At 71.7% G+C, this 55,592-nt stretch carries 53 protein-coding genes, 2 tRNA genes, 1 other RNA gene and 1 pseudogene (2 of these 57 only partly in view); 17 read left to right on the forward strand and 40 right to left on the reverse strand.

All coding sequences use genetic code 11. The features are described from left to right. On the forward strand, positions 1–97 hold the 3' portion of the coding sequence (locus ACSQ11_RS03140; RefSeq protein ID WP_436002962.1) for a transglycosylase domain-containing protein. 2,339 nt of this gene lie to the left of the window's left edge; only the last 97 of its 2,436 coding nucleotides appear in the window; its start codon lies beyond the left edge, outside the window; its stop codon occupies positions 95–97. A gap of 74 nt (positions 98–171) precedes the next feature. Here ACSQ11_RS03140 and ACSQ11_RS03145 read toward each other — a convergent pair whose 3' ends face one another. Next, entirely contained in the window at positions 172–633 is a 462-nt protein-coding gene (locus ACSQ11_RS03145; protein ID WP_436002964.1) for a GatB/YqeY domain-containing protein, read from the reverse strand. A gap of 42 nt (positions 634–675) precedes the next feature. Here ACSQ11_RS03145 and ACSQ11_RS03150 point away from each other — a divergent pair, with 42 nt between their 5' ends. Continuing rightward, complete coding sequence (locus ACSQ11_RS03150; RefSeq protein WP_436002966.1) at positions 676–1,617, forward strand: metallophosphoesterase; 942 nt, start codon at positions 676–678, stop codon at positions 1,615–1,617. Positions 1,618–1,695: 78 nt separating this feature from the next. After that, positions 1,696–1,772 (forward strand) — tRNA-Pro (locus tag ACSQ11_RS03155). Positions 1,773–1,836: 64 nt separating this feature from the next. On the opposite strand, the gene ACSQ11_RS03160 is transcribed toward ACSQ11_RS03155, so the two are convergent. Both ACSQ11_RS03160 and ACSQ11_RS03165 read right to left on the reverse strand, forming a co-directional pair. After that, positions 1,837–3,105 (reverse strand): AGE family epimerase/isomerase, encoded by a 1,269-nt coding sequence (locus ACSQ11_RS03160; protein ID WP_436002968.1) that lies wholly within the window; start codon positions 3,103–3,105, stop codon positions 1,837–1,839. 105 nt (positions 3,106–3,210) lie between these two features. After that, positions 3,211–4,164, reverse strand: a complete 954-nt coding sequence (locus ACSQ11_RS03165) for a hypothetical protein (protein WP_436002970.1) — start codon at positions 4,162–4,164, stop codon at positions 3,211–3,213. A 193-nt stretch (positions 4,165–4,357) separates the two neighbouring features. Between ACSQ11_RS03165 and ACSQ11_RS03170 the strand changes: the two genes are divergently transcribed. Next, positions 4,358–5,569 carry an oxygenase MpaB family protein gene (locus ACSQ11_RS03170; protein WP_436002972.1) on the forward strand — a complete coding sequence of 404 codons (1,212 nt, stop codon included), beginning with the start codon at positions 4,358–4,360 and terminating at the stop codon, positions 5,567–5,569. Positions 5,570–5,631: 62 nt separating this feature from the next. Here the strand turns inward: ACSQ11_RS03170 and ACSQ11_RS03175 are convergent, their stop codons facing one another. The 8 genes from ACSQ11_RS03175 to ACSQ11_RS03210 form a co-directional block, all read right to left on the reverse strand. Next, a complete protein-coding gene (locus tag ACSQ11_RS03175) occupies positions 5,632–6,831 on the reverse strand; it encodes a pyrophosphate--fructose-6-phosphate 1-phosphotransferase (protein ID WP_436002974.1) in 1,200 nt (399 codons plus the stop codon). 76 nt (positions 6,832–6,907) lie between these two features. Beyond that, positions 6,908–7,807 (reverse strand): LytR C-terminal domain-containing protein, encoded by a 900-nt coding sequence (locus tag ACSQ11_RS03180; protein WP_436002976.1) that lies wholly within the window; start codon positions 7,805–7,807, stop codon positions 6,908–6,910. Positions 7,808–8,232: 425 nt separating this feature from the next. Next, a complete protein-coding gene (locus ACSQ11_RS03185; RefSeq protein WP_436002978.1) occupies positions 8,233–9,303 on the reverse strand; it encodes an aspartate-semialdehyde dehydrogenase in 1,071 nt (356 codons plus the stop codon). A 17-nt stretch (positions 9,304–9,320) separates the two neighbouring features. Then, positions 9,321–10,604 carry an aspartate kinase gene (locus ACSQ11_RS03190; RefSeq protein ID WP_436002980.1) on the reverse strand — a complete coding sequence of 428 codons (1,284 nt, stop codon included), beginning with the start codon at positions 10,602–10,604 and terminating at the stop codon, positions 9,321–9,323. Positions 10,605–10,731: 127 nt separating this feature from the next. Next, a complete protein-coding gene (locus ACSQ11_RS03195) occupies positions 10,732–11,331 on the reverse strand; it encodes a DUF5063 domain-containing protein (RefSeq protein WP_436002982.1) in 600 nt (199 codons plus the stop codon). Continuing rightward, positions 11,324–11,923, reverse strand: a complete 600-nt coding sequence (gene recR, locus ACSQ11_RS03200) for a recombination mediator RecR (protein WP_436002984.1) — start codon at positions 11,921–11,923, stop codon at positions 11,324–11,326. Before recR ends, ACSQ11_RS03195 begins: the two co-directional genes overlap by 8 nt. Before the next feature lie 161 nt (positions 11,924–12,084). After that, positions 12,085–12,768 carry a lysophospholipid acyltransferase family protein gene (locus tag ACSQ11_RS03205; RefSeq protein ID WP_436002986.1) on the reverse strand — a complete coding sequence of 228 codons (684 nt, stop codon included), beginning with the start codon at positions 12,766–12,768 and terminating at the stop codon, positions 12,085–12,087. Continuing rightward, positions 12,765–15,206 carry a DNA polymerase III subunit gamma and tau gene (locus ACSQ11_RS03210; protein WP_436002988.1) on the reverse strand — a complete coding sequence of 814 codons (2,442 nt, stop codon included), beginning with the start codon at positions 15,204–15,206 and terminating at the stop codon, positions 12,765–12,767. The genes ACSQ11_RS03205 and ACSQ11_RS03210 overlap by 4 nt, the downstream gene beginning before the upstream one ends. A 129-nt stretch (positions 15,207–15,335) precedes the next feature. Here ACSQ11_RS03210 and ACSQ11_RS03215 point away from each other — a divergent pair, with 129 nt between their 5' ends. Together ACSQ11_RS03215 and ACSQ11_RS03220 are read left to right on the forward strand one after the other, a co-directional pair. Beyond that, entirely contained in the window at positions 15,336–15,971 is a 636-nt protein-coding gene (locus ACSQ11_RS03215) for an ABC transporter ATP-binding protein (RefSeq protein WP_436002990.1), read from the forward strand. A 5-nt stretch (positions 15,972–15,976) separates the two neighbouring features. Further along, positions 15,977–17,383, forward strand: coding sequence for a hypothetical protein (locus ACSQ11_RS03220; RefSeq protein ID WP_436002991.1), 1,407 nt, complete (start codon positions 15,977–15,979; stop codon positions 17,381–17,383). Here the strand turns inward: ACSQ11_RS03220 and ACSQ11_RS03225 are convergent. The 8 genes and pseudogenes from ACSQ11_RS03225 to ACSQ11_RS03260 all read right to left on the reverse strand — a co-directional run. After that, positions 17,340–17,798: a DoxX family protein gene (locus ACSQ11_RS03225; RefSeq protein WP_436002992.1), complete on the reverse strand. Its 459-nt coding sequence runs from the start codon at positions 17,796–17,798 to the stop codon at positions 17,340–17,342. The genes ACSQ11_RS03220 and ACSQ11_RS03225 overlap by 44 nt on opposite strands. A gap of 20 nt (positions 17,799–17,818) precedes the next feature. After that, positions 17,819–18,454, reverse strand: coding sequence for a hypothetical protein (locus ACSQ11_RS03230; RefSeq protein ID WP_436002994.1), 636 nt, complete (start codon positions 18,452–18,454; stop codon positions 17,819–17,821). Then, positions 18,451–18,687: a hypothetical protein gene (locus ACSQ11_RS03235; RefSeq protein ID WP_436002996.1), complete on the reverse strand. Its 237-nt coding sequence runs from the start codon at positions 18,685–18,687 to the stop codon at positions 18,451–18,453. The genes ACSQ11_RS03230 and ACSQ11_RS03235 overlap by 4 nt, the downstream gene beginning before the upstream one ends. A gap of 2 nt (positions 18,688–18,689) precedes the next feature. Next, positions 18,690–19,529 carry a hypothetical protein gene (locus ACSQ11_RS03240; RefSeq protein WP_436002998.1) on the reverse strand — a complete coding sequence of 280 codons (840 nt, stop codon included), beginning with the start codon at positions 19,527–19,529 and terminating at the stop codon, positions 18,690–18,692. 41 nt (positions 19,530–19,570) lie between these two features. After that, complete coding sequence (locus ACSQ11_RS03245) at positions 19,571–19,936, reverse strand: hypothetical protein (RefSeq protein WP_436003000.1); 366 nt, start codon at positions 19,934–19,936, stop codon at positions 19,571–19,573. Beyond that, entirely contained in the window at positions 19,933–20,388 is a 456-nt protein-coding gene (locus ACSQ11_RS03250; RefSeq protein WP_436006804.1) for a hypothetical protein, read from the reverse strand. Before ACSQ11_RS03250 ends, ACSQ11_RS03245 begins: the two co-directional genes overlap by 4 nt. Continuing rightward, the gene (locus tag ACSQ11_RS03255) at positions 20,385–21,053 is read right to left on the reverse strand and encodes a response regulator (RefSeq protein ID WP_436003002.1); all 669 of its coding nucleotides are present in this window, start codon (positions 21,051–21,053) and stop codon (positions 20,385–20,387) included. Before ACSQ11_RS03255 ends, ACSQ11_RS03250 begins: the two co-directional genes overlap by 4 nt. A 568-nt stretch (positions 21,054–21,621) precedes the next feature. Further along, positions 21,622–22,422, reverse strand: a pseudogene (locus ACSQ11_RS03260) (histidine kinase); the annotation flags it as partial. A 125-nt stretch (positions 22,423–22,547) separates the two neighbouring features. Here ACSQ11_RS03260 and ACSQ11_RS03265 point away from each other — a divergent pair. The 4 genes from ACSQ11_RS03265 (at position 22,548) to ACSQ11_RS03280 (ending at position 25,904) form a co-directional block, all read left to right on the forward strand. After that, a complete protein-coding gene (locus tag ACSQ11_RS03265; protein WP_436003004.1) occupies positions 22,548–23,276 on the forward strand; it encodes a hypothetical protein in 729 nt (242 codons plus the stop codon). Further along, complete coding sequence (locus tag ACSQ11_RS03270; RefSeq protein WP_436003006.1) at positions 23,273–24,502, forward strand: alpha/beta-hydrolase family protein; 1,230 nt, start codon at positions 23,273–23,275, stop codon at positions 24,500–24,502. The genes ACSQ11_RS03265 and ACSQ11_RS03270 overlap by 4 nt, the downstream gene beginning before the upstream one ends. A 118-nt stretch (positions 24,503–24,620) precedes the next feature. Continuing rightward, positions 24,621–25,103, forward strand: a complete 483-nt coding sequence (locus ACSQ11_RS03275) for an Hsp20/alpha crystallin family protein (protein ID WP_436003008.1) — start codon at positions 24,621–24,623, stop codon at positions 25,101–25,103. Positions 25,104–25,184: 81 nt separating this feature from the next. Then, positions 25,185–25,904, forward strand: coding sequence for a DsbA family oxidoreductase (locus tag ACSQ11_RS03280; RefSeq protein WP_436003010.1), 720 nt, complete (start codon positions 25,185–25,187; stop codon positions 25,902–25,904). Positions 25,905–25,929: 25 nt separating this feature from the next. Here ACSQ11_RS03280 and ffs read toward each other — a convergent pair. The 14 genes from ffs to ACSQ11_RS03350 form a co-directional block, all read right to left on the reverse strand. Beyond that, an RNA gene (gene ffs, locus ACSQ11_RS03285) (signal recognition particle sRNA small type) lies at positions 25,930–26,026 on the reverse strand. Positions 26,027–26,076: 50 nt separating this feature from the next. Further along, positions 26,077–27,030, reverse strand: coding sequence for an N-acetylglucosamine kinase (locus tag ACSQ11_RS03290; protein ID WP_436003012.1), 954 nt, complete (start codon positions 27,028–27,030; stop codon positions 26,077–26,079). Between the two features lie 13 nt (positions 27,031–27,043). Next, on the reverse strand, positions 27,044–27,970 hold the full coding sequence (locus ACSQ11_RS03295; protein ID WP_436003014.1) for a carbohydrate ABC transporter permease: 927 nt from the start codon (positions 27,968–27,970) through the stop codon (positions 27,044–27,046). Continuing rightward, a complete protein-coding gene (locus ACSQ11_RS03300) occupies positions 27,967–28,866 on the reverse strand; it encodes a carbohydrate ABC transporter permease (protein WP_436003016.1) in 900 nt (299 codons plus the stop codon). Before ACSQ11_RS03300 ends, ACSQ11_RS03295 begins: the two co-directional genes overlap by 4 nt. 43 nt (positions 28,867–28,909) lie before the next feature. Beyond that, positions 28,910–30,214, reverse strand: a complete 1,305-nt coding sequence (locus ACSQ11_RS03305) for an ABC transporter substrate-binding protein (protein ID WP_436003018.1) — start codon at positions 30,212–30,214, stop codon at positions 28,910–28,912. Continuing rightward, positions 30,211–31,209 (reverse strand): N-acetylmuramic acid 6-phosphate etherase, encoded by a 999-nt coding sequence (locus ACSQ11_RS03310; RefSeq protein WP_436003020.1) that lies wholly within the window; start codon positions 31,207–31,209, stop codon positions 30,211–30,213. The genes ACSQ11_RS03305 and ACSQ11_RS03310 overlap by 4 nt, the downstream gene beginning before the upstream one ends. 228 nt (positions 31,210–31,437) lie before the next feature. Beyond that, the gene (locus tag ACSQ11_RS03315; RefSeq protein WP_436003022.1) at positions 31,438–32,322 is read right to left on the reverse strand and encodes a MurR/RpiR family transcriptional regulator; all 885 of its coding nucleotides are present in this window, start codon (positions 32,320–32,322) and stop codon (positions 31,438–31,440) included. A 9-nt stretch (positions 32,323–32,331) separates the two neighbouring features. Next, complete coding sequence (locus ACSQ11_RS03320) at positions 32,332–34,107, reverse strand: serine hydrolase (RefSeq protein ID WP_436003024.1); 1,776 nt, start codon at positions 34,105–34,107, stop codon at positions 32,332–32,334. Further along, positions 34,104–35,432, reverse strand: a complete 1,329-nt coding sequence (locus ACSQ11_RS03325; protein ID WP_436003026.1) for an exo-beta-N-acetylmuramidase NamZ family protein — start codon at positions 35,430–35,432, stop codon at positions 34,104–34,106. The genes ACSQ11_RS03320 and ACSQ11_RS03325 overlap by 4 nt, the downstream gene beginning before the upstream one ends. Positions 35,433–35,446: 14 nt before the next feature. Next, on the reverse strand, positions 35,447–35,896 hold the full coding sequence (locus ACSQ11_RS03330; protein ID WP_436003028.1) for a glycoside hydrolase family 3 protein: 450 nt from the start codon (positions 35,894–35,896) through the stop codon (positions 35,447–35,449). Between the two features lie 30 nt (positions 35,897–35,926). Then, on the reverse strand, positions 35,927–37,252 hold the full coding sequence (locus ACSQ11_RS03335; protein ID WP_436003030.1) for a glycoside hydrolase family 3 protein: 1,326 nt from the start codon (positions 37,250–37,252) through the stop codon (positions 35,927–35,929). Positions 37,253–37,486: 234 nt separating this feature from the next. After that, positions 37,487–38,245 carry a hypothetical protein gene (locus ACSQ11_RS03340; RefSeq protein ID WP_436003038.1) on the reverse strand — a complete coding sequence of 253 codons (759 nt, stop codon included), beginning with the start codon at positions 38,243–38,245 and terminating at the stop codon, positions 37,487–37,489. 378 nt (positions 38,246–38,623) lie between these two features. Then, positions 38,624–38,711 (reverse strand) — tRNA-Ser (locus ACSQ11_RS03345). A gap of 43 nt (positions 38,712–38,754) precedes the next feature. After that, positions 38,755–39,612 (reverse strand): DUF6597 domain-containing transcriptional factor, encoded by an 858-nt coding sequence (locus ACSQ11_RS03350; RefSeq protein ID WP_436003040.1) that lies wholly within the window; start codon positions 39,610–39,612, stop codon positions 38,755–38,757. A 69-nt stretch (positions 39,613–39,681) separates the two neighbouring features. Here ACSQ11_RS03350 and ACSQ11_RS03355 point away from each other — a divergent pair, with 69 nt between their 5' ends. From ACSQ11_RS03355 to ACSQ11_RS03385, 7 genes are all read left to right on the forward strand, one after another. After that, positions 39,682–40,050, forward strand: a complete 369-nt coding sequence (locus tag ACSQ11_RS03355; protein ID WP_436003042.1) for a VOC family protein — start codon at positions 39,682–39,684, stop codon at positions 40,048–40,050. A 148-nt stretch (positions 40,051–40,198) separates the two neighbouring features. Further along, the gene (locus ACSQ11_RS03360) at positions 40,199–42,109 is read left to right on the forward strand and encodes a propionyl-CoA synthetase (protein WP_436003044.1); all 1,911 of its coding nucleotides are present in this window, start codon (positions 40,199–40,201) and stop codon (positions 42,107–42,109) included. Positions 42,110–42,310: 201 nt separating this feature from the next. Continuing rightward, positions 42,311–43,234 (forward strand): AEC family transporter, encoded by a 924-nt coding sequence (locus tag ACSQ11_RS03365; RefSeq protein ID WP_436003046.1) that lies wholly within the window; start codon positions 42,311–42,313, stop codon positions 43,232–43,234. Positions 43,235–43,274: 40 nt separating this feature from the next. Further along, complete coding sequence (locus ACSQ11_RS03370) at positions 43,275–43,907, forward strand: CDP-alcohol phosphatidyltransferase family protein (protein WP_436003048.1); 633 nt, start codon at positions 43,275–43,277, stop codon at positions 43,905–43,907. After that, entirely contained in the window at positions 43,897–44,361 is a 465-nt protein-coding gene (locus tag ACSQ11_RS03375; protein ID WP_436003049.1) for a VTT domain-containing protein, read from the forward strand. Before ACSQ11_RS03370 ends, ACSQ11_RS03375 begins: the two co-directional genes overlap by 11 nt. Positions 44,362–44,459: 98 nt before the next feature. Beyond that, entirely contained in the window at positions 44,460–45,296 is an 837-nt protein-coding gene (locus ACSQ11_RS03380; protein WP_436003051.1) for a M15 family metallopeptidase, read from the forward strand. A 31-nt stretch (positions 45,297–45,327) separates the two neighbouring features. After that, entirely contained in the window at positions 45,328–45,723 is a 396-nt protein-coding gene (locus ACSQ11_RS03385) for a hypothetical protein (protein ID WP_436003053.1), read from the forward strand. Here the strand turns inward: ACSQ11_RS03385 and ACSQ11_RS03390 are convergent. The 7 genes from ACSQ11_RS03390 to ACSQ11_RS03420 all read right to left on the reverse strand — a co-directional run. Then, positions 45,720–47,558, reverse strand: a complete 1,839-nt coding sequence (locus tag ACSQ11_RS03390) for a metallophosphoesterase (RefSeq protein ID WP_436003055.1) — start codon at positions 47,556–47,558, stop codon at positions 45,720–45,722. The genes ACSQ11_RS03385 and ACSQ11_RS03390 overlap by 4 nt on opposite strands. A gap of 176 nt (positions 47,559–47,734) precedes the next feature. Continuing rightward, the gene (locus tag ACSQ11_RS03395; RefSeq protein ID WP_436003057.1) at positions 47,735–49,372 is read right to left on the reverse strand and encodes a helicase HerA-like domain-containing protein; all 1,638 of its coding nucleotides are present in this window, start codon (positions 49,370–49,372) and stop codon (positions 47,735–47,737) included. 157 nt (positions 49,373–49,529) lie between these two features. Next, the gene (gene xylA / locus ACSQ11_RS03400) at positions 49,530–50,708 is read right to left on the reverse strand and encodes a xylose isomerase (protein WP_436003059.1); all 1,179 of its coding nucleotides are present in this window, start codon (positions 50,706–50,708) and stop codon (positions 49,530–49,532) included. Then, on the reverse strand, positions 50,705–51,721 hold the full coding sequence (locus ACSQ11_RS03405) for a sugar phosphate isomerase/epimerase family protein (protein ID WP_436003061.1): 1,017 nt from the start codon (positions 51,719–51,721) through the stop codon (positions 50,705–50,707). The genes xylA and ACSQ11_RS03405 overlap by 4 nt, the downstream gene beginning before the upstream one ends. Positions 51,722–51,867: 146 nt before the next feature. Continuing rightward, on the reverse strand, positions 51,868–52,992 hold the full coding sequence (locus ACSQ11_RS03410; protein ID WP_436003063.1) for a sugar phosphate isomerase/epimerase family protein: 1,125 nt from the start codon (positions 52,990–52,992) through the stop codon (positions 51,868–51,870). 122 nt (positions 52,993–53,114) lie between these two features. Continuing rightward, entirely contained in the window at positions 53,115–54,284 is a 1,170-nt protein-coding gene (locus ACSQ11_RS03415; RefSeq protein ID WP_436006682.1) for a Gfo/Idh/MocA family protein, read from the reverse strand. Positions 54,285–54,589: 305 nt separating this feature from the next. Beyond that, positions 54,590–55,592: the 3' portion of a substrate-binding domain-containing protein gene (locus ACSQ11_RS03420; protein ID WP_436003065.1), read on the reverse strand. 47 nt of this gene lie beyond the right edge of the window; only the last 1,003 of its 1,050 coding nucleotides appear in the window; its start codon lies beyond the right edge, outside the window; it ends in the stop codon at positions 54,590–54,592.

Raw genomic sequence — 55,592 nt, forward strand, 5'->3', positions numbered from 1 at the left:
CCAGCCCCGGCAGACGGTCGTCACGCCACCGCCGACGAGACCGACGGCCGGACCCGGCCCCAAGGTCAAGCCGACGAAGCCGCCCAAGCGCCCCTGAGTCGCTGAGGTTTCACGTAGCGAGGCCCCCACCACGACCGGTGGGGGCCTCGCTACGTGCGGGCGGGTCGTCGCTCAGCCGGCGAGCACTCGCTTGACGATGGCGGCCACGCGGCCACCGTCGGCACGACCGGCGATCTCGCCCTGAGCGACCTTCATGACCTGCCCCATCTGCGCCATGCCACTCGCGCCGGTCGACTCGACGGCGGAGCGGACGATGCGCTCCAGCTCGGCGTCGTCGAGCTGCTTGGGCAGGTACGCCTCGAGGACGGCCAGCTCGGCGTCCTCGGTCGCGGCGAGCTCGGGGCGGGATGCCTCGGTGTATGCCGTCGAGGCCTCCTTGCGCTTCTTGGCCTCCTTGGCGATGACCTTGAGCACCTCGTCGTCGCTGAGCTCCTTGGCCTCGTCACCGGCCACCTCGGCGTTGGTGATCGCGGTCAGGGTCATACGGAGCGTGCCGGAGCGGACCTTGTCCTGGCTGCGGATCGCGTCGTGGAGGTCGCTGCGCAGCGCCTCCTTGAGAGTCGTGTCGGTCATGCCCCCAGTCTCGCACCCGGCGTCAACCGGGATACTGGGCCGATGACCCCTCCGATCCGGACCGCCCTGACCACTCTGGCCGGCGTGGCGGCGGCGGGGGTTGCCGGGGTGGCCTACGCGGCGCTCGTCGAGCGCAACTGGTACGCCCTGCGCGAGGAGACCGTGCCGGTGCTGCCGCCGGGCTCCGAGCCCGTGCGTGTGCTCCAGGTGAGCGACCTGCACCTCATGCCCGACCAGCGCCGCAAGATCGAGTGGGTCCGCGGGCTCGCCTCCCTCGCCCCCGACTTCGTCGTCAACTCCGGCGACAACCTCGCCCACGTGGAGGCCGTCGGCCCCCTTTTGCGGGCCATGGAGCCGCTCATGGAGTTCCCCGGAGCCTTCGTCCTGGGCTCCAACGACCGCTACGCCCCGGTGCCCAAGAACCCCGCGCGCTACCTCACCCCCGGCTACGCCAAGGCCCCGAAGACCCCCCGCGGCGACCTCCCCGTCGACGAGCTCGTCGCGGGCCTGCGGCAGGGCGGGTGGTCCGACCTCGACAACGCGCGCACGACCGTCACCATGGGCCCGCACCGCGTCGAGCTCGTCGGGGTGGACGACCCGCACATCGAGTACGACCGGTATGCCGCGGTGTCCGGTCCCGCGGCCACCGACGTCGCGCTCACGGTGGGGCTCGTGCACGCGCCCTACCAGCGGGTGCTCGACGCCATGACCGCTGACGGCGCCGGGCTGGTCCTCGCCGGGCACACCCACGGCGGGCAGCTGGCGGTGCCGCTCTACGGCGCCATCGTCACCAACTGCGACCTCGACCGGGGCCGGGCCAAGGGCCTGTCGCGGTGGTGGCCGGGAGCGGGAGGCGACGTGCCCACGGAGCCGGAGCGGGCGGCATACCTGCACGTCTCCGCAGGACTCGGCACCTCGCCGTACGCTCCCGTCCGGTTCGCCTGCCGCCCCGAGGCAACCCTGCTCACCCTCGTCGCGCGCTGACGGGGGAACCGATTTCGGGAGGCGGGTGACCGTCGGCTATCCTCTGGTGTCGCCGTCTGCAAGGGCAGTGACGTGCCACGGGGTGTGGCGCAGCTTGGTAGCGCGCTTCGTTCGGGACGAAGAGGTCGCAGGTTCAAATCCTGTCACCCCGACCAGAGTCACGAAGGCCCTCCGCTCAGCGAGCGGAGGGCCTTCGTGCTGCTCGGGGTGGTCGCCGCGTCAGCGACGCAGCCGGTCCCGCAGCGCGGTCGCCAGCGACGGCGTGAGCGGCAGCCGCGGGATGAGCGTCGCCTGCACCGCGTGGTAGAGGTCGGCCTTGGTGTCCCACGTCGTCCGCGACACCTCGCCCTCCGGACTGAGCTCGTGCCACCACGAGCCGCCCGCGCGGTCGATGACCTCCGTGTCGACGTAGTCCCACCAGGTGCGATACCAGCGGTCGTATGCCGTGTCCCCCGTCGCGTGGTGCAGCGCGGCGGCCGCTCCGATCGCCTCGGCGGCCACCCAGTGCATGCGCTCGCGGACGACGGGACGCCCTTCGAAGTCGACGGTGTAGACGAAGCCCGGGGAGCCGTCGACGCACCAGCCCTCGCGCACTCCCGCGTCGAAGAGGCCCTGCGGGTCGTCGAGCATCCACGCGGCGGGCTCGTCGCCGAGGGCGGTGAGGGCGGCGCGGGCGTGGAGCGTGAGGCGGGCCCACTCGAACCAGTGGCCGATCGTCGCGCCGAAGGGTCGGAACGGGTCGGCCGGGCGGTCGCGGTTGTAGTCGGGGACGGCCGTCCAGGTGGCGTCGAAGTGCTCGGGCAGACGCCACGACCACTCGCGCGCCCAGCCGTGCACCACGCGCTCGAGGATGCGGACCGCGCGGTCGAGCCACCTCCGGTCCTCGGTGACGTCCGCGGCCGCGAGGTAGGCCTCGACGGTGTGCATGTTGGCGTTGACGCCGCGGTAGCCGTCGAGCGTCGTGAAGGCGCGGTCCCACTCCTCCACCGCCATCCCCTTCTCGTCGTCCCAGAAGTGGCGCTCGCTCACGTCGAGGGCTGCGGCGAGGAGCTCGGCGGCGCCGGGGCGTCCCGCGGCAGTGGCGCTCGAGGCGGCGAGGATGACGAAGGCGTGCGGGTACGCCTCCTTGGCGCCCGACGACGGCGTGCCGTCGCGGGCGACCTGCGAGAACCAGCCGCCGTGCTCGGCATCGGCGAAGAGGGTGGTGATCGCCGCGACACCGTGGTCGACCAGGGCGCCGCACCCCGGCCGGCCCATGAGGTGCCCGAGGGAGTGGACGTGCGTCATGCGGCAGGTGAGCCACAGCTCGAGGGGTCCGTCCTGTGGCGACCCGTCGTCGCCCTGGCGCGCGAAGCCGCCCGCCTCGAGGCGTGAGCCACGGCCGAAATCGAGCAGCCGGTCGGTCTCGGCCTCGAGCCACCTCTCGTGCCAGGCGGACCCCAACCACGTGCCGACCTCGGTGGCCGACCCGTCGTGCTCCTCGTGCATCCCGCTCCTCCAGTTCCCGCGCCGTGCGACGATGTCCCATTGTCGTCGCCGCGGACGGGCGCGCACGGGCAACCCTCGAAGCTGTCCGGCCCGGGGCCGGCGCTGTCAGGTTCTGGGCGCTGCCGCCTCCTCCGGCAACCCGTCGGTCCAGAAGTCCAGCGTCTGGGTCACCCAGAACACGGCGAAGGACACGAGCAGGACGACCTCGACCCACAGCACCCACTCGTCGGGGGTCCCACCACCACCGGCCTGGTCCATCACGGCGAGCACGATGGCGACCGCGAAGGCGATGGCCATGACCGCGGCCACGGCGCCGTAGACCGAGGCGTAGGCCTTGGCGGCCCTGGCGTCACCGGCACGGTCGCGACGGGCCCTGGCCTTGCGTGCGTTGACGAACGCGACGGCGGTGATGAGCCCGAACAGCGGCACGGCGGCACCGAAGTGGGCAGCGTCGAGGAACGAGTCGCGGCCCACCGTGAACCAGAGCAGGAAGGCGACGAACACCGCTGCCGCGAGGATGAAGCCGATCCGGGTGGCGCGCGACGACTGCCGCCGCCTGACGACGACCCAGCCGCCGAGCGCGAGCCCGAGGACACCGAGAGCGACGAGCCCCCAGACGTTGTTGACGACGGACGGCACGAACTCGGGCGGCACCGAGCACCTGCCCTCCGGGTCGCACGGTGTGCCACCGGCTCCGCGAGGCGTCGGCACCATGGCGACGACGGGGGCGAGCATCCCGGCGATGTTGAGGGCGGTGTCCTCGAAGCCACGGCGGCCGACGATGGCGACGAGGCTGATGCCGATGGCCACGAGGGCTCCGACGAAGACGCTGCGCGCCGGCGTGTAGTAGTACGCGCTGATCGAGCCGAGGTGGCGGTTGGCCTCCGCGCCACCGAGCCGCTCGAGCCACACGCAGAAGAGCAGGAGGACGACGAGCCCCACGAGGCTGAGCCTCAGGTAGCGGTAGGTGCGCACCGACGCGCTCGCGCGCACCGTCGGCGGCGTGATGACCGGGGTCACGTCCGGGACCTCGGGCAGCTGGGCGGACAGGTTTCTCATGGCGCACTCCTCTCGACGACACCAGTGTGTCGCTGGGAAGGAGGCGCGAGAAGGCCTCGGAATACACACGGTCCGATGGCTCTCCCGGTCGTCCGCCCCCGTGGCCCGGGCGCCCGGGTCGAGGGCGCATCGTCCAGCGCACCGAGAGCTCTCGGCCTTCCTCCCGTGCCCCTTTCGCTCGTACGCTCGGACGGTGGTCGACACACCCCACCCGCCGACGAGCGTGCGGAACGCGGCCGAGGCGGTCGCCCGGCACGGCGCGCTCGGCTCGGCCTACCTCGCGGGCATGTGGGTCGGCGATCCCCTCGCCGACGCCTGCGCCGACGAGGCGGCCCGGATCGGTCGAGGTCGCTTCATGCGGCTGCTCCGCCAGGCCCTCGCCGACGGCATCGAGTCGGTCCCCGACGCACCCGAGAGCCTCGTGGCACTCTTCGCCCAGCTCGACGACGTCCCCGACTGGGTCGACCTCCCGGCGATCGATGCCGGCGTCCGCGACCTCGCGCGCTACAGCCGCGAGACCGGCATCGTCCTCGGCGCGGCCTCCCTGCTCGTGGGCTACGCCAACCCGACCGCCTCGCGCCCGCTGGCCATGACCGGCCGCTACGTCGAGAGCGCCGGGATGCGCACCATCGAGGTGGCCACGTGGCTGCGCGCGGTGACGAAGCCCGGAGGGCTGGAGCGGTTCTCCCCCGGCTTCGAGCGCACCGTCCGCGTCCGGATGATCCACGCCTTCGTGCGCCGCCACCTGCGTGACGACCCCGCCTGGGACCTCGAGGCGTGGGGCGAGCCGATCTCGCAGGCCCACCTCGCCTACACGGTCGACGAGTTCTGCCTCATCGTCATCCGGGCGCTGGCCCGCGTCGGCGTGCACTTGCGCCCCCACGAGGTCGCCGACGGCCACTACGCCCGGTGGCGCTACCTCGGCCACCTGCTCGGCGTCGTCCCCGAGCTGCTGCCCGTGAACCGGGCCGACCAGGAGGCGCTCGAGGATCTCCACCTCATGACCCGCCCGCCGGTGGAGGACTTCTGCCGGGCCCTCGTGCGCGGGATCAACGCCGAGTTCCTCGTGCCCGAGCTCGACCTGCTCCTCGGGCCCTGCCGGCGCTGGTCGCCGACGACCGTCCACGGGCTCGAGCGCCTCTTCCTGGGTGACGACATCGCCGACGACCTCGGGGTGCCACCGTCCCGGGTCGGACCCGTCGTGGCCGGCCTCGGCCGACCGCTCGGCGTGCTCAACCGATCGCTCGACCGCGTGCCCGCCCTCGTGAACTGGCGGCGCCGCCGCGGCGAGGCCTACACCGACCGCCAGGAGGTGCGCCTGCGCACGACCTACGGCGTGACCCACGAGATGGTGGACGACTCACCCTCGTCGGGTGCGCCGCACCCCGCACGCGTCGCCGGGTGACGGTGGGCGCGTCGCCGTCCTGGCCCCTCCGATGAGGGGTCGCCCCGTCGCAGCCCGCCGCCTCAGGCCTGCTGGATCGACTCCTTGAGCTCGACGAACCACGGCACCGTGGCGTCGAACGCCTTGCCACCGGCGATCCTCGGGAACTCGATGGCGCGCAGCTCGTCGCCCCGCTCCTCGTCCTCGCCCACGACGCCGGACTCGCCACGCAGCGCCGCGTCGACGGCGAAGTCGGTGCAGCGCCGGATGAGCGCGAGGTCCTCGTCGTTGGCGGCGGCCGACCGCGAGAAGTAGCCGGACTTCTGGACCATGACCTTCTCGGCGCCGAGCCGCTCGGCGAACTGCTTGCCGAACCAGGCGCCGGGGTTGACCTTGTCGAGCTGCACGTGCCCGAACGGGTCCACCGGGACGTCCTGCCCGGCGGCCTCGAGCTCGGCGACGACCTCGCTCACCCCCGCACCCTCTGACAGGAAGATGTTGACGCAGCCGATCTCGTCCATGACGGCCTTGAGCCGAGCGCTCTCACCCGCGAGGTCGATGTGCGACTCGGGGACGAAGACGGCGTGCACGTCCCAGCGGCGCTGGTCCAGACCGATGCCCGGAAGCCACTCCTGCTCCCCCACCCACGCGTGGTGCCGACGGGCCGTCTCGGCCGTGAGCCAGCCGCAGTGCCGTCCCATGACCTCGTGGATGATGAGCATGCGCGGGTTGGACGAGTGCTCGGCGAGCACGTTGCGGGCGAACAGCGCGCCCTGCTCGGCTGCGGTCCACGCACCCAGCGACTGGCGGATCGGGATGACGTCGTTGTCGATCGTCTTGGGCAGGCCGACGACCGTGAGCGGGTAGTCGTTCGAACGCAGGTATGCCGCGAGGTCGGCTGCCGTGGTGTTCGTGTCGTCGCCGCCGATGGTGTGGAGCACGTCGACGCCGTCGGCGGTGAGCTGCTCGGCCGCCACGTGGAGCGGGTCCTGCCCCTCCTTGACGAGGCCGCGCCTGACGCAGTCCTCGACGTTGGTGAGCTTGACCCGGCTGTTGCCGATCGGCGAGCCGCCGAAGCGGTGCAGCAGCGCCGCACCCTCACGCACCTCGGGCGTCACCTCGACCGAGCGGCCGGTGAGCAGGCCGGCATACCCGTTCTGGTAGGCGATGATCCGCACATCGGGAGCGATGGAGGTGTAGCGCTCGATGAGGCCGCCGACGGCGGACGACAGGCAGGGGGCAAGGCCACCGGCGGTGAGCAGGGCAACGGTCTGGACAGCCATGGCCCCAGTCTCTCAGTGTGACCGACCGCACAGTGAGGGGCCGCCCGAACCGTGGACGTCGAGGTCGGCTTGCGGGTCAGTCGCAGGGGCGGCTGACCGTCGGTGGGGGGTCCTTGCGCACGGCCTCGCGCGGGGGCAGCTCGGCGGTGGGGGTGACCTGCTCGAACTTGTTGCCGAGGACGACGTCGATGACCATGTTGTTGCGGGGCACCTCGGCGAGGACCGCGCCCTTGATGTGGCGGGCGACCTGCGCGGCGGCGAGGTCGGCGTCGGGGCCGTGACGGATCACGGCGACGTCGTTGGGCAGGAACGAGTGGTCGGGGTCGTTGCCCTGCTTGCCGGGGTTGAACCCGCGAGCGGTGAGCTCGGCCATCGCCGCCTTGGCGAGACCGGGCTTCCAGGTGGCGTTGTAGACGTTGACCTTGTAGGACTTCTGCGCCGGGGGCTTGGGCGGCGGCGCGGGCAGCATGGTGGTGAACTCGGCGCCGAGGACGAAGGAGATCGAGGTGCCGGCGCGACCGTCGAACTCGAGCTCGGCGCCGGCGACGGTCTGGGCGGCGAGCAGGGCCTGGTCCAGCCCGGCCCTGCCGTGGTAGATCCGGACGGGGGCCTTGACGTAGAGCGAGCGTGGGGCGGTGGAGGCCTCGACGACGGTGAACCCGCGGCGGGTGAGGTCCTTGCCGACCTGGTGCGCGGCGCCGTTGAGCCCGGTGGTGTTGAGCACCTTGACCTTGAACGACCCGGTGGCGGGTGCGGGCACGACGGTCGGCTGGCAGGCGGCCGTGGCCGGCTCGTGGGACATCAGGCCGGTGCCGTATGCCGTGGCGATGCTCGCCGTGCCCAGGATGACGGCCGGGATGGTGATGAACGCGGCGAGGTGGCGGAACTGGTAGCGACGCCAGATCTGGTCGTCGCTCAGCTCCTCCTGGGCGCGGGCGCGCTCGAGCAGCTCCTTGTGCACGGTGTCGCGCGTCATGCCGACGCTCCGGCGGGCGAGGTCGCGAGCGGCACGACCCGTCCGCCTGGGCAGCGACCCGCGCTCGGGCGACGACGTCCGATCCCTGAACACGACCACTCCTCACACCTGTCGTCCGACAGCGGTCCCACAACCGCGTGGATGAATTTCACCATGAGTCACACCAGTCACACGAGTAACACGCGCATGTCGTTACCCACACGAGACTCGACCTCGAGCGACATCCCCGGCGACCGCGACCCCCGCGGTCCGCGCAGGGTCGCAGGGCAAGGTGTCCGGCACGGGTCCGGGAGGTCACGCACCGGTCAAGGGCGGCGTGTCGCGCCGCCGAGGACAGCGTGTCCCGCGCGTCGCACGCCCCCGCCGGAGCACTCGCCCGGTGACGCCGCGACGACCGTGCCGCTTCGGCCACGGCCTCGCTACGACTACAGCGTCGCCGCGACGAGCTCGGCGGTCTGGAGCATGTTGAGCGCTGCGCCCTTGCGCAGGTTGTCACCGCAGACGAAGAGGTCGAGAGTGCGCGGGAAGTCGATCGCCTGACGCATCCGGCCCACGAACCGCGGGTCGGCCCCGACGATGTCGACGGGGGTCGGGAAGTCGCCGTGCTCGGGGTCGTCCATGACCACGACGGCCGGGGCCTCGACGAGGGCCTGCCGCGCCTTGTCGACCTGGATCGACTTGGCGAACGTCGCGTGCACCGACACCGAGTGCGTCGACACGACCGGGACGCGCACGCAGGTGGCCGAGACCCGCAGGTCGGGCATCCCGAGGATCTTGCGGGTCTCCTGGCGGATCTTGGACTCCTCGGAGCTCCACCCGTCGCCGACGTGCGAACCCGCGAACGGCAGCACGTTGAGTGCCAGCGGTCCACCGAACATGCTCGGGCCCAGCTCGTGCTCGATGATCCGTCGCACGTCGCCCGGCGCCATGCCGAGCTCACGCTTGCCGCCGACGACGGCCATCTCGTCGTGCAACCGGGACATGCCGGCCCGGCCGAGACCGGACGCCGCCTGGAAGCTCGTGACGACGAGCTCGGTGAGCTCCCACTGCGCGTGCAGCACGGCGAGCACGTCGATCATCGTCATGACGGTCGCACCGGGGTTGGCGATGATGCCTCGAGGCCGCTCGCTCACTGCCTCGGGGTTGATCTCGGGGACGACGAGCGGCACCTGGGGGTCGCGGCGGAACGTCGGGCTGTTGTCGATGACGACGGTGCCCCGCTCGACGGCCACACCCGCCCACTCGGCGGAGATCTCCGGCGGGATGTCGACCACGGCGACGTCGACGTCGTCGAAGAACTCGGGGGTCAGGGCCTCGACGGTGAGGTCCTCGCCGGCCACCCGGCATACGGAACCGACGTCCTCGGCGCCAGCGGCAAGCCGCACGTCTCCCCAGACGTGACGGCGCACGGGCAGCACGTCGCGCACGACGGTGCCGACGGCACCGGTGGCGCCGACGATGGCAAGGGTGGGGGCAGAAGGTGACAGGGTGCTCATCCGATCGGTACCGACGCTCAGCGGCCGGTCCCGGCGTACACGACGGCCTCGCCGTCCTCGGAGTCGAGCCCGAACGCGGTGTGCACCGCCCGCACGGCCTCGTCGAGCAGCTCGCTTCGGGTCACGACCGAGATGCGGATCTCCGAGGTGGAGATCATCTCGATGTTGACGCCGGCGTCGGCGAGCGCGCGGAAGAACGTCGCCGAGACACCGGGGTTCGAGCGCATGCCCGCGCCGACGAGCGAGAGCTTGCCGATCTGGTCGTCGTACTGGAGGCCGCTGAAGCCGACCGCCGCCTGGATCGACTGGAGTGCCTCCATGGCGCCCTGGCCGTCGGTCTTGGGCAGCGTGAAGGAGATGTCGGTGAGGCCCGTGTCGGTGGCCGACACGTTCTGGACGATCATGTCGATGTTGGCCTCCGACGCGGCGACGGCCTGGAAGATCTCGGCCGCCTTGCCCTTCTGGTCCGGGACACCGACGACGGTGATCTTGGCCTCGCTGCGGTCGTGCGCGACTCCGGCGATGATCGGGGCTTCCACGGCTTCTCCTTCGAGGCCACGGGGGCCGGGCTGGTCGGTGACGATCGTGCCCTCCTTCGGCGTGAAGGAGGACCGGACGTGGATCGGGATGTCGTAGCGGCGGGCGTACTCGACGCTGCGCAGGTGCAGGACCTTGGAGCCGCACGCGGCGAGCTCGAGCATCTCCTCGGCGGAGATCCGGTCGATCTTGCGGGCCTTGGGGACGATGCGCGGGTCGGCGGTGAAGACGCCGTCGACGTCGGTGTAGATCTCGCACACGTCGGCCTTGAGGGCGGCCGCGAGCGCGACGGCGGTCGTGTCGGTGCCGCCGCGACCCAGGGTGGTGATCTCCTTGGTCGTCTGGCTCACGCCCTGGAAGCCGGCGACGATGACGACGTGCCCCTTGTCGAGGGCCTCGGTGATGCGGCCCGGGGTGACGTCGATGATCTTGGCCTTGCCGTGAGCCTCGTCGGTGATGACGCCGGCCTGGCTGCCGGTGAACGAGCGGGCACTCATGCCGAGGTCGTGGATCGCCATCGCGACGAGCGCCATGCTGATCCGCTCGCCTGCCGTCATGAGCATGTCGAGCTCGCGCGGCGGCGGCACCGGGCTGACGTCCTGGGCGAGGTCGACCAGCTCGTCGGTGGAGTCACCCATGGCGGACACGGCGACGACGACGTCGTTGCCGGCCTTGCGCGTCTCGGCGATGCGGCGGGCGACCCGCTTGATGCTCTCGGCATCGGCGAGCGAGGAGCCGCCGTACTTCTGGACGACGATGGGCACGAGGACTCCCAGTCGGTTGGATCGCGTGGTTCCGGACGGCTGCGAGTCTAACGAGGTGCTCGACCAGCCGAACCGACGCCCGTATGCCGGTCCGTCGTCACGCGACGTGCCAGCGGCGCAGGGGCCGTCAGGGGTGGAGCGCGTCGAACTCGGCCTCGGCGACCGCATCCGCGTCGGCGTCGAGGCGGATGTGGGCGAGGAGAGCCTGCAAGACCCTGAGTGCGCTGGCCGCGCGCTCGCCCCAGTCGGAGAGATAGCTGAACTGCCACCACCACAGCGCCTCGAGGATGCGGCCCTCGTCGTGGTGGCGCAGGCCGTGGGCCAGGGCGGAGGCGACGACGGTGAGGTCGTTGGACAGGGAGCCCGTGGTGAGCGTGGGCTCGGTGACCGGGTCGACGACGTCGGCGTAGTCGTCGAGGCCCTCGAGGAGGTTGGAGAGGTTCTCGCGCAGCGGGTCCAGCTCGACGTCGGGTCCGGGGTCGGCCTCGAAGCGGTCCTCGGGGACGATGTCCTCGATCGCGCCGAGGCGGGCACCCATGAGCAGCACCTGCGACAGGGCGAGGAGCCCCAGCGGGAGGGCGGCTGCGGGGTTGGCGCCGGACGCGATGTCGGCCACCGTGGCGAGGTAGGTGCGAGCCTCGTGCGCCGAGTCGGCGGCGAGGGCGCGCAGGTCCGACATGCTCTCGGACTCCTCGGGCGACGGGGCCGCACCGGTCGGGTCAGGCATCGAGCAGCCTCCGCCCCTCGAACGCGCGACCGAGGGTGACCTCGTCGGCGTACTCGAGGTCGCCGCCGACGGGGAGCCCGGAGGCGAGCCGGGTGACCTTGAGGTCCATGCCCTTGAGGAAGCGCGCGAGGTAGCTCGCGGTCGCCTCGCCCTCGAGGTTGGGGTCGGTGGCGATGATGATCTCGGTGACCTCACCGCTGGCGAGCCGCGTCATGAGCTCACGGAAGGTCAGGTCGTCGGGGCCGATGCCGTCGATCGGGCTGATCGCCCCGCCGAGCACGTGGTAGCGGCCACGGAACTCGCGAGTGCGCTCGATGGCCACGACGTCCTTGGGCTCCTCGACGACGCAGATGCTCGTGACGTCGCGGCGCGGGTCGGCGCAGATCCGGCACTGCTCGGACTCGGCGATGTTGTGGCAGGTGACGCAGAAGCGGACCTTGGCCTTGACCTGGGTCAGCGCGTCGGTGAGGCGCTGCACGTCCACGGCGTCGGACTGGAGCAGGTGGAAGGCGATGCGCTGGGCGCTCTTGGGGCCCACGCCCGGAAGTCGGCCGAGTTCGTCGATGAGGTCCTGCACTGCGCCTTCGTACACACCTTGAGCCTAGGCCACCGCGCCGCCACTGGGCGCCTGCCGCGCGCTGCGCTGCCCATCGGAGGGAACCTTGCGGCTCCGGACGGAACATTCCCCTCCGGACCCCCGACCTTCCCTCCTGGGGAGCAAAAGTTGGGGCGGCTGGGGCGAGGCGGGACCGGTCAGTCGTCGGGGGTCTCGGTGGCGGGGCGCTCGTTGTAGGTGTCGGCCCGCTCCTGGCCGGTGAGGGCGGCGATCGCGTCCATGACGTCGTCGGTGAGCTGGCGACGCGCACGGCCGGCGGGCAGGCCGGCATACGAGGACGGCTGGATCGGTGACCCGAAGGCCACGGTGACGTCGGCCATCTTGAGACCGCGGGTGCCCACGGGCTGGACCTTGTCGGTGCCGATGAGTCCGACGGGGACGACCGGCACGTTCGCCGTGAGCGAGAGGAAGGCGACGCCGGTGCGGCCGCGGTAGAGACGGCCGTCGCGCGAGCGGGTGCCCTCGGGGTAGATCCCGAACGCCTTGCCCGCACGCAGCACCTCGAGCGCGAGGTCGAGCGAGTCCTGCGCGCCACGCGAGCTGTCGCGGTCGACGGGGATCGCGTCTCCGGCCTCCATGAACCCGCGCACGAAGCGGCCGCGGATGCCGGTGCCGCTGAAGTACTCCGCCTTGGCAAGGAACGAGACCTTGCGAGGGGCGGCGACAGGGATCGCGAACGAGTCGATGAACGACAGGTGGTTGCTCGCGAGGAGCACCCCACCCGTCTTGGGGACGTTGTCCTTGCCGAGGATCGTCGGGCGCCAGATCGCGTGGGCCAGGGACATCACCGCGGTGCGGCTGACCCAGTAGTAGGTGCTCATGCGTCCTCTTCGGAGATGACCTTCCCGCCCAGGACTCGCTCCACGACGGGGACACCGACCTCGCCGAGGCCTTCGATGTCCTCGTCATCGTCGCTGATCGCGGAGTCATCGGCGACCGGCGTCTCATCAGGGTCCGGCTCGGAGGCCACCGCCTCCTTGGCCCGCGCGAACGGGCTGACGACCTCGCCGGCACCGGCAGCGCCCGGCGTCGCCCAGGCGGGGGCACCTCCGCCGTCGTTGCCGCCGCTGCCCCACTCGGCCTGCGTCGTGGGCGGCTGGCTCGGCACGTATGCCGTCGGCTCGCCTCCCGCACCCGGCGCGTCGTGCGCTGCGGCTCCGTTGGCCTCGGCCCGGGCCTGCGCCGACTGTTGCTGCTGCTGCGGCGGCGGGGTGCGTTCGGGCTGCGCCTGCGGCACGGGGTCGGGGCGGTTGGGGTCGATCGTCGGCACGCCGACGGTGCCGCCGATCGCGGAGCCGTCGGCGGGGACGCCCTCGACCCGCGCGTCCACACCGAGCACGTCGATGAGCGCCTGCTGGACGTAGGTCGCGTGCGGTCCGCGGCGGAAGGTGTTGGCGAGGCCGGTCGTCGAGATGCCGAGCAGGAGCCGCTCGCCGTCGTAGTCGAGGACCTGGGCGTGCTCGGACACGAAGGTCCACGTCGTGCGGCGCAGCTCGAAGACCTTGGCGAGGACGTCGGGCCACGACCGGCGGATCGCGGCCGTGTCGAGCCCACCCGGGGCCCGGGTCGAGGCTTGGGGCCCGGGCGCCTGCTGCGACTCCGTTGCGTGCTCCGGCGCGTGCTGCGGCTCCTGGAACTGCTGGCGCTCGGGCGCCTGGGGCTGCGGCTGCTCGGGACGCTGCGGCTGGCCCTGCGACTGCGCCGGCGCGTGACCGCCCTGCTGGGGCTGCCTCGGCTCGGGCGCCTCGTGCTGCGACGGTGGCCGGGGCTCGAGGAACTCGGGCTCGGCGGGCTCGTCGTCGTCCGGGGGCTCCTCGTCGGTGCGCTGGTGTGCGGGCCGCTCGGGGACGACCGGCGCGGCCGGGGCGACGGTGGGCTGCGGCGGCCGGAGGTCACGCTCGTACGGCGCCTGCACCGCGGGAGCGACGGACGCCGCAGGTGCCGCGACCGGAGCCGCAGCCGGAGCCGCAGTCGGCGCCGACGCGGCGGTCCCCTGCGACGGAGGAGCCTGCGTCGGCTGCGGCGCGGCCTGGGGGGACGGCGACGGTGCGGCCACGGGGTGAGCCGCGGCCGGAGCGGACGCCGTGCTCGGGACCCCACCCACGTCGAGGCGACGCTCGAGACGGTCGAGCCGTGCGGCATACCCGCTCTCGCCGGCGGCGGCCGGCAGCAGGATCCGCGCGGCGATGAGCTCGAGCTGGAGCCTCGGCGCGGTCGCGCCGGTCATCTCGGTGAGTCCGGCGTTGACGATGTCGGCGGCGCGCGACAGGGCCCCGTGGCCGAAGCTCGCCGCCTGCTGGCGCATCCGCTCGAGCTGGTCCGGCGGCAGGGCCCGCAGCACCGCGGAGGCACCCTCGGGCACCGCCGCGACGACGATGAGGTCGCGCAGTCGCTCGAGGAGGTCCTCGATGAAGCGCCGCGGGTCCAGACCGGTCTCGATGACGCGCTCGATCGCCGAGAACGCACCCGCGCCGTCACCGGCACCGAACGCGTCGATGGCGGCGTCGAGCAGCTCGCCGTCGGTGAAGCCGAGCAGCGACGCCGCCGACTCGTAGGTCAGCCCGTCGGGCCCCGAACCGGCGATGAGCTGGTCGAGCACCGACAGCGAGTCACGCACCGAACCGCCACCGGCGCGCACGACGAACGACAGCACGCCCGGCGCGACCGCCACCTCCTCGGCGACGCAGAGCCGCTCCATGTAGTCGGAGAGCTGGCCGGGCGGCACGAGGCGGAACGGGTAGTGGTGGGTGCGCGAGCGGATGGTGCCGATGACCTTCTCGGGCTCGGTCGTCGCGAAGATGAACTTCACGTGCTCGGGCGGCTCCTCGACGATCTTGAGCAGCGCGTTGAAGCCCTGCGGCGTCACCATGTGCGCCTCGTCGATGATGTAGATCTTGTAGCGGCTCTGCGCCGGGCCGTAGGACGCGCGTTCGCGCAGGTCACGGGCGTCGTCGACACCACCGTGGCTGGCCGCGTCGATCTCGATGACGTCGACCGTGCCGGCGCCACCACGGGCCAGGGCCACGCACGAGTCGCACTCGCCGCAGGGCGTCGCCGTCGGGCCCTGCTCGCAGTTGAGACAGCGGGCGAGGATCCGCGCGCTCGTCGTCTTGCCGCAGCCACGCGGGCCGCTGAACAGGTAGGCGTGGTTGACCCGCCCCGTGCGCAACGCCTGCATGAGCGGCTCGGTCACGTGCTCCTGCCCGATGACGTCGGCGAACGTCTCGGGGCGGTAGCGGCGATAGAGGGCGGTGCTCACGGCGACCAACCTAGTCGGCGCGAGGGACAGCCGGTATGCCGCGTGCTGGACCTCCCGGCATACGCTCGCCTGCGTCCGCGGAAGTGGCGAGGACGCCGACCGACGTTGCGGACGCAGAGGGAGGAACACGTGGAGATCCGCGCCGAGGACGTCTCGAAGGTCATCGGTCCCGCAGCCCTGCTCGCGCCGGTCTCGGTCACCGCCCCCAGCGGGTCGTGCCTCGTCCTGCGCGGCCCCAACGGCTCGGGCAAGACCACCCTCCTGCGCATCCTCATCGGGGCCCTACCTGCCTCCACCGGGACCGTCCACGTCGGGGAGCACGTCGCCGACGAGCGCGACCCGGCGGTCCGGGCGGCCGTCGCCGCGCTGGTCGGGGCGCCCGCGACCTACCGCGACCTCACCCTGCGCGACCACCTCGTCCTCCTCGACGCGACGTGGGGCGGCGACGCCGACACCTGCGACGACCGCGTCGCCGCAGCGCTCGCGGAGGTCGGGATCGGCGCGCTCGACGGACGGTTCCCGCACGAGCTGTCCTCGGGGCAGACGCAGCTGTTCCGGCTGGCGCTCACCCTCTTCCGCCCCTCGCAGGTCCTCGTCCTCGACGAGCCCGAGCAGCGTCTCGACACCGTGAAGCGCACCCTCGTCGCCGACCTCGTCGCCGCTCGTCGCGACGCCGGTACGACCGTCGTCCTCGCCTGCCACGACCCGGCCATCACCGAGCGGGTGGCCGACCAGGTCGTCGACCTCGTCGCGGCGGAGGGTTGAGTCCCGTGCCGTCCGCCGCCTCCGCCGGACGTGACCGCGAGCGCCTCGCCGACATCGTCCACGTGCTCCACGGCCCGTCGGGCAGTCCCGCGCGCAAGGAGGTGGCGTATGCCGCGTACGTCGCCTTCATCCTCGTGGGCCTCTACGGCTTCCCCGTCCTACGGGCCCTCGTGCGCGCCGGCGACCGGGGCGGGATGGCCGACGCGCTCCGCTCCCCCTGGCTCGCACTGGTGGCGCTCGTCGTCGTCGCGGGCTCGGCGGCGCTCGCGCGCGAGGCGGGCCGGGTCCGTGGCCCGCTGGTGGCGCCGGTGCCGTGGGTCGACCACGTCGTCGCCTCGTCGCTCGACCGGTGGGCGGCGCTGCGGCCGTGGTTCGGGTACTCGCTCTTCGCGGTCCTGGCCGCAGGTGCGACGACCGGGCTCCTCGTCGGCGCCTCGTTCTGGGGCGCACGCGTCGCGCCCTTCTGGGTCGTGGCACCCGCGGTGGTCGTGGGGGCTGCGGTGGGGCTGCTCGTCGGTGGCTCCTGGCTCCTCGGCCAGTCCAGGTCCGGCACGACCGCCGACTCGCCTGCGCCCGGCGACGGCCCGCCGTGGGTCGCAGAAGTGCGCCGGCTCGGCCTGCACGACCTGCGCACGCAGTCGGCACGGTCCAACCGGATCGTCGGCGGAGTGCAGGCGGGCGACCTCCGGGCGGTCCGGCTCGAGGCCGCCCGGCCGGTGACGCGCGCGCGCTCGGCACGGCTGCGGCACCGAGGTCCGGTGATGACACTCGTCGCACGGGACGTCCTCGGTCTGCGCCGTGCCCCCGGCGCCGCTGTCGTCGGCCTCGCCCTCAGCGCCACCGCGGCCTGGGCGCTCGGCGCCACGCTGTCGAGCACCTCGGTCCCACCACTCGTCGCGTTCGTCGCCGCGTTGGTGAGCCACATGGGGTTCAGCAGCCTGTCGGAGGGTCTGCGGCTCGAGGCCGACACGATGGGGACGCCCGCGCTGTTCGGGTCACCACCGGTGCGCGCGGCCGCCACCCACCTGCTCGTCCCCGGCGGGATCCACCTCGCCGTGACGACCGTCGTCGGCTGTGCCGCCGCCGTGGTGGCCGGCGCGGACGTCGGGACCGCCCTTCCCTGGCTCGTCATGACGACGGTGGTGCTCGCGGGCGGCAACCTCCTCGCGGCCTATCGCGGACGGCCGCCGACGGGCCCGTTCAACGCGGTGCCCAGTGCGCAGGGCGTCCTGCTCTGGTTCGCGATGCCACTCCTGCTCGACACCCTCATCGTGGGCGGCATGGTCTGGGGCATCACCCGCTGGCCCACGTCCGGGCTGATCGTCATCGGCTCGTGGGTCGCCCCGGCCGCCATGCTCTATGCGGGGCTCAACCGCGTGCAGTCGGAGTCCCTCGCCCACCGCGACGTGTGAGACCGCCCTCGGGCAACCCCGCGGCATACAGGGCGGCTGCGACGAGCACCGGCTGGAACGCGAGGCGCGCGAGCCGCTTGGTGTCGGTGTCAAGGCCGAACGCGTCGATCCCCTCGACGTACTGCCCGATGTTGCCCGGGAAGATCGCGACGTAGAACGCCGCGAGCGCGAGCCCGGCCATCCGGCGCCGACCCGGGAGGGCGAGCAGGGCGGCACCCAGCCCGACCTCGGCGACACCGGAGGCGAGCACGACGAAGTCCTCGTCGAGCGGCACCCAGTGCGGCACCTGCGCACGGAACTCCTCGCGCGCCGTCGTGAGGTGCAGCACCCCGGCCCCGGTCATGAACGCGCCGAGCGCGATCCGGGTGAGGTTCTGCGGCAGCGTCGCCGGCACCTTGCGCGTGAGGAAACCCATGCCGACACCGTATGCCGCACTCACGAGGACGCTTCGTCGAGAAGGTGCCGGACGTGGTCGGCACATCCCTCGAGCACCCTGAGGTCGCGCAGCGAGGGGCTGACGGAGGCCTCCACCTTGGCCTGCAGCGCCTCGAGCCCTCGTCGGGCGCCGGCGACGTCACCGTCGAGCGCACGCAGGACGGCGACGAGCTCCTCTGGGCGCAGCGCCGGGACCCCCGCCTCGATGAGATCGGCGAGGTATCCTGGACGGTGACAGCTGTCGATGAACCCTTGCGCCCTCTCGTCGACGTCTCTCAGGAGGGTCGACAGGGCACCGGGGACGTCATCGACCGTCGCGAGCGGCACCTCGGACCACCCCTGCTCGGGCGGGAGGTAGCCGATGTTGAGGTAAAGGGTCGTCCACGCCGGCTCCGCCCGGGTCCAGCGTGCAAGGAGGTCACGCGCCTCCTCCACCAGGACACCGACGGAGGGGTCGACGAGGTAGTGGTCGGCCGAACCCTTGGCGGAGCTGGCGACGCCGATCTGCGCCTCGACTCCGGGGGCCACTGCCCTGACGAACCGTTGCGTTCCCCTGACCTTGGTGAACCCACGTTCCTTGAGGGCCGAGGCGATGCCTCGGTACAGCAGGGCGCGGGCGTCACCACGCGCCGTCATGACGTCTCCGCGGCGCGCGGCGGCCTGCGGCTGGCCGGATTCATCGACAGGGCCATGGTCCCCGCAGCGACAGCGTCACGGACGGTCGGCGTGCACGACACCCGCCGGCCGTCGACCTCGACGGTCGCCAAGTGACGCTTGAGCCAGCGATGCAGGCGAGCGGCGAACGCGACGAAGTCGGCGTCCTTCGGCACTCCCTCCGACGTGACCGGCGTGTGAAAGAAGCGACCCACGGTCAGCGTCCCCTCGGACACGGTCGATCGCCTCCCCTCCACGACGGGGTCGACGACGGTGTCGGGCAGCCAGTGGTCACGCGCAGCGATGTGGCGCGGACGGATGCGCCCGACGTCGTTCTTCGCCGCGACGAAGGTGAAGACGTCGGTGGCAGCCGGCGCCTCGGCCGGCGGGGCCTCGGTCGCCCACCACCACGGAAGCAGCCGAGCTCCGTGCACCGTGTCGAGCTGGTCCGCGAGCCGAGCCACGTCGTCGGGGTGGGTGAACACCGCGACCTGTCGTCCGACCGCCATCCGTCACCCTCCGTCGGGCGCACGAAGGTCTCGAGCTCGAGGCGGTACGTCTCGCCGGCGGCGGCCGGCCGCACCTCGAGGACGAAGTCCGACAAGGCACCCTCACGCGGGTCGCCGTCCTCGTCCACCATTCCGGGCTCGGCCTCCCAGTCGATGAACTGGACCACGACGGACCACTCGCCCGCAGCGGTCTCGACCTGCACGCCCTCACCGGGAGGGGATCCGATGCCCTCGAGCCCGCTCAGCACCACCGGGCCCGAGGCGACGAGCCGATAGGCCGCTGACGTCACCGCCACGAACCGCGCCTCGCGCTCGGTGAGCAGGGTTCCCCGGCCGATCCGCACGGTGAAGCCGAACGCGCCGTCCACGCCGATGTTCACCGGCACCAGAGTGCCGGCGGCGACGTGGCCGGCCAGTGCGCCCTCGTCGGCGACGTGGTCCTCCCACTCGTCGATCTCCGAGACGGAGGCGAACGCCTCCGGCTGCCACAGGGCGAACATGCCCGCGTCGGTCCGCACGGGTGCCGTCGTCTCCCACTCAACTGTCATGCGCCACACCGTAGACAGACCGGTCGCCGTCGGCAGCGCGACTACAGCTCGTGCGCGACCTGCAGCGGGGACATCCCGGGATCGAGGGCGAAGTCGAACGAGTACCCGTCGTCGCACACGGTGAGGCCGACCGCGTCGTCGACGAGGCCCCGGACCCACACCATCACCTCGGCCGAGCCCTCCGGGGTCCCGTCGAGGAAGAAGCACGTGAGCTCCTTGTTGACCGCGACCTCCACGACCCCACCCTCCGCAGTGCGGGCCTCCCACTCGAGGACCCGCGACCGGTCGAGCGCGCCGAGGTCGACGACGGGCTTCGCGACCGCCCACTGCTCGGCCACCGCAGCCGCCAGCTCGCCGAAGGTCAGGCCCGCGGCGCCGGCGTCGTCGAGCACCACGAGATACGTCACACCGCGTCCTCGACGGCGACCCGGTCTCGGGGAGACCTCGACTCCAGGCCCGCCCAGACGGCGGCCCGGCTCACGTCGTCCAGCCACTCGTCGAACGACGTCCCACCGCCGGGGAACCACCACTGCGAGTGGGGACCCACGGCGGCGAGGTCGTCGTCGACGTCGTACCTGACCTCGAGCTGCACCTGGACGTAGGACTCGTGCTCCCCGTCGGCATCGACGACCTCGAGCTGCCGCACGACGCTCACGACGAACGTCGGCTCCGGCAACCAGCTCACCGGTCCGTACTGGAAGAGCCAGCCGTCCGCGTCCGCCTCCTCCGGCACGTCGAACTCGACGAAGGAGAGCTCCCGCGCCGCCTCGACCAGCCACGCCAGCGCCGGTTCGTCATGGTCACGCGCCTCGACGAGCCGCGACGCGATCTCGCCCGCTGCGGCGATCGCGTGCTTCATCCTGCGCTCACCACCCCGTGCTCGTAGGCGAAGACCACGGCCTGCGCGCGGTCCCTCAGCCCCAGTTTGGCAAACACGCGTGACACATGGGTCTTGACCGTCTGCTCGGCGACGAACAGCCGGTCGGCGATCTCGGTGTTGGACAGTCCCCGGGCGACGAGCTCGAGGACCTCGAGCTCGCGAGGGGTGAGCTCGCGCAGCCGCGGCGACTCGCGCGGCACACCCGACCGGGTCCGGGTCACCTCGGCGATGAGCCGCTTCGTCACCGACGGCGCGAGCAGCGAGTCCCCGGCAGCGACGACGCGGACGGCCCGGGCCAGCTCCTCCGCCGGCGCGTCCTTGAGCATGAACCCGCTCGCACCGACCCGCAGCGCCTCGTAGACGTAGTCGTCGACGTCGAACGTCGTGAGCATGAGTACGTGCGGCCGGTACGGGCTCGGCGACGCGAGGATCGTCGCGGCCGCGTCGAGACCGTTGACCTCCGGCATACGGACGTCCATGAGGACGACGTCGGGGCGCAGCCGTGCGACCTCGCGCACCGCAGCCGCCCCGTCCGCCGCCTCCCCGACGACCCGGAGGTCGGGCTGCGCCCCGAGCAGCGCACCGAGACCCTGCCGCACCATCGCCTGGTCGTCGACGATGACGACCGTGATGACCTCGCTCATCCCCGCCCCGCCACCTGCGGGCGCCCGACGAGCGGCACGGTCGCGATGACGACGAACCCCTCCCCGACCGGCTCCGCCTCGAACGTGCCGCCGACCGCCCGCACCCGTTCGGACATGCCACGTATGCCGTTGCCGCCGTTGCGTCCCGGGTCTCGCCCTTGCGTCCGCGACCGTGGTCGGGATCGTCGCCAGGGTTGCGGACGCTGGAGGCGCCGGTGGGGGTGGCGGCGGGTGGGGCGACGGGTGGGGCGGAGCTGCGGACCATGAGCCGGGCCCAGCCCGACTCCTGCTCGAGGGTCAGCTCGACGGCTGCCCCGGGTGCATGGCGGGCGGCGTTGGCGAGCGACTCCTGCGCGACGCGGTAGAGCACGAGCGCCGTCCCAGGCGGCACGTCGGCCGGGTCGACCCGCAGACGGGAGGTGAGCGGCATACCGGCCGTCTGGGAGGAGCGAACGAGCGACGGGAGCCGGGTGAGGTCCGGCTGGGGCTCGGTCTCGACCGGCCCGTGCTCGTCGCGCAGGACGCCGAGGACCGACCGGACCTCGGTGAGCGCCTGCCGCGCCGCACCCTCGATCGCCGAGAACTCACCCACGACGGCGGGGTCGTGGACGCCGTGGCGCAGCGGGGCGCTCTGGGCCTGGACGACGATCATCGACATGTGGTGCGCGACGACGTCGTGCAGCTCGCGTGCGATCCGGCTCCGCTCCTCGACGACCGCCCGCCGCGCCCGCTCGGTCTCGACCTCGTCCTGCTGGACGGCGATCGTGCGGCGGGAGATGACGAGCCAGCGCACGAGGAGGGCGACCCCCATGACGAGCGCCTGACCGAGTGCCCAGGGCTTGAGGCCGTCGGGCATCGCCACGAGCATGAGCACGCCGGTGGCGGCGACGACGACCGGCACCTCGCGCCAGCGGCCCCACAGCCCGACGGCGACGATCGTCGCGAGGAGTACGAGGAACTGGACGACCGGCCACGGCATCGGCGGCACCTCGGGCCCGGTGGGGACGACCGCCCACCAGAGCACCGACGTGGCGGCCGCGATCCCCCAGGCGACGAACGGGGCCCGCCGGAGCAGCACCAACGGCACGGCCTCACAGAGCGCGAGCACCGGGAGCAGCGAGGCGGGGGCGTCGTGCCAGGGACGGACCGTCGACCAGCCGATGACGAACATCGCCAGGGCGAGCAGGCCGAGCGTGACATCGGTGTGGCCGGCCACGGCCCGCGCCGCACGCATGAGGGGTCGTCCGAGGGGACGCAGCAGGCCGGCGGTGCGCGTGGCCACCCAGCGGGACGCTCGCCCGCCGGATCTCACCACTCGTCCTCCGACCATGCCTCCAACCCTAGGGAGCCGACGGCGCCGCGTCGTCATACGACGGGGTGAACCGGGGGTCACTCCGGGGTATCACCCGTCCCCGCGACCCACCCCCGCGTCTCACCGCCGAACCGCTCCCGAGGGCGACGACCGCACGTGCTCCCGGCTCCGAGCCTTGCCGCATGTTCCCCGGACACCACCTCCTCCGCACCGTCGTCGTCGCCGGTCTCGCCACCGCCGTCGGCCTCGTGCTCGCACCTGCCGCGTCGTCGCTCCCTGCACCCGATCGCGCCGCCGACCGGGCGATCGCCGTCCTCGTGTCGCGACCAGCCTCCGCAGCGAGCGCCGCACTGCCGCAGGACTTCTCGCGGCGGTTCGGCTACTCCCCCGACGTCACCGACGGTCTGCTCGGCGACCCGGCGGGTGGCTGCTCCTCCCCCGTCCCCCTCCCGGTCGAGTTCACGGCCGCGTGCCGGAAGCACGACCTCGGCTACGACCTCCTCCGGTATGCCGGCCGGTCCGGCCACGCCCTCCCTCGCGAAGCGCGTCGGGCCGTCGACGAGCGGCTCGGCATCGAGCTCGAGTCGTCGTGTTCCACCCGTAGGCACCGGGTCGGGCACGCCACCTGCCTCGCGTGGGCCGACATCGCCCACGGCTTCGTGCGGGTCAACTCGCTGCGGCAGGGCGACGCCGTCCCCGAGCCGGAGTCGCCGCTCACGGTCGCTCCCGCCGTCGCCGCCGGGGTCGCCTGCCTCGGAGGCGCCGGCCTGCTCCTCGGCTCCCGCCGGTCGCGCGGGTCGCATCGGTCGGGCGGGTCGCATCGGTCGCGACAGGAACGGCGGTCGCAGTCGGCTCGGCCGTCCCGGCGGTCACCACGAGCCACCCTCGCGATCGAGGGAGGTGCGCGATGAGCGCCGCCACCCGGTCCCGGCTTCGGCTGCCGAGGGCCTCGACCGCCCTCGCCGTGCCGGTCGCGCTCGGAGCCGCGACCTTCCCGTCGTTCCTCCCGGTGCAGCCCGTCGCCCTCGGCGTCCTCCTCGTGCTGTCGCTGGGCGTCGCGCTCGTCGCCGCTCGCCGCATCGCCTCCGTCGGGCCGCGGCTCACCATCCGCGCCCAGCAGGGAGCGGTCGCGCTGGGAGGTGCGCTCACGGCATACGTCGCGTTCCTCGCGCTCACGACGCAGAACGCGATGCGCGCACGGATCGGCATGGACCCGCTGTCGCCGATCGACGTCGGCGTCGCCCTCGGGACCGCGCTCGTCCTCGTCGGCGCCACCCGCGGGGTCCGGTGGGCCTGGCGTCACCGGGCGGCGGTGTCACGTCGCGCCGTCGCGTTCGTGACCGGCCTCGCGCTGCTGACCTTCGCGCCCGCGAGCGCGCAGGCCGCGGCGACGACGAACGACCAGGTGCTCCTCGCCACCTCCCCGGTCGGGGCCGTGCGCGCGTATGCCGGCCTCGCCGACGCCGCGGACGACTCCGAGCGCGCCCGGATCGCCGTCGAGCGGCTCACCGCTGCCGGAGGGCTGACCCGCGGCCACCTGCTCGTGGCGATCCCGACCGGGTCGGGCTGGGTCAACCCCGAGTTCGTCGCCGGGAGCGAGCACCGCTTCGGGTCGGACGTCGCGACGGTGTCGATGCAGTACGACTCGCGCCCGAGCTGGGTGGCGTTCCTCCTCGACCGCGACGGTGCGGTGACGGGAGCGCGGGCCCTGCTCGACGAGGTCCTGCTCGCGGTGTCGAGCCTCCCGCGGTCGCAGCGACCCCAGGTCCACGTCGTCGGGGAGAGCCTCGGCGCGACCGCCGGACAGGCCGCCCTCACCGCACCGGATGCGGGCGCGCTGCGCGACGCGGTGTGCTCGACGTTCTGGCTCGGCACGCCCGGCGGCGGGCGCACCGGGCTGCCCCGCGAGACCCTCGCCGCCAACGTCGACGACCCGATCGTCCACGCCCGCCCGTCCATGGCGCTCGTGCCGACGGACGAGGGCCGCCCGTGGCTCCCGCTGGTCTCGTTCGTGCACGCCGGAGCCGACGTCGTGGCCTCGCTGGCGGTGCCCGCGGGCTCGGGCCACCGCTACGGCGCCGAGCAGCCCGACCGCCTCCAGACCTGCGCGGCCGGCGCCTCCACGGGAACGGCTTGACGAGCGCGGGGACTCGGGGTTACAACAGGAAATGAGCACGAAGTTGAGCGGCTCCCACTCAAGAAAGGCCCCCTCGAGGTCGAGCAGATCGACCTCCCGTTCATCAAGGAGAATCGTCATGAGCACCACCCCCCACGACCCGTTCCGCAGCCTCGACCGGACCTTCGACCGGTTGTTCAACGAGGGCCTGCGCGGCCCGTCGGGCGCTGCCGGCTCGGTCATGCCGATGGATCTCTACCGGTCCGGGGAGAGGTTCGTCGCCCACATCGACCTGCCGGGAGTCGACCCCGAGAGCATCGCCATCGACGTCGAGGACCGCACCCTCACGGTGCGCGCCGAACGCCCGGCGCCCGAGACCGAGGACGCCCAGTGGCTCTCCCGCGAGCGCCCCAGCGGCACCTTCGCCCGGCAGCTGTCGCTCGGCCGCGGACTCGCGCTCGACCGGATCGAGGCCGACTACCGCGACGGCGTCCTCACGCTGACGATCCCCGTCGCCGAGGAGGCGAAGCCGCGCCGGATCTCGGTCTCGCACGGTGGCTCGTCGCGCGAGATCGAGTCGGGGCACGGCGACGAGGGCACCCGGACGGCCGAGTCCGCCTGACCCCGCGCCCGGCACCGCACCGGGAGCCGGCAGGAGGCCCGACGGCCGGAGCCGTCGGGCCTCCGACGTATCGTCGGGGCCATGCGCATCGATGTCTGGTTCGACCTGGTCTGCCCGTTCTGCCACGTGGGACGGCGCCGTCTCGAGCTCGCCGTGGACCAGTTCGTCGCGGCGTCCGAGCCCGGCGAGCCGCGCGACGTCGACGTCGTGTGGCACAGCTACCAGCTCGACCGCTCCGCCCCGGCCGTCGCCGAGGGGTCCAACGTCGACCGCATCGCCGCCAAGTACGGCCGCACCCGCGAGGAGATGGTGGCCCAGCACGAGTCGATGGCCGCCGATGCCGCCGAGGTCGGTCTCGACTTCCAGTGGGACAAGGTCGTCAGCGGCAACTCCTTCGACGCGCACCGCGTCCTCCACCTCGCGCGGGCCCGCGGGGTCGAGAAGCCCGTCACCGACCGGGTCATGCGGGGCTGGTACACCGAGGGCGCGGCCCTGGGCGACACCGACACCCTCGTGCGTCTCGCCGTCGAGGGCGGGCTCGACGAGTCGGACGTGCGCGAGATGCTCGGCTCCGACGACTACGGCTACGACGTGCGGGCCGACGAGGCGACCGCCAACCAGATCGGTATCACCTCGGTCCCGACCTACGTCCTGGACCAGAAGTTCGCCGTCACCGGCGCCCAGCCCGTCGACGGCCTGCTCCGTGCCCTCGAGCTCGTGTGGGAGGACCGCGGCAACGCCCCGGAGGCCCGCGGTGGCGGGTGCGGCGGGTGCGAGGGTGGCTGCGCCTGCGGCGCCTGACCGCTCGCGGAGACCGCTGGGGGAACGCGAAGACACCCCGCGTACCTGGAAGAGCTCACCTGCCCTTGCTGCATTCCTGCCCTGGGGGAGTTCAGTGAGGTACCACCACGCGGGGTGCCGGGTCCAAGTCTAACCCGGTGGGACCAGCGCCCTCCAACTCGGCCCGACGGGCTCAGGAGAGGTGCACGTATGCCGGGTGCCTCGGGATCGTTCCCGTCTCACCGAGCACGGTGGCCAGGTGGAGGGCGCCGTCGAGCGCACCACCCACGGCGGGGGTGAGCGACTCCCCGGCCGACGCCACCGCCGCCTCGAGCGCTGACCGCACCGGCTCCGCCGCGAGCAGCCCGCCGGTCGCGACGAGGACCGGCGAGTCGATCCCCCGGGCGGCCGAGAGCAGCGACTCCGCGAGCGACTCGCCCGCCGCCGTGCAGATCCGCGCGGCCACGGCGTCGCCCAGCGTCGCGGCCTCGGCGACGCGCGGCGCGAACGACGCGAGCAGCGCCGGGGCGTCGCCGCCGGTCATGACCCGACGTGGCCAGTGCGAGGTCGCACCGAACGCCGACTCGCCCTCGGAGAGCAGCCGGTCGGACCCACCCGGCAGCCCGTCGTGGAACCGCAGCCCGGCGCGCAGCCCTTCGAGCCCGACACCCGCTGCCGAGCCCCGGTCACCCAGGACGTGACCCCAACCGTCGACGAGCCGCCACACCGACGTGTCCGCAGACCCGAAGTCGGACCCGAACGCCACGGCCCCCGTGCCGGCGGCGACGACCGCTCCCGGGCGCACGCCACCGAGCGCCCCGACGAGCGAGGCGACGGCGTCGCTGACGACCGCGGTGCGCTCGGCGCCGAGGGCACTCGAGACGACCCGCACCACCTCGACCGGGTCCGACAGGAAGAGCAGGCCACGCTGCGACCAGCACACCGCAGCGACGTCATCGACCCCGCCGTCGTGCAGCAGCCGGGCCGCGTCGCCCGCGAGGGCCGGGACGTCGATGCCACCGGACCCGATCCGCACCCCGGGCGCCGTGAGCACGGGACCGGGCGCGCCGGCATACGACCACTGCAGGCGAAGTCCGGAACCGCCCACGTCCACGCCGACGACGGCAGGCGATCGGTCCGCACTCACGGGCGGAAGCCGATCACTTCGACATGCCGGCGGTCAACCCCGCGACGATCTGCTTGGTGGCGAAGAGGAAGAGCACGATGAGCGGGATCGTCGTGATGACGAGCCCGGCGAAGAGGGCCGAGTAGTTCGTCGCGTTCTCACCGAAGAAGTTCGTCAGGCCGACGGGCAGGGTGTACTTGGACTCCGAGCGGAGCAGCACGAGCGGGTAGAGGAAGTCGTTCCAGATCGGCACGAACCGGAAGACCGCCACCGTCGCGAGCGCCGGTCGCACCATCGGCACCATGATCCGCCAGAACGTCTGCCACGGGCTCGCGCCGTCGAGCACGGCCGCCTCCTCGAGCTCCTCGGGCAGCTGCCGGAAGAACGTCGTGAGGACGAAGATCGAGAACGGCACGCCGGCGGCGGCGTACATGAGGGCGAGGCCGAGCCGGCTGTCGATGAGGCCGAAGCCGTCGAAGAGGAAGAACACCGGCAGGATCGCGAGGTGGATCGGCAGCATGAGCCCCGAGAGGAACAGCGACTCGAGCCAGCGGAAGATCCGCGCGCGGCTGCGCGCGAGACCGTATGCCGCCATGGTCGAGACCGCGGTCGAGATCGCCACCGCACCCGCGGTCACCGCGAGCGAGTTGGTGAAGTAGGTCCCGAAGCTGCCGACCGTCCACGCCTCCTTGTAGGCCGCGACCGTCGGTGACGTGGGCAGCCCCAGGGGGTTGGTGATGAAGTCGGCGTTGGTGCGGAAGGAGTTGAGCACCATGATGACCAGCGGTGCGAGAGCCAGGACCGCGTAGCCCCACAGCAGGATGCTCGCGCCGACACCACCGACCGGGTCGCTCGAGCTCGTGCCGCGGCGGCGGCGCGGTCGGCGCTGTCCGCCGTCGGCGGAGTCGGTCGCGTCGACCCCGGTGGGTGCGGCGTCGGCCGCGGTGAGCGTGGTCGTCATGACGCCATCCGCCTCTCGTGCCGGCGCAGGACCTTGGTCGCCGCCATCGCCCCACCGAAGATGATGAGGAACAGGACCGTGGCCAAGGCCGAGGACGTCCCGATCGCGTCGACCGCACCGGAGTCGAATGCCGAGCGGTAGAAGAGCAGCGAGACGAAGTCGGTCGAGCCGGCCGGGTTGCCGGTCGATCCACCGAAGGCGAACGGCAGGGCGAACGCCTCCATCGCGAAGATGAAGGTGAGCACCGAGACCGTCCCGATCGCGGGGATGAGCAGCGGGAAGGTGATCTTGCGGAACACCTGACCGTGCGTGGCCCCGTCGACGCGCGCTGCCTCGGTGAGCTCCTCGGGGACGCCGCCGAGCGCCGCGCCGTAGAGCAGCACCGGGAAGCCGACCCACTGCCAGACCGAGACGAGGATGACGACCCAGAGGGCGGTCTTGGGGTCACCGAGCCACGGGAGGGCGAACTGCTCGAGGCCGACCTTGGTGAGGAGCTGGTTGACCGGGCCGAACGTCGGCGAGAGCAGGAGGGTCCAGAGGTAGCCGATGACGATCGGGCTCACGAGGTAGGGCATGGCGTAGAGCGTCTGCAGCATCCGCCGCGTGCGGGCCCGGCGGTGCAGCAACGTCGCGACGGTGAGGCCGATCGTGTTCTGGACGAGCATCGTGCCGACGAAGAAGAGCACGTTGTGGAGCAGCGCCTTGGGCAGGTCGGTCTTGAACGGTGCCCGGTTGACGAGCGCCGAGAAGTTCGACAGCCCGGCGAACCCCTGACGGTTCGTCCCCTGCCACTCGAAGAAGGCGTACGAGAACGCCGTGAGCATCGGGTAGAGGACGAACACGCCGAAGAGGATCAGCGCCGGCGCGAGGAAGGCCAGTCCGGTGCGCGTCTTCACGACAGCGAGTCCAGCACAGCCCGCGACCCGGAATCCACCCCGGTCACGAGGAGGGCTTGAACCAGGCCTTCACCCCGGTGTCGATGTCGGCCGCGACCTGCTCCGCCGTCTTGGAGCCGAGCAGCAGCTGCTGCGCACCCTTGCCCATGAGGTCGGTGCCCGACGGGGTGCCGTAGCGGAAGTCGGTGAGCAGCAGGTAGGGCGACGGCGACTTCTCGTAGTTGTCGGCCATCTGCTTGAGCAGCGGGTCGTTGTAGGTGACGCCGGGGACGGCCGAGATCTGCTTGACCTCGTCGGCGACCATCTGGCCGAACTCCTTGGTCGACATCCACTTGACCAGCTCGAGGGCGGCCTCCTGGTTGGGCGACTTGGCGTTGACCGCGAAGTTGCCGTCGGCCCAGCCGGCGGTCGTGGACTTGTCCTCGGGCGAGCCCTCGGGGGCCGGGACCTCGAAGACGCCGAGGTCGATGTTGGGGTTGGCCTTCTTGAGCGTGGCCATGTCGAACGAGCCACCGGGGAACATCGCGGCCTTCTCCGCGGAGAAGAGGGTCTGTGCGTCGGTGACGGCGACACCCGTGACGTTCTTGGGGAAGTACTTGGTGAGCTGCTTGAAGACGTCGATCGAGGCGACGAAGTTGGGGTCCGTGAACGACTTCTTGCCGGTGAGGACCTCTTCCTGGAAGGCCGCACCACCGAAGCGCGGAGCCGCGAGCACCTCGTGGACGATCGGCAGGGTCCAGTCGTCCTTGGCGCCGACGGCGATCGGGGTCACGCCACCGGCGAGGAGCTTGTCGCCCGCGGCGGTGAAGTCGGCCCACGTCGTGGGGGCCTCGCTGATGCCGTTCTTCTGGAACAGGCCCTTGTTGTAGAACATCTGCACCGTCTGGCGCGCCAGCGGCACCGAGTACAGCTTGCCGTCGGCCTTGGACTTCGCCGAGTTGACGACGTTCTCGTCCCAGCCGGAGAGGTCGACCTTGCCGTCGAGCGGCACGAGCGACTTCGACGCGATGGTCGGCTCGACCTGGCCGTAGGAGCGGACCTGCGGCACGTCCGGGCCGTCGGAGCCGGCGAGGCCGGTCGCGAGGATCTTGTTGTACTCGGTCGCCTTGAACGGCTTGAACTCGACCGTGATGCCCTCGTGCTTGGCCTCGTAGGCGTCGAAGATCTTGTTGTATGCCGCCTCGTCCTCGACGCGCCACGACCAGACCGTGAGCGTGGTCGCCTTGGCGTCACCGCCGTCGCCGGAGCCCTTCGAGTCGCTGTCGCTCGACGGTGCGCAGGCCGCGACGGCGAGCACCCCCGTGAAGGCGATGAGGGTGAAGGTGGAGCGGCGGGTCCGCTGGGTCATGACAACTCTCCTGTCGACGCTGACTGGCTTGAGGTGGGGCTCGGGGTGGGGGCTGTGGGGGGTGTGGGGCTGGACGAGTGGGTGGGGCTGGAGGTCGTGAGGGCCGTCAGAGCGGTGGCGACGGAGTCACCGCCCGCCGCGAGGGCGCTGAGCGCGACATCGACGGGGACGTCGGCCAGCAGCGAGAGCAGGGCCGGCTTGAGCTGGCCACCGGCCGCCTCGAGGACGATCCGGGCGTCCTCGTCGCTGGCGCCCGTCGCCTCCTGGAGGATGCGCACGACGCGGCCGCGCAGCTTGGCGTTGGTGGCGACGACGTCGACCATGAGGTTGGACCACGTCCGGCCGAGCCGGATCATCACGGCGGTCGAGAAGGAGTTGAGGACGAGCTTCTGCGCCGTGCCGGCCTTGAGCCGGGTCGACCCCGTGAGGACCTCCGGCCCGGTGTCGGCGACGAGGAGGTGGTCGGCGTGTGCCGCGAGCTCCGATCCCGGGTTCGCCGTGATGAGCGCGGTGCGCGCCCCCATCTCGCGGGCGCACATCAGGGCGCCCTTGACGTAGGGGGTGCGACCGGAAGCGGTGAGCCCGATGACGACGTCCTGGCCCGTGACGACGCTGGCGTCGGCACTGCCGAGGTCGATGTCGTCCTCGACGTTCTCGACGGCGCGCAGCAGCGCGGTCGGACCGCCGGCGTGGTGGGCGACGAAGAGCCCCTCGGGGGCGTTGAACGTCGGCAGCAGCTCGGCGGCGTCGAGCACGGCCAAGCGGCCGGACGTGCCCGCCCCGAAGTAGTGGACGTGGCCACCGGCCCGGATCGCGGCGACGGCGTGGTCGACGAGCAGGGCCAGCTCGGGGAGCAGCTCACCGACGGCGTCGGCCACCGTGCGGTCGGCCTCGTTCATCAGCGTGAGCACCTCGAGGGTCGACGCGGTGTCGATCCCGACGGTGCCGGGATGGCGTTCTTCCGTGGGCGCACTCACCCGGACGTCGCTGACCATTCTTGAAGGTTAGTTTCTTACGCGCCCAGCGTCAACAATGTGAATGACTGACTTCGGGGGCGCCGGCGGGCACCCGCGCGAACGCCGCCCCAGCACCTCCAGCGTCCGCAACCTTGGTCGGGAACCCGACCACCTCTGCGAACGCACGCACCCGGCATACGCCACCGTCCGCAACGTTGGCCGAGAACTCGACCACCTCTGCGGACGCCATGCCTCGACGTGCCACCGTCACGCGATGTGGTGGCCCTCGACGGCCTTGCGGCTGTCCGCGACGGCCTTGCGGGCCCGGCGCAGGTCCCGCTGAGCCACCGCGATGTAGAGGCAGTCCACGACGGTGAGGGCCGCGATGCGGCTGGCCGTGGCACCCGAGCGCAGCGACGTCTCCCGGGCCGCGGTGGTGAGCACGATGTCGGCGCCCTTCGCGAGCGGGGACAGCGGGAAGTTGGTCACGGCGATCGTGCGCGCCCCGTGCTGGCGGGCGACGGCGAGCGACTCGATGGTCTCGCTCGTCGACCCCGAGTGGGAGATGCCGATCGCGACGTCCTGCTTGGTGAGGAGCGTGGCGCTCGTGAGGGCGATGTGCGGGTCGTTCCAGGCGAAGGACACGACGCCGATGCGGTGCAGCTTCTGCTGGAGGTCGGCGCCGACCGTGGCGCTCGCCCCGATGCCGTAGACGTCGACCCGGGTGGCCCGGGCCACGGCGTCGACCGCCGCGGTCAGCGAGTCGCGGTCGAGCTGCTGAGCGGTCTCCTCGACCGCGCTCGAGTCGACGGAGGCGACCTTGGCGACGATGTCGTCGATCGTGTCGGACGCACTGATGTCGCTGCCGGCCATCCGCTGTTCGCGGGGCATCGCCGACTCCGCCGCGAGCGCCAGCCGCAGCTGCGGGTAGCCCTTGAGCCCCAGCCGCTTGCAGAAGCGCAGGACCGTCGTCTCCGACGTCTTCGCCGCCTGGGCGAGCTCGGTGATCGTGAGGTCGGAGGCCCGACGCGCGTCGGCGAGGACTTGGGCGGCGACCCGCTCCTCGGCAGGGGTCAGCGAGGGGAGGATTCCACGCAGACGGACAAGGAGCGGGGCGTCAGCCACGTCGAAGGACTGGGTCGAAGTCGACATGTGCCAAAACTACGACCTCCGGGACAGAGTCCAGCCAGAAGTGGCGAAGTCGTCCGGACTGCGGTCGGCGTCGAGGAGCAGTCCGCGGCCGGCCACGGCCCTCACGCGGCTCACGGCGACCCCGCGGCCCAGGGTGTTGGCGTCGGTGGCGTAGCGCCACCGCAGCAGCTGCTCGCCGGCCGGGAGGTCGGCACGCACCTGGCGCCACCGCCGCTCGCCGTCGGTCCCGCTGATCGGGCCGGTCGTGCCGTCGTCGAGCTCCGCGCGTGCGACCGAGCCGTCCCGCACCCGGTCCTCGCCCTCGCGGGCGTCGCCGGGGCTCCGCAGTCGCAGCGGCAGGGGCTGCCACGTGGACCCGCCGTCGCTCGAGGTCTCGACGTGCAGCACGTCGGTCTCCTCGGTCTGCGCGACGAGGTCGAAGCCGAGGCGGGCGCCACCCGCAGGGACCGCGAGCGGGACGGTGAGCGTCGACGTGCTCGCGTGCCGGGCCACGGTCTCCCAGAGGACGTGGTTGCCGCGGGCGGTGATCGGCAGGGCCATGCCCAGGCCGCGCGCCCATTCCTGCCGGGCGACGTTGATGCTCCCCCACGAGCGCGACGGGTGGACGCGGTTCGTGAGGAGGATGGCGAACGAGCGCGAGGCGAAGTCGATGACGATCGAGGTGCCCGTGTAGCCGGTGTGGCCCGCGGTCCTCGGGCCGCTCAGCGCGTCCATGTACCAGGTCTGGTTGAGCTCGAAGCCGAGCCCGTGGTCGTCACCCGGGAAGGCCTCGTTGAAGTTCGTGATGAGCAGCGAGACGCTCTTGCGGTCGAGGATGCGCTCGCCGCGGTACGTGCCACCGTTGAGCAGGGCCTGCGACAGGACCGCGAGGTCGTCGACCGTCGAGAAGACACCGGCGTGACCGGCGACGCCCCCGAGGGACCAGGCGTTCTCGTCGTGGACCTCGCCGCGGACCATGCCCCGGGCCGGAACGGCCTGGTACTCGGTCGCGGCCGTACGGTCCTTGGCCACGGGGTTGTACCCGGTGTCGCGCATGCCCAGCGGCCCGGTGAGCCGCGAGGCGACGACCTCGTCGAGCGACTGGCCCCGCAGTCGCTCGACGAGGACGCCGAGTGTGATGAGGTTGAGGTCGCTGTAGAGGTAGACCGTGCCCACCGGGTTGGTGAGTGGCTGGTTCATCACCGCAGCGATGCGTGAGGCCTTGTCGGGATACTTGCTGTAGAGCGGCAGCCACGACGTGAACCCACTCGTGTGGGTCAGCAGGTGCCGGATCGTCACCGACTCCTTGCCGGCCGCGCCGAACTCGGGCAGGTAGGTCGCCACCGGGGCCTCGAGCGCGACCTTGCCCTCCTCGATGAGCTGGACGACGGCGATCGACGTGAAGAGCTTCGACACCGAGGCCAGGTCGAAGATCGTGTCGCGACGCATCGGGACCCACTGCGCCTGCGGCAGCTCCTCCGTCGCGTTCTTGTAGCGGAGCGCAAAGCCGTCGACCTGGGTCGCGACGACGACCCCGTCATGCGCCATGAGCCCGACGTGCCCGGGATAGAGCGGGTGCCCACCGGGAGCCGCGACCTGGTGGCTGCGGACCTGGTCCTTGGTCAGCTGGATCGGCGCGGGGTCCAGACCCACCGACGCCGGCGTCCCGGCACGCAGCACCGTCGACGGCGGCGCGAACCCGGTGAAGGGCTTCGTGTAGTCCTCCGCGCGGGCGGCCGGGGCGGTGAAGAACGCCGCCCCGAGGACGAGGCCACCGCCGAGGACGGTGCGACGGGAGAGGCTCATCGAGCCGGGCCGTTGTAGATGAGGTAGGGCTGGCGGGCCGCGTCGAACTTTGCGAGCTCGGCCTTCCACGCCCCCACGACGGTGGCGACGTCGGCACCCGCGGTGATCTGGTCGCGCAGGCGGGTCGAGCCGGTCAGCTTGTCGATCCAGTACGGACGGGCCGGGTCGTAGGTGTCGTAGCGCCACTGGAAGTCCTTGTAGATGGACTTCGCCGCGACGAGCATCTCGACGCCCACGAGGACGGGGTCGATCGCCGAGGGGTCGGTGATGTGGACCTGGACGCCTCCGCAGACCTTGCCGACGTGCTTGTTGAAGGTCGGCGTGAAGTAGGCCTCGCGGAACGCCACACCCGCCACGTCACGACCGGCCAGGCGGTCCGCCCACTTGTGGTCGACGTAGGGGGCACCGATGAGCTCGAACGGCCGCGTGGTGCCACGCCCCTCGGAGAGGTTGGTCCCCTCGAACATCCCGGTGCCCGGATAGACGAGCGCGGTGTCGGGGGTCGGCATGTTGGGACTGGGCATGACCCACGGGAGGCCGGTGCCGGCATACGTGACGTCGCGGCGCCAGCCCTTGACCTCGACGACCTCGATCTCGGGAAGGCGACGACCACCGGTGTCGGTCGGCAGGATCTCGACGTTGAGGAAGCGGGCGAGCTCACCCACGGTCATGCCGTGCGCCTGGACGATCGCCTCGGCGCCGACGCCGGACGTCCACGGCTCGGTCATCATCGGGCCGTAGGCCGTGCCGCCGATGGGGTTGGGGCGGTCGAGGACGACGAAGCTCGCGCCGGTCTCGACGGCCGCCTTCATCGCCGTGTACATCGTCCAGATGTAGGTGTAGAAGCGCGCGCCGACGTCCTGGATGTCGAAGACGACGGTGTCGACGCCCGCCGCGCGGAACATCGAGGCGAACTTCGCCGTGTTGGCGCCGTAGGCGTCGTAGACGGTGATGCCGGTGCGCTCGTCGACGTAGGTCTCCTCGGCCTCGCCGGCCTGCGCCGTGCCGCGGAAGCCGTGCTCGGGACCGAAGACCCCGCGGATGTCGACCGTGCCCGCGTCGTGCATCTCGTCGACGATCGAGCGGAGGTTGAGCAGGATGCCGGTCGGGTTGGTGATCACACCGACCTTGCGTCCCTTGAGGACCGACCAGCCACTGGCGGCGGCGACGTCCGCGCCGGGGGTCACCTTGCGCTTCGGGTCGTTCGAGGCGGAGGTGTATGCCGTCGGGCTGGCGAACGCGGGTCCCGCACCGAGGGTGAGGGCGGCGGCGCCGGCGAGCCCGGCCCCGCCCGTGAGGAGCTGGCGGCGGTTGGGTGAGGTCATGGTCAGATCTCCACTCAGTAGGTGAGGCCGTGGCCGAAGGGGAAGAGCACCGTGGTGGGCGCGCCCTTGGCGGGGATGTCGACGGGGAGCTTGCCGGTCGGTGCGACGGCGCCGGAGATGACGCGGGCCGCGGCCTCGATGGCGACGGGGCTGTAGGAGTAGGTCGAGAGGTAGGTCGCGGTGCCGGGCAGGTAGGCGATGTCGTAGGGGTCGCGTGTGGCGACGACGATCACCGGGATCCCGGTGTCCTGCAACGCCTTGACGAGCTTCTGCTGACCAGCGCGCTTGTCGGTGACCGCGGTGTCCCAGGCCTTCATCGTCGTGACGACGACGGCGTCCTTGCCCTGGGCCGAGGCGACGGCCGAGGCGATCTGGGCGTCGGTGGGCGAGGTGCCGGTCTGGTTGACCGTCGTCGTGGCGCCGGCCTTGGCGAGTCCGTCGGCGAGGATCTGGGTCGTCGTCACGCCGTAGCCGGTGACGAGGACCTTCTTGCCCTACGTGGCGAGCGGGAGGACCTTGGCGTCGTTCTTGACGAGCGTGCTCGTGCGGTTGGTCACGGCGTCGGCGGTGGCGAGGTGCTCGTTGGTGCCGACGACGGAGCCGAGGGCAGCGGGGTCGACCATCGGGTCGGCGACGATGCCGCGCTTGACCTTGAGCTCGAGGACGCGACGCACCTTGGCGTCGAGGTCGGCCTGGCTGATCCGGCCGGTCTTGACGGCGTCGATGACGGCGGCGTACGCCTTGTCCATGGCGGGAGTCATGAGGAGCTGGTCGACGCCGGCCTCGAGGGCGCGGACGGCGACCTCCTCGTCGCCGTAGAGGTCACGAACGCCCTGCATCTCGAGCGCGTCGGTGACGATGACGCCCTTGTAGCCGAGCTCACCGCGGAGCAGGTCGGTGATGATCGGCTTGCTCAGCGTGGCGGGGTTGCCCGAGTCGTCGAGCGCCGGGAACGACAGGTGCGCGGTCATGATCATGTCGATGCCCTGCGCGATGGCGGCCTTGAACGGCGGCGCGTCGAGCTGCTCCCACTGCTCACGGCTGTGCGTGATGATCGGGAACGCGACGTGGCTGTCGGTGGCGGTGTCGCCGTGGCCGGGGAAGTGCTTGGCGCTGGCGGCGACCTTGCCGTCCTCCTGGTAGCCGGCGACCTGCGCGGCGACCATCTCGGCGGCGAGCTCGGGCTTGCTCGAGAACGAGCGGGTGCCGATCACCGGGTTGAGCGGGTTGACGTTGACGTCGGCGTCGGGCGCGAAGTTCGTGTTGACGCCCATGGCGCGCAGCTCCTCGCCGGTGATCGCGGCGGCAGTGCGGGCGTGGTCAGCCGAGCGGCTCGCGCCGAGGGCCATCGAGCCGGGGAACTGGGTGGCGGGCGGGCCGATGCGCGTCACGACGCCCTGCTCCTGGTCGGTCGCGACCTGGAGGGGGATGCGCACCTTGGACTGCTGGCTCAGCGCCGCCTGCTGCAGGCCGTTGGAGAGCCCGGCGATCTGCTGCGGGTTCTTCACGCTGTCGGTCCACGCGAAGTAGATGACACCGCCGAGGTGGTACTTCTGCACCACCTCGGCGGGAGTTGAGACCCCGTAGAGGGGAAGGTTGCGGGCGTCGGGCGTGGTGGCGTCCTGGCCGTAGACCTGCTGGACGAAGAGCTGGCCGACCTTCTCCTCCAGGGTCATCCGGACGAGGGTCGACTGGACCCACCCCTTGGGACCGGCCGGGACGGCGGCATCCGCGGTCGTGACCGGGATGGCTCCGGCGGCGAGGGTCGCAGCGACCGCCGAGGCGATCGCGGTGCGGCGGGTGACGGACGGACGGGGCATGACATCTCCGGTCTCTCGGGTCCACGACGATGTGAACCATTCACGCACTTGGTGTTGCCAATGGAACTTAGCCACACGTCCGGACATGCGCAACAGGTACGGACCAGTCACTTGCTGCCGTCGTTGGGAAACAGGGCTCGCGAGCCGGTCCTCGTCTCGCGAGCCGCGTCAACGAGGCTCTGGAGCCGACACCCGGCTCGCGAGCCGGGGTGGGACCGCGCGACCGGGCGACGGTCAGGTGATGACGGCGCGGAGCCCGGCGACGACGAGACCGCCGACGACTGCGACGCCGAGCCCGTGGAACCACCGCAGCCGGTGTTCGACGTCCTCCCCGTCCGGCCCCGGCTCGGTGGGCGCGGAGGTGCGGGGCCACCAGAGCTCGGCCACGGCATACGCGACGAAGCCCAGACCCATGCCCACCGTGGCACTGAGCACCCAGAACGGCCTGGTCCCCCGCGTCGGCGGAAGGGCGACGAGGCCGGCCACCCACATGAGGACGACGAAGAGGGCGGGGAAGGCGGCCCAGTCACGGTTCGAGGGGAAGGTCTCGGGCGTGTACGGCCGGGTACCGGAGTCGACCAGCGCCGTGAAGATCTCGGGCCCGTCGGGCATGCCGACGTAGAGCTCCGGCGCCCACCGCGTGCGGGTGCTGCCGTCGAGCGTGTAGACGAGCTGGCGCGGTGGGACATCGGTGGGACGCCCGGTGGAGTCCGCGCCGGGGACGTCGGCGTACCACGCGGACCCGAGCGCCGAGAAGTCCATCGTCTGGGGGCGGACGTTCTCGACCGCCTGGAAGCCGGTGACCCGCCCGGACCTCACGTCGGAGGCGACCTCGTGCGCCTTCACCTCCTGCAGCGACGACATCCACGACGGCACCGCCCAGGCCGCCCAGGCGGCGACGACGAGCGCGCCGAGGAGGCGGCGCAGCCAGAGCGACCGCCGCGCCCCTGCGGGCTCGGCCCCCAGGACCGTCTCCCCCACACCGGTCGTCATGGCCAGATGCTGACAGAACGGAGGCCCACCTGTCTGCACGTTCGACCGTCGGGTCCAGACCGCGACGGCACGTCGACCCTGCACCGTCATGTCGACATGGCGACGTGGCCGTGCGAGATCGACGTGGCTGTGAGTACACAGAAGGGGCTCCGACGTGGAGTCGGGGCCCTTCTGTTGGCGCGGGTCCCACGCTCTGCGTGGGCGGATAGGGGATTCCCCAACCAGACGTCCACCCCCATGCAGAAGGGCCCCGACATGGAGTCGGGGCCCTTCTGTTGGCGCGGGTCCCACGCTCTGCGTGGGCGGATAGGGGATTCCCCAACCAGACGTCCACCCCCCATGCAGAAGGGCCCCGACATGGAGTCGGGGCCCTTCTGTTGGCGGAGGATAGGGGATTCGAACCCCTGAGGGCGTTAACCCAACACGCTTTCCAAGCGTGCGCACTAGGCCACTATGCGAATCCTCCAACGGAGGAGGTTACCCGAGCACCGAACGCCGACGAAATCGCGTCACCGCTCGCTGCGGTAGCGGCTCGGGGGCACCCCGACGAGCGAGGTGAAGTCGCGGGTGAAGTGGGCCTGGTCGTACCAACCGAACCGCTCCGCGAGCGCGGTGAGCGGCCCGTCGTAGCCGTCGTCGAGGGCGGCCACGACGTCGTGCATCCGGTAGCGCCCGAGCACCTGCTTGGGACCGACCCCGACGTAGTGCAGGAAGTCGCGCTGGAGGGTGCGCGCCGAGACGTGGTGGCGATGCTCGAGGTCGGCGACGCTCACGAGCTCGGGCTCGCGCAGCATGGACGTCACGACGTCGAGCACGCGGCCGTAGCGGGGATCGGCCGCCTCGGGCTCACCAGGGAAGGCGCCCTCGACCGCGCGCATCCCCGCCTCGACCGCCGTGTCGTCGCCGTCGAGGTCCAGTGCCGCGAGCGCCGCCACGACCCCTTCGGGGACGACGCCCCGCGCCGCCACGGTCCCATCGGTCCACGCGCGCGCCGACTGCCCGGTGAGTGCGGCCAGGCCTCCCGGCCGGAACCGAAGCCCTGCCACACGACCCCACCCGCGCACCTCGACGTCGAACCGCCGGGTCACCACACCGGTGACGACGACCTCCTCGCCCCCGGCCTCCGGCCTCGGGTGCGACCCCCGTTCCACCGTGAGCGAGCAGGTCGGGTGCGGGATGACCTCGCTGGAGAACCAGCGGCCCTCGGGAAGGTCCCACCGCAGCGACCAGTGGTTCTCGACCCAGTGCGACACCCGCGGCGACGCCGGCCACCGCCGCAGCCGCACGAACCGGGCCAGCTGCTCGGGCCGGAGGATGCCCGCGAAGGTCGCGGTCGCCCCGGATGGCGGGTTTGTCCTATCCAGCACGACCCCACCCTAGGCAGGCTCGGTGACACACCGACGCGATCCACCAGCCCTCACCACAGGAGTCCCCACATGGCCGTCGCCGCCCTCAAGATGCTCACCCTCGACAGCTCCGACGCGAGCCGGGACGCCGCCTTCTGGTCGGCCGTCCTCGGCTGGAAGGTCGCCTCCGATGGCGACGGCTACGCCATGCTCACCGGACCCGACCACGCGCTCGGCTTCGGCACCGTCCCCGACCACGAGGCGCCCGCCTGGCCCAACGAGCACGGCTCCAAGCAGTTCCACCTCGACCTCGCCGTCGACGACCTCGACGGCGCCGCCCAGCAGTGCGTCGAGCTCGGCGCCACCCTGCCGGACGAGCAGCCCGGCGACACCTGGCGCGTGCTGCTCGACCCCAGCGGCCACCCGTTCTGCCTCACCCGGGCCGAGAACTGGGGCTGACGCCCCGACGCCCTGGCGCCCTGACGCCCTGACGCGCGAGCCACCGCGACCACCCCACCTCCCCCACTCGGCGCACCGCGCGGCCCGCTCGTCTCGCCGCTCGTCGAACCACTGGTCGCGACCCCCTCTCGACCCCCACGATGGCGGCATGAGCACCGACGCCTACCGCACGGCATACGCGCAGTCCCTCGAGGACCCGGACACGTTCTGGCGCGCCGCCGCCGACGGCATCGAGTGGATCACTCCCCCGACGACGGTGCTCGACGACTCGAACGCGCCGCTCTACCGCTGGTTCCCCGACGCGACCCTCAACACCTGCTTCAACGCGCTCGACCGGCACGTGCGCGACGGCCGCGGCGAGCAGCCCGCGCTCATCCACGACAGTCCCGTCACGGGCGCGAAGCAGACCATCACGTATGCCGGCCTGCTGGCTCGCGTGTCGACGTTCGCCGGTGCGCTCGCCAGCCTGGGTGTGGAGAAGGGCGACCGGGTCGTCGTCTACATGCCCATGGTCCCCGAGGCCGTCGTCGCGATGCTCGCCTGCGCCCGGCTCGGCGCGATCCACTCCGTGGTCTTCGGCGGGTTCGCCCCGGCCGAGCTCGCCGCGCGGATCGAGGACGCCGAGCCCAAGGTCGTCGTCGCGGCGAGCTGTGGCATCGAGCCGAGCAGGGTCGTGGAGTACAAGCCGATGCTCGACGCCGCCCTCGACCGCAGCACCCACAAGCCTGAGTCGGTCATCGTCCTCCAGCGCGAGCAGGCTCGGGCGGCGGTCGGCGAGCGCGACACCGACTGGGAGGAGATGGACTGGGAGGAGCTCGTCGCCGACGCCGAGTCGGCCGACTGCGTCGAGGTGGCGGCGACCGACCCGCTCTACGTGCTCTACACCTCGGGCACGACCGGTCGCCCCAAAGGCATCGTGCGCGACAACGGCGGCCACGCGGTGGCGCTGCGCTGGTCGATGGGCAACGTCTACGGCATCAGCCCCGGCGACGTGTGGTTCACGGCGAGCGACGTCGGCTGGGTCGTCGGCCACTCCTACATCGTCTACGCGCCGCTGCTCACCGGCGCGACCACCGTGCTCTACGAGGGCAAGCCGGTGGGCACGCCCGACGCCGGGGCGTTCTGGAGGGTCATCGCTGAGCACGGGGTGATGGCGATGTTCACGGCCCCCACGGCATACCGGGCGATCAAACGCGACGACCCGCGCGGTGAGCTGCTCCGGGAGCACGACACCTCCTCACTCGAGACCGTCTTCCTCGCGGGCGAGCGGCTCGACCCCGACACCTACGAGTGGGCGAGCTCGACACTCGGCGTCCCGGTCGTCGACAACTGGTGGCAGACCGAGACGGGGTGGCCCATCGCCGCGAATCCCCGCGGACTGCAACCGATGCCGATCAAGGCCGGCTCCCCCACCGTCCCCATGCCGGGGTATGCCGTGTCCATCCTCGACGAGACCGCCGCCGAGCTGCCGGCGGGCGAGGAGGGCGCCATCGCGATCCGCCTGCCGCTACCGCCCGGGACGCTCGCGACGTTGTGGGGCGACGACCAGCGCTTCGTCGACGGTTACCTCTCGACCTACCCGGGCTTCTATGCCACCGGCGACGGCGGACTCGTCGACGAGGACGGCTACCTGTTCGTCATGGGGCGCACCGACGACGTCCTCAACGTCGCCGGCCACCGGCTCTCGACCGGGTCGATCGAGGCGGCACTCGCCGGGCACCCCGACGTCGCGGAGTGCGCCGTCATCGGGGTCGCCGACGAGCTCAAGGGCCAGCTGCCGCGTGGGCTCGTCGTCCTCAAGGGCGGCGTCGACACGTCCGGCGACCACGCCGAGCGGATACGGGCCGAGCTCGTCAAGCGGGTGCGCGACGAGGTCGGGGCCGTGGCCGCGCTGCGCCATGTGGACATCGTGGCGGCCCTGCCCAAGACGCGCTCGGGCAAGATCCTGCGCAAGACGATGCGCGAGATCGCCGACGGCCGCACGCCGACCGTGCCCGGCACCATCGAGGATGCGTCCGTGCTCGACACCCTGGCCCCGGTCCTGCGACCCGGCGGCTGACGCCCGGCTCGGCCGGGCCCAGCCGGCCAGCCAGCCAGCCAGCCAGCCAGACGAGACGAGCACAAGCTGCTGAGGCGAGCGCCTGTGGGTGCTCGCCTCAGCACACGATGCTCGTCTCGCGCCGCGCGCGAACCCGCGAGTCCCACCCTGTCGCGCGAGACGGGTCGGCGCGGGCTGCCCCACGCGACCTAGCCTTGCGCCGTGCAGGGAGTGTTCACGGGGTTCGCCACCATCGGCGTCGTCATCGCCGTCGGCGCGCTCCTCGCCCACCTGCGGATCGTCGACCTCACCGCGCAGCGCGTGCTGTCGCAGATCGCGTTCTTCGTCGGGTCGCCGGCCCTCATGGTCGTCACGCTGAGCCGGGCCGACGTGCACGACGTCCTGTCGGCCAACCTGCTCGCCACGTCGATCGCCGTCCTCGTCCCCGTCACGATCTACGGCCTGCTCGCCCGCTTCGTCTGGCGCCGACGTTTGGGTGACGCGACGATCGGCGCGCTGTCCGCGGCATACGTCAATGCGGGAAACCTGGGCATCCCGGTGGCGAGCTACGTGCTCGGTGACGCCGCGCTCGTCGCGCCGACGCTGCTCCTCCAGCTCCTCGTGCTCCAGCCGATCGCCCTGGCCCTGCTCGACACCGACCGGATCGGGCGCGCGCCGTCTTTGGGACAGCTGGTCACGCGACCGCTCCGCAACCCGCTCACCCTCGGCTCGCTCGTCGGCGTCCTGCTCTCGCTCACCGGGTGGACGCTGCCCGAGTTCGTCGGCAACCCGCTCGAGCTGCTCGGCAACGTCGCGGTCCCGGCCATGCTCATCGCCTACGGCATCGCGCTCCGCCTCGGACCCGGGCTGGGCGCCGCGGGGTCCCTGGCCGAGCTGGCGACCACCTCCGCCCTCAAGCTGGTCGTCCAACCGCTCGTCGCGTATGCCGTGGCGCACTTCGCGCTCGGCGTCGAGGGTCACGCGCTGCTCGCCATCGTCGTGACGTCGGCCCTGCCCACGGCGCAGAACATCTTCGTCCACGCCACGCGATACGACCGGGCAACGGTCCTCGCCCGCGACACGATCCTCATCACGACGATGGGCTCGGTGCCGGTGATCCTGCTCGTCGCCGCGCTGCTCGGCTGAGGTCGGCGCACAGGCGGTCGCCGCGGCCTATCCTGTGCCCATGCCGGGACCAGTGCTGGTTGGGGGGACATCGGCCGACGTCGGGATCCTGCACGAGCACCTGTGGACCGGGGCGACGGTCATCACGGCCGTGCGCACGGTCGGCTCGGCGGCCGTGGCCGCATGGGGTGCGCTCGAGGGCAGCCTCACCCTGCTCGTGGTCGCACTCGGCATCTACTGGGTGGGCGACATCGCCGACGGCACGTGGGCCCGGCTGCGCCGGTGCGAGACCCGCATCGGCGCGGTGCTCGACATCTTCTCGGACCGCTTCAACGCCGGCGCCTTCTACGTCGGGCTCGCGTGGCTCCAGCCCGACCTCGCACCGGCGGTGTTCGTCTACCTCGCCGAGTTCATGGTCGTCGACACCTTCCTGTCCATCGCCTTCCTCGCGTGGCCGATCCGCAGCCCCAACTACTTCTACGTCGTCGACCGCACCATCTGGGTGTGGAACTGGTCCAAGCCCGCAAAGGCCGTCAACAGCGCCCTGTTCGCGGTGCTGCTGCTCGTCACCGGGTGGATGGAGGTCGGGCTCGTGATCGCGCTCGCGCTGCTCGGCCTCAAGTGCTGGTCGGTCGCGCGTCTCCTTCGCATCGGGTTGCCCGTGCCGGACCCGGTGCCCACGCATGTGGCCTGAGGTCCTCAGCGTCGCGGGCTTCGCGATCGCCTCGGCCCTCATCCCGCTCATCAACATCGAGGCGATCGTCGCCCTCGCCGCCACCCAGGGCCACGCACCGACCTGGCTCATCGTCGTGGTGTCGTCCGTCGGCCAGATGGTGGGCAAGCTGTTCTGGTACTACGGCGGCCGCGAGGTCGAACGCTTCGGCTTCGTGGCCCGCCGCATGGAGAAGCCGCGAGCCAGAGCCGCGCTCGAACGGTGGCGGTGCCGCACCGAGGGCCGTCCGTGGTTCACCGCCGGACTGCTGCTCGTCTCGTCGGTCGTCGGCATTCCTCCGTATGCCGTGATCGCCGTCCTCGCGGGCGCGCTGCGCGTGCCGCTCGTGGTCTTCCTCGTGACCGGGCTCGTCGGTCGTGCCGTGCGTTTCGCCGCGGTCGTCGGTGGTGCCGCCGCGGTCGTGTCCTGGTGGTGACGGCGCCGGCTGCGGTGCCAGCTCCGGCACCGGCTCCGGTGCCCGCTCCGGTGCCCGCTCCGGTGGCAGGGCCGTCCGGGCGCTGCTAGGAACGTGGCATGACCCGTCGCGCCCTCCCCGCCCTCGCCCTCGGCCTCTCGTTCGTGGCCATGCCGCTCACCCTGGCCGCTGCCCCGGGGGCGACCGCTGCTCCGTCGATGACGACAAGTGCTGCTGCACAGGGCCATCCGACGGCTCCCCCCGAGATCGTGGCGCTGCGCGACATCGATCCGACGATCGTGCACGAGATCCGCTACGCGACCAACCACAACTTTGTCGGCGAGCGGATCGACGACTACCGCGCGCCGTTGTGCCTGCTCACGCGGCCGGCTGCCGAGGCCCTGTCCCGTGCCCAGGACCGCCTGCGCCCGCAGGGGCTCACCCTCAAGGTCTACGACTGCTACCGACCCCAGGGCGCGGTCGACCACTTCGTCCGCTGGGCCGAGAACCTCGACGACGAGCAGATGAAGTCGGAGTTCTATCCGCGCGTCGAGAAGTCACGGCTGTTCGAGGACGGCTACATCGCCGCGAAGTCCGGACACAGCCGCGCCAGCACCGTGGACCTCACGATCCAGCCCATCGGTGCCCGCCCGGGTCCGACCCCGCACTCGCCGCACCCCGGCGGGTCGTGCTTCGGCCCGCTCGCCGACCGGGTGCCGGACGCCTCCCTCGACATGGGCACCGCGTTCGACTGCTTCGACGTGCTGTCGCACACCGCGAACCCGGCGATCACCGGCGCCGCGCGCGCCCATCGCGACCTGCTCGTGAATGTCCTCGGCGCCGAGGGCTTCACCAACCTGCCGGAGGAGTGGTGGCACTTCACCCACAAGCCCGAGCTGTTCCCGACGACGTTCTTCGACTTTCCCGTCTCGCGAGCGTCGCTGGCCAAGCACTGATGGCGGGGGCGATGCACGTCATGATGGGGCGGTGATCAGCCTCGAGCTCGCCCGCCGCGTCGTCCACGAGGCCGGTGTGCTCTGGCAGCCGGCAGCCGGCGACCGCTTCGTCATCGACGCCGAGCTGCTCACCGGTCAGGTCTTCTGGGTCAGCGACCTCACGGTCGAGCCGCAGACGTTCGGTGAGCAGACGGTGCTCGGCTTCAACGGCACGACGGAGTGGGCGCTCGACTCGGTGAGCCTCGACAAGGCCGTCTGGCTGCCCCGCGAGGACCAGCTCCGCGAGCTCCTCGGCGACCGGCTCGTCTCGCTCGCACTCACGCCCTTGGGCTGGGAGGTGACGTATGCCGCGAGCGACGGCTCACGGCATACGGTCACCGAGTCCGACGTCGAGGACGCCTACGCGAGCGCCCTGCTCAGCCTCTAGGCCCTGACCCGCCCGTCCTTCCCGATCGACAGGACCACCCGGTCGTCGTACTCACGGCGCTCCGTGCGGGTGACGCGGTAGTCGGTGTCGACGACCGGGAAGACGTGCACCGGCGTCAGCGTCATGCGGGCGCCGTCGCGGGTGCGTGCGACCTCGACGTGCAAGTGGCCGTAGTGCTTGCCGCCCGAGGTGAGAATCCGCACGCCGCGCCGGTCCTCCCACACCTCGGGCTCGTCGCGGTCCGCGGTCCACTGGCGGTAGGGGTTGTAGCTGAGCCGCTCGGAGTCCGGCCCGGCGACCCGCCGCTCACCGCGCAGGCCGTCTCCCGCGATCCCGACGTCGTAGTAGTGGACGCCCACGCCGTCGCCGTCCTCGTCGACGAAGCTGCGCTCGAAGAGCTCGCTGTGGCCGCAGATCACGGCGGCGACGCCGTAGCGCTCGGCGAGGACGTGGTACTGCCTCATCGGCGTCCCACCCTGGCCGGACGTGTCCTTGTGATACATCGGCAGGCCGTGCTCGCCGCTGCTGAACGGCGAGTGGTGCCACTGCATGACGATGATCTGGCCCCGCTCGCGGGCATCCGCCAGCTGCGCCTCGCACCAACGCCACTGGGTGCTGCCGGGGTTGAAGTCGGAGAGGTCGGTGCCGCCGGCGGCGGCGTACTCGGCAGCGGTGAAGTTGTTCTGGGTGTCGGTGCCGGGGCCTCGGTACTCGCGGCCGACCGCCTGGTTGCCGGTGTAGTTCTCGGTGTCGTCGTCCGGCTCGCCGTTGTTGGAGTCGAGGGTGATGACGGTCAGGGGGCCGTAGTCGATGGCGTAGTAGTTGTCGCGGTGCTCGGGCGTCCCGTTGTCGGGGGCGTCGAAGTAGGCGTGGTACTTGCCGCGGGAGCGCACGACGATGGAGCGGTCCGCGCTGGAGCCGTAGCCGCCGTTGACCGCGCCGCCGAAGCTCTCCCAGTTGCCGAACGCCGTGAGCGCGGGGGTGCGGCCCAGCCGGTCACCCGCCGGGCCGGCGTTGCACCGGAACCACTCGTCCCAACCCGGCTGGTAGCCGCCGCCCTGGACCAGGTCGCCGGGGAACATCATGAAGTCGGGCTTGCTGGCGTCGACGACGCGCAGGTTGGCGAGGTACCCCTCGTCCTCGGTGAGGGGGTAGCGCAGGACGCGCGCGCCGTTGAGCACGGTGGTGCCGAAGACACCGTCCCACGTCGACCCGGCCGTGGCGTCGGGCCGGCCCAGCCCGGCGACCTCCCCGGGCGCCCACTCGCGCCGGGTGACCCGGCCACGCGGCTCGGTCTCGTGGTCCGACATGGCGATGAAGGTGACCCGGTCCCACTCCTGCACGCTCGGTGCGGTCCGGAAACGACCCTGGTAGCGGTCTCGTCCCTGCACGACCTCGTAGGTGTAGTGGCTGCCCGGCCGAAGCCCCTCGACGTCGACGACGTGCTTGACGTTGCCCTCGCGGAGCAGCCAGGAGCCCTTCACCAGGCCGGGGATGTCCTCGGCCCGCTCGCCCTCGGTGTAGCCCAAGATCGGCATCGGCTGCGGGGTGCTGACGACGCGGCGTCGCCCACCTCCGAGTCCCGGACCACGCACTGTCAGGGCACCCGGAACGTTGGCGTAGCTGACCCAGCTGATCGTCATCGAGGTGCTGGCCGGGTTCTGCAGATAGGGCAGGACCCGCAGGTCCCGCATGGAGCGGGCGGGCGCACCGGCCGGCGCGGCCGAGGCCGCGGCACTGGCTGTGGCACACGACAGCGTCGGCGGTGTGAGCGTGGCGGCCGCGAGACCACTCAGGACGACACGGCGGGAGAGGGTCGGTCGGGTCTCAGACATCGTTGTCCTCGGAGGTGGAGAAAAGTAAGACGCCACCGGTGGTGCGCGTCAAATTTCCACCTTAGGGGAGGGAGGCGTAGCGAGCCAGTGATGAGTGAGCGCACCACCGGCGCAGGACGTGACGAACGGCGTCGTGATGACTGTGCCGGTGAGCAGGATCTGCGCCGGTCGCTCGGTCAGCGCCTGCGGGTGCCGAAGATCGAGCGGGTGATCTCGCGACCGATGACCGTGCCGGCCGAGCGCAGCGCCGAGCGGAACGCGCTCGACTTCACGACCTGCTCGACGAGGCCCGGGTCCTCCTTGGGCGCCGCGGTCTTCCTGGCCGGGGTCGGGGCCGGCGCCTTCTGGCCGGCCTCGGGTGCCGGCGCCGCCTGGACGCGGGCCGCGAGCTTCTCGTAGGCCGACTCCCGGTCCACCACGGCCGAGTACTTCGACGCGATGGGCGACGCCGCGATCGTCGAGTCGAGCAGGGACTCGGGCGACGGGGCCATGAGCGACTGCGGGGCACGCATCCGGGTCCACGCCACCGGCGTCGGTGCACCCCTCTCGGACAGGACCGTCACGACGGCCTCACCCGTGCCGAGCGTCGTGAGGAGCTCCTCGAGGTCGTAGTCGCTGTGCGGATAGGTCTTGACGGCCGACTTGAGCGCCTTGGCGTCGTCCGGCGTGAAGGCGCGCAACGCATGCTGGACGCGGTTGCCGAGCTGGCCGAGCACGCCCGCGGGCACGTCCTTGGGTGACTGGGTCACGAAAAAGACGCCGACACCCTTCGAGCGGATGAGCCGCACGGTCTGCTCGATCGCCTCCTGGAAGGCCTTGCTCGCGTCGGCGAAGAGCAGGTGCGCCTCGTCGAAGAAGAAGACGAGCTTGGGCTTGTCGACGTCGCCGACCTCGGGCAGGTCGTGGAAGAGGTCGGCGAGCATCCACATGAGGAACGTCGAGAACAGCGCCGGGCGGTCCTGCACCGCGGGGAGCTCGAGGCAGGTGACGAGCCCCTTGCCGTCGGCGGCGGTGCGGAGGAGCTCCTTCGTGTCGAAGGCCTCCTCCCCGAAGAAGGCGTCGGCGCCCTGGTCCTCGAAGGCGATGAGCTCGCGCAGGATCACGCCGGCAGTGGCCGACGAGAGACCGCCGAGGGCCTTGAGCTCGGGCTTGCCCTCGTCGCTCACGAGGTGCTGGATGACGGCGCGCAGGTCCTTGATGTCGAGGAGCAGGAGCCCGTTCTTGTCGGCGTAGTGGAAGACGAGCCCGAGGCTCGACTCCTGGGTGTCGTTGAGCCCGAGGACCTTGGACAGCAGCGTCGGGCCGAAGTCGGTGATCGTCGCGCGGATCGGGACACCCTTGCCCTGACCACCGAGTGAGAGGAACTCCGTGGGGTATGCCGTGGCCTGCCAGTCCTGCCCGACGTCCTTCGCGCGTGAGGCCGTTCGATCACTCGGCTCCCCCGGGCTCGCCATGCCGGAGAGGTCGCCCTTGATGTCGGCGAGGAAGACCGGGACGCCCTGGCCGGAGAGCTGCTCGGCCATGAGCTGGAGGGTCTTGGTCTTGCCGGTGCCGGTGGCACCGGCGACGAGACCGTGCCGGTTGAGCACGGCCAGCGGGATCTGGACCGGGGCATCGGGGTGGGCCGTGCCGTCGATGACGGCGGCGCCGAAGTTGAGCGACGGGACCGAGAAGGCGTAGCCGGCACGGATCTCGTCGAGGTGCGCGTTGCCCCCGGCGGGCGCGGCCTTCTCGTCAGGAGCGGGTGCTGCCTTCCCTGCGGGACTGGTGGTGGCGTCGGTGGCGGGCGTCTCGGGCGTCGCGTTCTCGGTCACCTTCGGCACTCTAGTGCTGGCACGGGCTGCGCACAGGGGTGAGCGCGAGCGTGAGGCGGGCGGACGGCATACCCGGTCGTCGCCCGCCCACCCGCCCACACACAACTGATTGCCCCACCGCGAGGCCTCGCGGTGGGGCAATCAGTCGAGGAGCGGGTCAGCGGATGCCGTAGAGGTGCTCGAGGGCCAGCTGGTCGAGGTGCTCGAAGCCCATGCCGCGGGCAGCGGCGACCTCCGGGTCGAAGTCCTCGGCCCGCAGCGCGTCGAGCCCCTCTCCCTCGGCGAGCGTCGGCGTCGCGAGCTCGTCGAGCCGCGAGGCCTTGAGCGCGGCCTGCACCTCGGGGTCGGCGCGGAACGCCCGCGACTTCTCCTTGAGCACGAGGTAGTTGCGCATGCACCCTGCGGCCGAGGCCCACACCCCGTCCATGTCCTCGGTGCGCGGCGGCTTGAAGTCGAAGTGCCGCGGGCCGTCGTAGCCACCGGTCTCCACCGTGTCCACCGTCCAGAACGCGCCACGCGCGTTGCCGGCGCCGAAGCGGAGGTCCTGGTCGTAGCGCGGACCGGTCTGGCCGTTGAGGTCGAGGTGGAAGAGCTTGCCGTGCCACAGGGCCTGGGCGATGCCGTGGGCGTAGTTGAGCCCGGCCATCTCCTCGTGCCCGACCTCGGGGTTGAGGCCGACGAGCTCGGGCCGCTCGAGCTCGTTGATGAACGCGAGGGCGTGCCCGATCGTCGGCAGGAGGATGTCGCCGCGCGGCTCGTTGGGCTTGGGCTCGAGCGCGAACCGGATGTCGTAGCCCTGCTCGACGACGTAGTCACCGAGGAGGTCGAACGCCTCCTTGTAGCGGTCGAGCGCGGCCCGCACGTCCTTGGCCGCACCGGACTCGGCGCCCTCGCGCCCACCCCAGGCGACGAAGGTCGTCGCGCCGAGCTCGACGGCGAGGTCGATGTTGTCGGCGACCTTGCGGATGGCGTAGCGACGGACGTCGCGGTCGTTGTTGGTGAAGCCGCCGTCGCGGAAGACGGCGTGGGAGAACAGGTTCGTGGTCACCATCGGCACGACGAGCCCGGTCTCGTCGAGCGCCCTGCGGAAGGGCGCGAGCTGGTCGAGCCGCTGCGCCGTCGACGTGCCGAAGTCGCTGATGTCGTCGTCGTGGAACGTGATGCCCCACGCACCGAGGTCTGAGAGCCGGTGCACGGCATCCACCGGGTCGAGCGGCGGACGGACCGCGCCGCCGAAGACGTCGACGCCCTGCCAGCCCACCGTCCAGAAGCCGAACGAGAACCGGTCCTCGCGGGTGGGGGTGAAGTCCGCCGCCACCGCGCCGTCGCCGCTCACTGCTCGTCCTTGCCCGAGCTGAACGCCGCGTCGAAGGCCGCCTCCGGGCGCTCGAACGCCAGCCGCCGCACGAAGCCCACGGCCTCCGCCGCACCGACGAGCCGGTCCATGCCGGCGTCCTCCCACTCGACCGAGATCGGCCCGTCGTAGCCGATGGCGCCGAGCGTGCGGAAGCAGTCCTCCCACGGCACGTCACCGTGACCGGTGGACACGAAGTCCCAACCACGGCGCGGGTCCGCCCACGGCAGGTGCGAGGAGAGACGACCGTTGCGGCCGTTGCCGACCCGCATCCGGACGTCCTTGCAGTCGACGTGGTAGATCCGGTCCTGGAAGTCCCAGATGAACGCCGCGGGGTCGAGGTCCTGCCACACCATGTGCGACGGGTCCCAGTTGAGGCCGAACGCCTCGCGGTGGCCGATCGCCTCGAGGGTGCGCACCGTCGTCCAGTGGTCGTAGGCGATCTCACTCGGGTGGACCTCGTGGGCGAACTTCACGCCGACCTTGTCGAAGACGTCGAGGATCGGGTTCCAGCGGTCGGCGAAGTCCTGGTAGCCCGCATCGATGGTCTCGGCGGACACCGGCGGGAACATCGCGACGTACTTCCAGATCGCCGAGCCGGTGAAGCCGATGACGACGTCGACACCGAGCTTGGCGGCGGCCCGGGCCGTGTCCTTCATCCGCTCGGCGGCCCGCTGCCGCACACCCTCGGGATCACCGTCCCCCCACACGGAGGCAGGGAGGATGTCCTGGTGGCGCTGGTCGATGGGGTCGTCGCAGACGGCCTGGCCGACGAGGTGGTTCGAGATGGCCCAGACCCCGAGGCCGTGGCGCTCGAGGATCTCCCGGCGTCCGGCGACGTAGTCGTCCTCGGCCAGGGCCCGGTCGACCTCGAAGTGGTCACCCCAGCAGGCGATCTCGAGCCCGTCGTACCCCCACGAGGCGGCCAGACGGCATACCTCCTCGAAGGGAAGGTCGGCCCACTGTCCCGTGAACAGGGTGATCGGTCGTGCCACGGTGTCCTCCAGTTCGTTCTTCTCGGCCGGTTCCACGAACGTAGAATCCGGGTCACGTCCTACTGGTCAAAGAGTCGGGCGGAAGCCGTTCCCGGTCGGGTTCGTTGCTGCAACAGCGAACCCGACCGGGACCGGTGATCAGCGTGTCAGCCGCGCAGGGCGGCCAAGTTGTCGTAGCTCGTCTGCGCGAAGGCGAGCGACTGGCCGGGGTTCGCGGTGCCACCCGGTGCAGTGTCCTGCTCCCACATCGGGTTGTGCGAGCCCTTGGCCCCGACACGGCGGAAGAACGTCGAGTAGTCGATGTCGCCCTCGCCGAACGGCGTCATGACGTAGCCGTTGGTCTGGGTGGCGTCGCGACGCCCGTCCTTGGCGTGGAAGAGCGGGAAGCGCTTCGTCTGGGCCGCGACGACCGCCGCCGGGTCGAAGACCGACCTCACCGAGCTGCCGTCCGGTGCCGTGTAGGTGTGGTGCTTGTACTGCGCCACGTGCGCCCAGTAGATGTCCATCTCGAGGAACACGTGCTTGGGGTCGGTGTTGGCGAGGAAGTGCTCGAGGCGCCGGATCCCGCTGCTGCGCGTGGGGCGGCCTTGGGCGTCGAGCGGCCCGCTGTCGAGCAGGAAGCTGTAGGCGATGTCGTGGTTGTGCGTGTAGAGCTTGAGCCCGTGCTGCGAGGCCCGCTTGCCGAAGAAGTCCCATCGCTCCGCCGCGGCGACCCAGTCGGCGACGTAGGCCGAGCTCGTCGGGTCGTTGCCGGTGCCGATGTGTCCGAGGCCGAGGATGTTGGCGATCTCGCAGGCGGTGTCGAAGGCGGCGATGCTCTCGGGCGTGATGGTGCCCGGGATGCTGCCGTGGTTGCCCTCGGCCTGGAGCCCGAGGTCGTCGAGCCACGACTTGAGCAGGGTGGCGCCCGCGACCGTGTTGAGGTTGTTGCCGCCCTCGGCGTTCGCGTGCTGGCTGTAGCCGGCGAACTCGATCTGGCGGAAGCCGATGCGCGACAGCTCGCCGAGCACCTCCTTGAAACCCGAGGCGAGGTCGGTCGTGTTCGGGTCGCGCGAGATCGCGTCGCGGACCGTGTAGAGGATGATGCCGCGCTTCGAGGCGGGCACGAGCGTCCCGTTGGCGTTGCCGACGGGCGAGGCGTATGCCGTCCCGGCACCTGCCGCTGTCGCGGCACCTGCCGTGGCCATGGCGGTCGTCGCCGCGAGGAACTGGCGGCGGCCGAGACCGAGGGTCCGGGCGAGCTCGGGGATCTTGACGTCGTTGTCGTTCATGTGGTGCTCCTTCGTCACTGCAATGACAGGGGGGAACAGCGGGGACCGTCAGCCTCCTTCGGTGGTGCGGGTGTGGGGGTCGGCCACGGTGGTGCGGGACGGGGGTGGTGGGACGGACCCGGTCACGGCTGCGCGCCGGCCGGGGGGTCGATGGCGGTCCAGGCGGAACGGCTGGCCGCGCTGGTCTCGACCGCGGCGAGCACCTCCTGGACCGCGAGCCCGTCGGCGAACGACGGGGTGGGGTCGACGCCACGGGCGATGGCGTCGACGAGGTCAGCGGCCTGGTGGGTGAAGCCGTGCTCGTAGCCGAGGCCGTGGCCTGCCGGCCACCAGTTCTCGACGTAGGGGTGGCTGGGCTCGGTGACGGTGATCTTGGTGAAGCCCGACTCCCGGGCGTCGACGGACGCGTCGTGGAGGTGGAGGACGTTCATGTCCTCGAAGTCGAAGGCCAGGCTGCCCCTGGACCCGTTGAGCTCCAGCCGGATCGAGTTCTTGCGGCCGGTGGCGAAGCGCGTCGCCTCGAACGTCCCGAGACCTCCCCCGCTGAGCCGCGCGATGAAGATCGCGGCGTCGTCCACGGTGACGGCGCCACGCGCGCCACCGTCCTGCGCCGAGGCCGACAGGCCCTTGACGCTGCCCGCGACGGGGCGCTCCTTGACGAAGGTCTCGGTCGTCGCGCTCACCCCGGTGATCCGCTCGCCGGTGATGAAGTGGGTGAGGTCGATGATGTGGGCGCCGATGTCGCCCAGCGCACCCGAGCCGGCCCGCTCCTTCTCGAGGCGCCACGTCAGCGGGGACTCGGGGTCGACGAGCCAGTCCTGGAGGTACTGCGCCCGCACGTGCCGGATCTCGCCGATGCGTCCCTCCTGCACGAGCTGCCGGGCGAACGCGATCGCGGGGACGCGACGGTAGGTGAAGCCGACCATCGAGCGAATCCCGTTGGCAGCGGCGCGTTCCGCGGCCTCGGCCATGCGGCGGGCCTCGTCCACCGTGTTGGCGAGCGGCTTCTCGCACAACACGTGCTTGCCCGCCTCGAGTGCGGCGATCGCGATCTCGGCGTGGGTGTCGCCGGGCGTGCAGATGTCGACGACGTCGACGTCGACGCGTGCGACGAGCGCGCGCCAGTCGGTCTCGACGTGCTGCCAGTCGAACCGGCGGGCCATCTCGGCCGCCGCCGCTCCGTCACGCCCGGCGATCGCGACGAGGTCGGGGGTCAGCTCCGGGTCGAAGAAGCTGCGGGCGTTGCGCCAGCCCTGGGAGTGGGCCAGCCCCATGAAGGCGTAGCCAACCATGCCGATGCCGAGCCGTCCGGCCTCCTTCGAGGCGACCGCCGCAGGTGCGGACGTGGAGGGTGCGGCCGTCGCAGGTGCGGACGTGGAGGGTGCGGCCGTGCCGGCCGAGTGGTCGGTCGACGTGGTGTCCGTGGTCATGAGAACCCTTTCCGGGAGGTCTCCGGGGGCAGCGCGCGGCTGCCCGGGGTCGAGGGGGGCGGGTCCGCGCGGCCCAGGGATGGCCGCGCGGACCCCGGTCGAGGGTCGGTCCGGTCGCGCCGCTCAGGGCGCGCTCGATCGGGCCGCGTCGGTGAGGACGCGGTCCGTCAGGACTCGAAGCCGAGCGGGAGGTACTCCTCCACGTTGTCCTTGGTCACGACCGGCGCGTCGAGGACGATGCGGCGCGGGACCGCGACCTGGACGAGGTCGCTCATGCTCTTGTCCTGCGCGAGGAGCCGGGCGAGACGGATGCCGTCGGCGGCCTGCGTGGGCGGGTAGAGGACCGTGGCCTCCATCTTGCCCTCCTTGATCCAGCGCATGGCGTTGGCCGAACCGGCGCCACCGATGAACGCGAACTCGCTGCGCTTGGCGTTGTCGAAGGCCGCCATGACACCGACACCCTGGTCGTCGTCGTGGTTCCAGATGATGTCGATCTTGGGTGCGGCCTGGAGGAGGTTGGAGGCGACCTTCTCACCGGACTCGACCGTGAACTCCGCGGCGACGCGGTTGTCGACCGTCTGGTTGCACGCCTTGAGCGCGTCGGCGAAGCCCTTGCTGCGGTCCTGGGTCAGGGGCAGCGCGTCGATGCCGGCGATCTCGGCGATGACCGGGTTGCTCAGCTTCTTGTCGGTGACGAGCTTGCAGGCGTAGGTGCCGGCGCTCACGCCCATGCCGTAGTTGTCGCCGAGGACGGTGGTGCGCGCCGCGAACGGCGTCGAGAACTCGCGGTCGACGTTGACGACGATGATGCCGGCGTTCATGGCCTTGGTGGCGACCTCGGTGAGGGCGGCGCCATCGGTGGGCAGCAGAACGATCGCGTCGACCTTGTCGTTGATGAACGTCTCGACCTGGGCGATCTGCTGGCTCGCATCGTTGGTGCCCTCGGCCGCCTTGAACTCGACGTCGGAGAACTTCTTGGCCTCGGCCTGGGCGGCGCTGTTGATCGCACCGAGCCAGCCGTGGTCGGCCGCGGGGCCCGAGAAGCCGATGGTGATCTTGTCACCGGGCTCGTCGTTGTTGCTGCCGGCCCGCTGCGTGTCCGAGGACGAGGAGGTCTCGGCCTCGGGGGTGTTGCTCGTGCAGCCGGCGGCGACGAGGGCGACGACGCCG

It is taken from the genome of Knoellia sp. LjRoot47, from assembly GCF_964253435.1.
Taxonomy (GTDB): Bacteria; Actinomycetota; Actinomycetes; order Actinomycetales; family Dermatophilaceae; genus Knoellia.

What these genes read in the sequence shown, in the direction of transcription:
- ACSQ11_RS03145 (WP_436002964.1), bottom strand. Translation starts at nt 633, where the DNA reads ATGACCGACACGACTCTCAAGGAGGCGCTGCGCAGCGACCTCCACGAC.
- ACSQ11_RS03150 (WP_436002966.1), top strand. Translation starts at nt 676, where the DNA reads ATGACCCCTCCGATCCGGACCGCCCTGACCACTCTGGCCGGCGTGGCG.
- ACSQ11_RS03160 (WP_436002968.1), bottom strand. Translation starts at nt 3,105, where the DNA reads ATGCACGAGGAGCACGACGGGTCGGCCACCGAGGTCGGCACGTGGTTG.
- ACSQ11_RS03165 (WP_436002970.1), bottom strand. Translation starts at nt 4,164, where the DNA reads ATGAGAAACCTGTCCGCCCAGCTGCCCGAGGTCCCGGACGTGACCCCG.
- ACSQ11_RS03175 (WP_436002974.1), bottom strand. Translation starts at nt 6,831, where the DNA reads ATGGCTGTCCAGACCGTTGCCCTGCTCACCGCCGGTGGCCTTGCCCCC.
- ACSQ11_RS03180 (WP_436002976.1), bottom strand. Translation starts at nt 7,807, where the DNA reads ATGACGCGCGACACCGTGCACAAGGAGCTGCTCGAGCGCGCCCGCGCC.
- ACSQ11_RS03185 (WP_436002978.1), bottom strand. Translation starts at nt 9,303, where the DNA reads ATGAGCACCCTGTCACCTTCTGCCCCCACCCTTGCCATCGTCGGCGCC.
- ACSQ11_RS03195 (WP_436002982.1), bottom strand. Translation starts at nt 11,331, where the DNA reads ATGCCTGACCCGACCGGTGCGGCCCCGTCGCCCGAGGAGTCCGAGAGC.
- ACSQ11_RS03205 (WP_436002986.1), bottom strand. Translation starts at nt 12,768, where the DNA reads ATGAGCACCTACTACTGGGTCAGCCGCACCGCGGTGATGTCCCTGGCC.
- ACSQ11_RS03225 (WP_436002992.1), bottom strand. Translation starts at nt 17,798, where the DNA reads ATGGGTTTCCTCACGCGCAAGGTGCCGGCGACGCTGCCGCAGAACCTC.
- ACSQ11_RS03230 (WP_436002994.1), bottom strand. Translation starts at nt 18,454, where the DNA reads ATGACGGCGCGTGGTGACGCCCGCGCCCTGCTGTACCGAGGCATCGCC.
- ACSQ11_RS03240 (WP_436002998.1), bottom strand. Translation starts at nt 19,529, where the DNA reads ATGACAGTTGAGTGGGAGACGACGGCACCCGTGCGGACCGACGCGGGC.
- ACSQ11_RS03250 (WP_436006804.1), bottom strand. Translation starts at nt 20,388, where the DNA reads ATGAAGCACGCGATCGCCGCAGCGGGCGAGATCGCGTCGCGGCTCGTC.
- ACSQ11_RS03255 (WP_436003002.1), bottom strand. Translation starts at nt 21,053, where the DNA reads ATGAGCGAGGTCATCACGGTCGTCATCGTCGACGACCAGGCGATGGTG.
- ACSQ11_RS03265 (WP_436003004.1), top strand. Translation starts at nt 22,548, where the DNA reads ATGTTCCCCGGACACCACCTCCTCCGCACCGTCGTCGTCGCCGGTCTC.
- ACSQ11_RS03270 (WP_436003006.1), top strand. Translation starts at nt 23,273, where the DNA reads ATGAGCGCCGCCACCCGGTCCCGGCTTCGGCTGCCGAGGGCCTCGACC.
- ACSQ11_RS03275 (WP_436003008.1), top strand. Translation starts at nt 24,621, where the DNA reads ATGAGCACCACCCCCCACGACCCGTTCCGCAGCCTCGACCGGACCTTC.
- ACSQ11_RS03280 (WP_436003010.1), top strand. Translation starts at nt 25,185, where the DNA reads ATGCGCATCGATGTCTGGTTCGACCTGGTCTGCCCGTTCTGCCACGTG.
- ACSQ11_RS03295 (WP_436003014.1), bottom strand. Translation starts at nt 27,970, where the DNA reads ATGACGACCACGCTCACCGCGGCCGACGCCGCACCCACCGGGGTCGAC.
- ACSQ11_RS03305 (WP_436003018.1), bottom strand. Translation starts at nt 30,214, where the DNA reads ATGACCCAGCGGACCCGCCGCTCCACCTTCACCCTCATCGCCTTCACG.
- ACSQ11_RS03310 (WP_436003020.1), bottom strand. Translation starts at nt 31,209, where the DNA reads ATGGTCAGCGACGTCCGGGTGAGTGCGCCCACGGAAGAACGCCATCCC.
- ACSQ11_RS03315 (WP_436003022.1), bottom strand. Translation starts at nt 32,322, where the DNA reads ATGTCGACTTCGACCCAGTCCTTCGACGTGGCTGACGCCCCGCTCCTT.
- ACSQ11_RS03320 (WP_436003024.1), bottom strand. Translation starts at nt 34,107, where the DNA reads ATGAGCCTCTCCCGTCGCACCGTCCTCGGCGGTGGCCTCGTCCTCGGG.
- ACSQ11_RS03325 (WP_436003026.1), bottom strand. Translation starts at nt 35,432, where the DNA reads ATGACCTCACCCAACCGCCGCCAGCTCCTCACGGGCGGGGCCGGGCTC.
- ACSQ11_RS03335 (WP_436003030.1), bottom strand. Translation starts at nt 37,252, where the DNA reads ATGCCCCGTCCGTCCGTCACCCGCCGCACCGCGATCGCCTCGGCGGTC.
- ACSQ11_RS03340 (WP_436003038.1), bottom strand. Translation starts at nt 38,245, where the DNA reads ATGACGACCGGTGTGGGGGAGACGGTCCTGGGGGCCGAGCCCGCAGGG.
- ACSQ11_RS03355 (WP_436003042.1), top strand. Translation starts at nt 39,682, where the DNA reads ATGGCCGTCGCCGCCCTCAAGATGCTCACCCTCGACAGCTCCGACGCG.
- ACSQ11_RS03360 (WP_436003044.1), top strand. Translation starts at nt 40,199, where the DNA reads ATGAGCACCGACGCCTACCGCACGGCATACGCGCAGTCCCTCGAGGAC.
- ACSQ11_RS03370 (WP_436003048.1), top strand. Translation starts at nt 43,275, where the DNA reads ATGCCGGGACCAGTGCTGGTTGGGGGGACATCGGCCGACGTCGGGATC.
- ACSQ11_RS03375 (WP_436003049.1), top strand. Translation starts at nt 43,897, where the DNA reads ATGTGGCCTGAGGTCCTCAGCGTCGCGGGCTTCGCGATCGCCTCGGCC.
- ACSQ11_RS03380 (WP_436003051.1), top strand. Translation starts at nt 44,460, where the DNA reads ATGACCCGTCGCGCCCTCCCCGCCCTCGCCCTCGGCCTCTCGTTCGTG.
- ACSQ11_RS03390 (WP_436003055.1), bottom strand. Translation starts at nt 47,558, where the DNA reads ATGTCTGAGACCCGACCGACCCTCTCCCGCCGTGTCGTCCTGAGTGGT.
- ACSQ11_RS03410 (WP_436003063.1), bottom strand. Translation starts at nt 52,992, where the DNA reads ATGAACGACAACGACGTCAAGATCCCCGAGCTCGCCCGGACCCTCGGT.
- ACSQ11_RS03415 (WP_436006682.1), bottom strand. Translation starts at nt 54,284, where the DNA reads ATGGTTGGCTACGCCTTCATGGGGCTGGCCCACTCCCAGGGCTGGCGC.